At 53.8% G+C, this 57,040-nt stretch carries 60 protein-coding genes and 1 tRNA gene (1 of these 61 cut by a window edge); 3 read left to right on the plus strand and 58 right to left on the minus strand.

The features are described from left to right. On the minus strand, positions 1–665 hold a 665-nt coding region (locus Q7K71_00005; GenBank protein ID MDO8674486.1), incomplete at its 3' end, for a hypothetical protein. A gap of 412 nt (positions 666–1,077) precedes the next feature. Between Q7K71_00005 and Q7K71_00010 the strand changes: the two genes are divergently transcribed. After that, complete coding sequence (locus Q7K71_00010) at positions 1,078–2,913, plus strand: hypothetical protein (protein ID MDO8674487.1); 1,836 nt, start codon at positions 1,078–1,080, stop codon at positions 2,911–2,913. A 3-nt stretch (positions 2,914–2,916) separates the two neighbouring features. Here Q7K71_00010 and thiC read toward each other — a convergent pair whose 3' ends face one another. The 8 genes from thiC to Q7K71_00050 form a co-directional block, all read right to left on the minus strand. Then, positions 2,917–4,674, minus strand: coding sequence for a phosphomethylpyrimidine synthase ThiC (gene thiC, locus Q7K71_00015; GenBank protein MDO8674488.1), 1,758 nt, complete (start codon positions 4,672–4,674; stop codon positions 2,917–2,919). After that, complete coding sequence (locus Q7K71_00020; protein MDO8674489.1) at positions 4,675–5,010, minus strand: iron-sulfur cluster assembly accessory protein; 336 nt, start codon at positions 5,008–5,010, stop codon at positions 4,675–4,677. It abuts the gene before it with no gap. A 74-nt stretch (positions 5,011–5,084) separates the two neighbouring features. Beyond that, entirely contained in the window at positions 5,085–5,951 is an 867-nt protein-coding gene (locus tag Q7K71_00025) for a transporter (GenBank protein MDO8674490.1), read from the minus strand. A gap of 31 nt (positions 5,952–5,982) precedes the next feature. Beyond that, the gene (locus Q7K71_00030) at positions 5,983–6,840 is read right to left on the minus strand and encodes an inositol monophosphatase family protein (protein MDO8674491.1); all 858 of its coding nucleotides are present in this window, start codon (positions 6,838–6,840) and stop codon (positions 5,983–5,985) included. 1 nt (position 6,841) lies between these two features. Then, the gene (locus tag Q7K71_00035; GenBank protein ID MDO8674492.1) at positions 6,842–7,276 is read right to left on the minus strand and encodes a universal stress protein; all 435 of its coding nucleotides are present in this window, start codon (positions 7,274–7,276) and stop codon (positions 6,842–6,844) included. Beyond that, the gene (locus Q7K71_00040; GenBank protein MDO8674493.1) at positions 7,269–8,609 is read right to left on the minus strand and encodes an Nramp family divalent metal transporter; all 1,341 of its coding nucleotides are present in this window, start codon (positions 8,607–8,609) and stop codon (positions 7,269–7,271) included. Before Q7K71_00040 ends, Q7K71_00035 begins: the two co-directional genes overlap by 8 nt. Next, complete coding sequence (locus tag Q7K71_00045; protein ID MDO8674494.1) at positions 8,606–9,058, minus strand: transcriptional repressor; 453 nt, start codon at positions 9,056–9,058, stop codon at positions 8,606–8,608. Before Q7K71_00045 ends, Q7K71_00040 begins: the two co-directional genes overlap by 4 nt. A 62-nt stretch (positions 9,059–9,120) precedes the next feature. Next, positions 9,121–9,672 (minus strand): thioredoxin family protein, encoded by a 552-nt coding sequence (locus Q7K71_00050; protein MDO8674495.1) that lies wholly within the window; start codon positions 9,670–9,672, stop codon positions 9,121–9,123. 71 nt (positions 9,673–9,743) lie between these two features. Between Q7K71_00050 and Q7K71_00055 the strand changes: the two genes are divergently transcribed. Continuing rightward, positions 9,744–10,388: an MBL fold metallo-hydrolase gene (locus Q7K71_00055; protein ID MDO8674496.1), complete on the plus strand. Its 645-nt coding sequence runs from the start codon at positions 9,744–9,746 to the stop codon at positions 10,386–10,388. Here Q7K71_00055 and Q7K71_00060 read toward each other — a convergent pair. From Q7K71_00060 to gcvT, 15 genes are all read right to left on the minus strand, one after another. Further along, on the minus strand, positions 10,365–10,772 hold the full coding sequence (locus tag Q7K71_00060; protein MDO8674497.1) for a putative toxin-antitoxin system toxin component, PIN family: 408 nt from the start codon (positions 10,770–10,772) through the stop codon (positions 10,365–10,367). The two genes, Q7K71_00055 and Q7K71_00060, sit on opposite strands and share 24 nt — an antisense overlap. A gap of 4 nt (positions 10,773–10,776) precedes the next feature. After that, on the minus strand, positions 10,777–11,019 hold the full coding sequence (locus Q7K71_00065) for a ribbon-helix-helix domain-containing protein (protein MDO8674498.1): 243 nt from the start codon (positions 11,017–11,019) through the stop codon (positions 10,777–10,779). A 336-nt stretch (positions 11,020–11,355) separates the two neighbouring features. Then, positions 11,356–11,913, minus strand: coding sequence for a PsbP-related protein (locus Q7K71_00070; GenBank protein ID MDO8674499.1), 558 nt, complete (start codon positions 11,911–11,913; stop codon positions 11,356–11,358). Continuing rightward, the gene (locus Q7K71_00075) at positions 11,914–14,037 is read right to left on the minus strand and encodes a 3-hydroxyacyl-CoA dehydrogenase NAD-binding domain-containing protein (GenBank protein ID MDO8674500.1); all 2,124 of its coding nucleotides are present in this window, start codon (positions 14,035–14,037) and stop codon (positions 11,914–11,916) included. Between the two features lie 45 nt (positions 14,038–14,082). After that, complete coding sequence (locus Q7K71_00080) at positions 14,083–15,360, minus strand: thiolase family protein (GenBank protein ID MDO8674501.1); 1,278 nt, start codon at positions 15,358–15,360, stop codon at positions 14,083–14,085. A 3-nt stretch (positions 15,361–15,363) separates the two neighbouring features. Continuing rightward, positions 15,364–16,845 carry an AMP-binding protein gene (locus Q7K71_00085; GenBank protein MDO8674502.1) on the minus strand — a complete coding sequence of 494 codons (1,482 nt, stop codon included), beginning with the start codon at positions 16,843–16,845 and terminating at the stop codon, positions 15,364–15,366. 112 nt (positions 16,846–16,957) lie between these two features. Further along, positions 16,958–17,368: a hypothetical protein gene (locus Q7K71_00090; protein MDO8674503.1), complete on the minus strand. Its 411-nt coding sequence runs from the start codon at positions 17,366–17,368 to the stop codon at positions 16,958–16,960. Between the two features lie 74 nt (positions 17,369–17,442). Then, positions 17,443–18,549: a transaldolase gene (tal, locus tag Q7K71_00095; protein MDO8674504.1), complete on the minus strand. Its 1,107-nt coding sequence runs from the start codon at positions 18,547–18,549 to the stop codon at positions 17,443–17,445. Between the two features lie 2 nt (positions 18,550–18,551). After that, a complete protein-coding gene (locus Q7K71_00100; protein ID MDO8674505.1) occupies positions 18,552–19,493 on the minus strand; it encodes a transketolase family protein in 942 nt (313 codons plus the stop codon). Between the two features lies 1 nt (position 19,494). After that, positions 19,495–20,346, minus strand: coding sequence for a transketolase (locus Q7K71_00105; GenBank protein ID MDO8674506.1), 852 nt, complete (start codon positions 20,344–20,346; stop codon positions 19,495–19,497). A 31-nt stretch (positions 20,347–20,377) separates the two neighbouring features. Next, positions 20,378–21,010, minus strand: a complete 633-nt coding sequence (locus tag Q7K71_00110) for a lipoate--protein ligase family protein (protein ID MDO8674507.1) — start codon at positions 21,008–21,010, stop codon at positions 20,378–20,380. Then, entirely contained in the window at positions 21,000–22,451 is a 1,452-nt protein-coding gene (gcvPB, locus tag Q7K71_00115) for an aminomethyl-transferring glycine dehydrogenase subunit GcvPB (protein ID MDO8674508.1), read from the minus strand. Before gcvPB ends, Q7K71_00110 begins: the two co-directional genes overlap by 11 nt. Further along, complete coding sequence (gcvPA, locus tag Q7K71_00120) at positions 22,448–23,782, minus strand: aminomethyl-transferring glycine dehydrogenase subunit GcvPA (GenBank protein MDO8674509.1); 1,335 nt, start codon at positions 23,780–23,782, stop codon at positions 22,448–22,450. The genes gcvPB and gcvPA overlap by 4 nt, the downstream gene beginning before the upstream one ends. Before the next feature lie 4 nt (positions 23,783–23,786). Further along, complete coding sequence (gcvH, locus tag Q7K71_00125) at positions 23,787–24,188, minus strand: glycine cleavage system protein GcvH (GenBank protein MDO8674510.1); 402 nt, start codon at positions 24,186–24,188, stop codon at positions 23,787–23,789. 21 nt (positions 24,189–24,209) lie between these two features. Then, positions 24,210–25,310, minus strand: coding sequence for a glycine cleavage system aminomethyltransferase GcvT (gene gcvT / locus Q7K71_00130; GenBank protein MDO8674511.1), 1,101 nt, complete (start codon positions 25,308–25,310; stop codon positions 24,210–24,212). A 109-nt stretch (positions 25,311–25,419) separates the two neighbouring features. On the opposite strand from gcvT, the gene Q7K71_00135 reads away from it, so the two are divergent. Next, positions 25,420–25,776 (plus strand): hypothetical protein, encoded by a 357-nt coding sequence (locus Q7K71_00135; GenBank protein MDO8674512.1) that lies wholly within the window; start codon positions 25,420–25,422, stop codon positions 25,774–25,776. 9 nt (positions 25,777–25,785) lie between these two features. Here Q7K71_00135 and ftsA read toward each other — a convergent pair whose 3' ends face one another. From ftsA to Q7K71_00305, 34 genes are all read right to left on the minus strand, one after another. Then, on the minus strand, positions 25,786–27,015 hold the full coding sequence (gene ftsA / locus Q7K71_00140; protein ID MDO8674513.1) for a cell division protein FtsA: 1,230 nt from the start codon (positions 27,013–27,015) through the stop codon (positions 25,786–25,788). Between the two features lie 6 nt (positions 27,016–27,021). Beyond that, a complete protein-coding gene (locus tag Q7K71_00145) occupies positions 27,022–27,792 on the minus strand; it encodes a cell division protein FtsQ/DivIB (GenBank protein MDO8674514.1) in 771 nt (256 codons plus the stop codon). Then, entirely contained in the window at positions 27,770–28,717 is a 948-nt protein-coding gene (locus Q7K71_00150; GenBank protein MDO8674515.1) for a D-alanine--D-alanine ligase, read from the minus strand. Before Q7K71_00150 ends, Q7K71_00145 begins: the two co-directional genes overlap by 23 nt. Beyond that, entirely contained in the window at positions 28,714–30,108 is a 1,395-nt protein-coding gene (gene murC / locus Q7K71_00155; protein ID MDO8674516.1) for a UDP-N-acetylmuramate--L-alanine ligase, read from the minus strand. The genes Q7K71_00150 and murC overlap by 4 nt, the downstream gene beginning before the upstream one ends. 4 nt (positions 30,109–30,112) lie before the next feature. Beyond that, the gene (locus tag Q7K71_00160) at positions 30,113–30,904 is read right to left on the minus strand and encodes a peptidase MA family metallohydrolase (protein MDO8674517.1); all 792 of its coding nucleotides are present in this window, start codon (positions 30,902–30,904) and stop codon (positions 30,113–30,115) included. Further along, positions 30,901–31,956, minus strand: coding sequence for an undecaprenyldiphospho-muramoylpentapeptide beta-N-acetylglucosaminyltransferase (murG, locus tag Q7K71_00165; GenBank protein MDO8674518.1), 1,056 nt, complete (start codon positions 31,954–31,956; stop codon positions 30,901–30,903). The genes Q7K71_00160 and murG overlap by 4 nt, the downstream gene beginning before the upstream one ends. Next, entirely contained in the window at positions 31,953–33,047 is a 1,095-nt protein-coding gene (gene ftsW, locus Q7K71_00170; protein MDO8674519.1) for a putative lipid II flippase FtsW, read from the minus strand. The genes murG and ftsW overlap by 4 nt, the downstream gene beginning before the upstream one ends. A gap of 78 nt (positions 33,048–33,125) precedes the next feature. Beyond that, positions 33,126–34,397, minus strand: coding sequence for a Mur ligase family protein (locus Q7K71_00175; protein ID MDO8674520.1), 1,272 nt, complete (start codon positions 34,395–34,397; stop codon positions 33,126–33,128). Further along, positions 34,394–35,485, minus strand: a complete 1,092-nt coding sequence (gene mraY / locus Q7K71_00180) for a phospho-N-acetylmuramoyl-pentapeptide-transferase (protein ID MDO8674521.1) — start codon at positions 35,483–35,485, stop codon at positions 34,394–34,396. The genes Q7K71_00175 and mraY overlap by 4 nt, the downstream gene beginning before the upstream one ends. Positions 35,486–35,488: 3 nt before the next feature. Continuing rightward, complete coding sequence (gene murF, locus Q7K71_00185) at positions 35,489–36,850, minus strand: UDP-N-acetylmuramoyl-tripeptide--D-alanyl-D-alanine ligase (GenBank protein ID MDO8674522.1); 1,362 nt, start codon at positions 36,848–36,850, stop codon at positions 35,489–35,491. Further along, positions 36,826–38,310: a UDP-N-acetylmuramoyl-L-alanyl-D-glutamate--2,6-diaminopimelate ligase gene (locus Q7K71_00190; GenBank protein MDO8674523.1), complete on the minus strand. Its 1,485-nt coding sequence runs from the start codon at positions 38,308–38,310 to the stop codon at positions 36,826–36,828. The genes murF and Q7K71_00190 overlap by 25 nt, the downstream gene beginning before the upstream one ends. Beyond that, positions 38,307–39,995 carry a penicillin-binding transpeptidase domain-containing protein gene (locus Q7K71_00195; protein MDO8674524.1) on the minus strand — a complete coding sequence of 563 codons (1,689 nt, stop codon included), beginning with the start codon at positions 39,993–39,995 and terminating at the stop codon, positions 38,307–38,309. The genes Q7K71_00190 and Q7K71_00195 overlap by 4 nt, the downstream gene beginning before the upstream one ends. A gap of 15 nt (positions 39,996–40,010) precedes the next feature. Then, complete coding sequence (locus Q7K71_00200) at positions 40,011–40,307, minus strand: hypothetical protein (GenBank protein MDO8674525.1); 297 nt, start codon at positions 40,305–40,307, stop codon at positions 40,011–40,013. Next, on the minus strand, positions 40,304–41,206 hold the full coding sequence (gene rsmH / locus Q7K71_00205) for a 16S rRNA (cytosine(1402)-N(4))-methyltransferase RsmH (GenBank protein ID MDO8674526.1): 903 nt from the start codon (positions 41,204–41,206) through the stop codon (positions 40,304–40,306). The genes Q7K71_00200 and rsmH overlap by 4 nt, the downstream gene beginning before the upstream one ends. Next, positions 41,191–41,631, minus strand: a complete 441-nt coding sequence (mraZ, locus tag Q7K71_00210) for a division/cell wall cluster transcriptional repressor MraZ (GenBank protein ID MDO8674527.1) — start codon at positions 41,629–41,631, stop codon at positions 41,191–41,193. The genes rsmH and mraZ overlap by 16 nt, the downstream gene beginning before the upstream one ends. Before the next feature lie 152 nt (positions 41,632–41,783). Then, positions 41,784–42,701, minus strand: coding sequence for a bifunctional riboflavin kinase/FAD synthetase (locus tag Q7K71_00215; protein ID MDO8674528.1), 918 nt, complete (start codon positions 42,699–42,701; stop codon positions 41,784–41,786). Beyond that, positions 42,664–43,332, minus strand: a complete 669-nt coding sequence (gene truB, locus Q7K71_00220; protein MDO8674529.1) for a tRNA pseudouridine(55) synthase TruB — start codon at positions 43,330–43,332, stop codon at positions 42,664–42,666. The genes Q7K71_00215 and truB overlap by 38 nt, the downstream gene beginning before the upstream one ends. 12 nt (positions 43,333–43,344) lie before the next feature. After that, positions 43,345–44,316: a bifunctional oligoribonuclease/PAP phosphatase NrnA gene (locus Q7K71_00225; GenBank protein MDO8674530.1), complete on the minus strand. Its 972-nt coding sequence runs from the start codon at positions 44,314–44,316 to the stop codon at positions 43,345–43,347. Further along, entirely contained in the window at positions 44,303–44,683 is a 381-nt protein-coding gene (rbfA, locus tag Q7K71_00230; protein ID MDO8674531.1) for a 30S ribosome-binding factor RbfA, read from the minus strand. Before rbfA ends, Q7K71_00225 begins: the two co-directional genes overlap by 14 nt. Continuing rightward, complete coding sequence (locus Q7K71_00235) at positions 44,670–45,395, minus strand: hypothetical protein (protein ID MDO8674532.1); 726 nt, start codon at positions 45,393–45,395, stop codon at positions 44,670–44,672. Before Q7K71_00235 ends, rbfA begins: the two co-directional genes overlap by 14 nt. Before the next feature lies 1 nt (position 45,396). Beyond that, a complete protein-coding gene (xerD, locus tag Q7K71_00240; protein MDO8674533.1) occupies positions 45,397–46,284 on the minus strand; it encodes a site-specific tyrosine recombinase XerD in 888 nt (295 codons plus the stop codon). Further along, positions 46,281–46,808 (minus strand): hypothetical protein, encoded by a 528-nt coding sequence (locus Q7K71_00245; protein MDO8674534.1) that lies wholly within the window; start codon positions 46,806–46,808, stop codon positions 46,281–46,283. The genes xerD and Q7K71_00245 overlap by 4 nt, the downstream gene beginning before the upstream one ends. Further along, positions 46,801–48,798, minus strand: coding sequence for an NAD-dependent DNA ligase LigA (ligA, locus tag Q7K71_00250; protein ID MDO8674535.1), 1,998 nt, complete (start codon positions 48,796–48,798; stop codon positions 46,801–46,803). The genes Q7K71_00245 and ligA overlap by 8 nt, the downstream gene beginning before the upstream one ends. Before the next feature lie 17 nt (positions 48,799–48,815). Then, positions 48,816–48,892 (minus strand) — tRNA-Pro (locus tag Q7K71_00255). 287 nt (positions 48,893–49,179) lie between these two features. Beyond that, positions 49,180–50,391, minus strand: a complete 1,212-nt coding sequence (locus Q7K71_00260; GenBank protein ID MDO8674536.1) for a hypothetical protein — start codon at positions 50,389–50,391, stop codon at positions 49,180–49,182. Between the two features lie 790 nt (positions 50,392–51,181). After that, positions 51,182–51,592, minus strand: a complete 411-nt coding sequence (locus tag Q7K71_00265) for a hypothetical protein (GenBank protein MDO8674537.1) — start codon at positions 51,590–51,592, stop codon at positions 51,182–51,184. After that, on the minus strand, positions 51,589–52,131 hold the full coding sequence (locus tag Q7K71_00270; protein ID MDO8674538.1) for a nucleotidyltransferase domain-containing protein: 543 nt from the start codon (positions 52,129–52,131) through the stop codon (positions 51,589–51,591). Before Q7K71_00270 ends, Q7K71_00265 begins: the two co-directional genes overlap by 4 nt. Before the next feature lie 259 nt (positions 52,132–52,390). Further along, on the minus strand, positions 52,391–52,825 hold the full coding sequence (gene fabZ / locus Q7K71_00275; GenBank protein ID MDO8674539.1) for a 3-hydroxyacyl-ACP dehydratase FabZ: 435 nt from the start codon (positions 52,823–52,825) through the stop codon (positions 52,391–52,393). A gap of 35 nt (positions 52,826–52,860) precedes the next feature. Next, positions 52,861–53,454, minus strand: coding sequence for a riboflavin synthase (locus Q7K71_00280; GenBank protein ID MDO8674540.1), 594 nt, complete (start codon positions 53,452–53,454; stop codon positions 52,861–52,863). Then, the gene (gene ribD, locus Q7K71_00285; protein ID MDO8674541.1) at positions 53,454–54,527 is read right to left on the minus strand and encodes a bifunctional diaminohydroxyphosphoribosylaminopyrimidine deaminase/5-amino-6-(5-phosphoribosylamino)uracil reductase RibD; all 1,074 of its coding nucleotides are present in this window, start codon (positions 54,525–54,527) and stop codon (positions 53,454–53,456) included. The genes Q7K71_00280 and ribD overlap by 1 nt, the downstream gene beginning before the upstream one ends. A gap of 3 nt (positions 54,528–54,530) precedes the next feature. After that, entirely contained in the window at positions 54,531–55,376 is an 846-nt protein-coding gene (locus tag Q7K71_00290) for a PHP domain-containing protein (protein MDO8674542.1), read from the minus strand. Continuing rightward, entirely contained in the window at positions 55,366–55,785 is a 420-nt protein-coding gene (nusB, locus tag Q7K71_00295) for a transcription antitermination factor NusB (GenBank protein ID MDO8674543.1), read from the minus strand. The genes Q7K71_00290 and nusB overlap by 11 nt, the downstream gene beginning before the upstream one ends. A gap of 10 nt (positions 55,786–55,795) precedes the next feature. Further along, positions 55,796–56,236 carry a 6,7-dimethyl-8-ribityllumazine synthase gene (gene ribH / locus Q7K71_00300; protein ID MDO8674544.1) on the minus strand — a complete coding sequence of 147 codons (441 nt, stop codon included), beginning with the start codon at positions 56,234–56,236 and terminating at the stop codon, positions 55,796–55,798. Beyond that, positions 56,233–57,040, minus strand: the 3' portion of a protein-coding gene (locus tag Q7K71_00305) for a bifunctional 3,4-dihydroxy-2-butanone-4-phosphate synthase/GTP cyclohydrolase II (protein MDO8674545.1). It continues 395 nt past the right edge of the window; only the last 808 of its 1,203 coding nucleotides appear in the window; its start codon lies beyond the right edge, outside the window — the gene reads right to left on this strand; it ends in the stop codon at positions 56,233–56,235. Before Q7K71_00305 ends, ribH begins: the two co-directional genes overlap by 4 nt.

The raw sequence follows: 57,040 nt of genomic DNA on the forward strand, positions 1-57,040 counted from the left end.
ATGCTGTCCTTGATCTTCTTCTTGTACCAAGTGGCAAGGATAAGGGAGTTGTAGACCTGACGGAGTTGGGCGAAGTTCTTGTTCTCGTTGACTTCCTTGGTCAGGGCTGGGATTACTATTTCACGGACGATTTGACTGCCTAAGGCGTTCATGTCTGGTGAGGCGGTAAGGGGGTTTCCCTGGGATGCTTTCGTATTCAATGCTTGGTTGGTTGGCAGCGCGCTCGGGGACACGTTCTGCGGAACATGTCCCCTGGTAGGCGTTCGGTTGTTGGCCAAGGCAAGATAATCCTGTTCAAGCATGACCTTTAATCTGGATTCAACAACATAGGCAGTACCTGCCTCGGCGTTCTCGTAGACCACTGCCTTCTCAGGGACTATCCAGACCTTGTTGAAGGTATTGACCGGGATGTTGGTTGTCCCAAATCTCTTGTTGGCTTCTTCATACACTCTCTTCCAGAAGGTTTTGCCGAATTCATCTTCGGGATAGATCAGAGATGCGGTAATCTGCTTTAAGAGATAGTCCTGGGCTAAGAGATCTCTTCCCATCTCGGTCTGACCAAAGGATGTGGGGACAATCCTATCCTTCTCATAGGGGGAGAGGTTGACCCAGAGGTCTTTCTCGGGGACGGTCAGAGAGGCGAGGAAATATTTGATCAATTTCATTGATTCGTTTTGTAGAGACGCAGCATGCTGCGTCTCTACGTCACCGGTATCCAATATGAAATCAAACCGAAACGGATTGTCGGGATGGACCTTGAGGCCTTTGAGGATGGGGGGATTGAATTGAGGGCTTAAGGAAACCCGGACACCGGGGGCAGGTAAAACCAGTTCCCCCTCTGCCGAGCAAGCAATAGGGCAAATGGCCAAGCCATTGCCCAAAAAAGCAAAAAGAGTCCCTAAAAGGACCGTCTTTCTTAGATTTATATTTAGGGACATGTCAAAAGTGTATACTATTTATATGAGTTTTGCCAATTTTCAGCCCACTTTACCCCCTCCCTAACCCTCCCCACAAGGGGGAGGGAAATTCCAGGAAAGCGCTTGCTTTTCGGGGCGGTATAGGGTATATTTGATACATATGAACAGGCCTATTCACAGCTTCCATATCCCGGTCATGGGCACCGCCTTTTCCATTGACACACCGGTCAAGGTGGCCCGTTACGGCATTCACTCGGTTATTTCTCTGGTTGATGACACCCTCATTGAACAGATGCGCAAGCATTATTGCGAAAAGACCGGGGAGCCCTATGTCCCCATCACCAAACAGGACGAGGATTACCGGGCGTGGCGCATCAGGGCCTATCTGGACCTGGTGGACCGCATCGTCCAGAAACAATTCGCGGACGTTAAGAGATCGCATTTTGGGCCGGCTAGCGAGATTACAAAATATTTTGAAATGCTTGATGACGCCAGCCCCTTGAAGGAAAAATACCGGAGAATGCTGGCCACGCACAATCCCCTGCTCAAGATCAAATTGCAGGAAGAATTGCGCGCCGAAATGCGCCCCGGCGACATCAATGTCAACATCATGACCAAGCTGGACCGGGACAATTACGACGCCAAGGGCAACAAACTGCCTCCTGAATTTTCCGACGCGCTGGCCGCCCTTCGCGGCTATGCCACCAGCGGCCTGCGTTCCGCCATCGTCTTTTCCGCGGGCATCAACCGCCGGCTCTATTCGTATGCCGAACAGTTCAAGGACTTTTACGCGGACGCCACGGGCGACATCAAAAAGAAGATCATCCTCAAGGTCAGCGATTTCCGCTCCAGTTTCATCCAGGGAAAATTTTTCGCCCAAAAGGGCCTGTGGATCTCCGAATACCGCGTTGAATCGGGCCTGAACTGCGGCGGCCATCTTTTTGCCACCGACGGGTATTTGATGGGCCCCATCCTCGTGGAATTCCGCGCCAAGAAAAAAGAATTCGTCCAGCAATTGCACGTCCTCTGCAACAAGGCGCTGACATCAAAGGGTCGTCTGCCCTTTGCCCAACCGCACCCGATCAAGATCACGGCCCAGGGCGGCATCGGCACGGTGCGGGAAGACAAATTTTTACGCGAACATTACGATCTCGACGGCACCGGCTGGGCCACTCCCTTTTTGCTGTGCCCCGAAGTCACCAACGTGGATGACGTGACCCTGCAAAAACTTTCCCTGGCCACGGAAGACGACCTGTATGTTAGCGACGTGTCGCCCCTGGGGGTCCCTTTCAATAATTTGCGTGGCTCTTTGAGCGACACGGAAAAAGATGCCAGGGTGCTCCACCACAAGGCCGGCAGCGCCTGCCCCAAAGGACATTTGGTGTCCAACACGGAATTCACCAGCGAACCCATCTGCACGGCTTCGCGCCAGTACCAGAAACTCAAGATCGACCAGCTGGACACCCTCGGTCTTGACCCCGAAAAATACAAAATACGTTTCGACCGGATCGTGACCAAGGCGTGCCTTTGCCATGACCTGGGCGAAAGCGCCGTCGTCAAAAACGGCATCCAGACCAGGGTCCCCGGTTTTCCGGCCATCTGCCCGGGGCCGAACCTCGCTTATTTCTCCAAGATCGTCACGCTCAAAGAGATGGCGAACCACATTTACGGCCGTATCAACCTGCTCAACGACACCCCGCGGCCGAACATGTTCATCAAGGAACTGCGCATGTACATCGACTATTTGCGCAAGGACATTGAAAAATCTTTGAAGGACTTGAATGAACACAAGGCCAAATATTTCACGGAATTCAAGGACAATCTCCTGGAAGGAATTTCGTATTACCGCGATTTATTCCCGGAAATGGTGGAGGAGTCCTTGGAGTTTCGTACCAAAACGCTCAATGAACTGGAAGAGTGCCGGCAGAAATTGCTGCAGCTGGTTGATGATCACGCCAAGGCCTTTATCCACACCCAGGCATTGGTTGCGGCTTAAAACTTAAGAATAAATCTCCCCGCCCTTAGCACGGAATTCCTCGGCCTTTTTGTTCAGTCCCTGCTCAACATAATCGCGCACGTCCTGTGTGATCCTCATCGAACAAAAATCCGGGCCGCACATGGAACAGAAATGGGCGAGTTTGGCGCCTTCGGCGGGGAGCGTTTCATCGTGGAAGGATTCAGCGGTTTCGGGGTCCAGCCCCAGATGGAACTGGTCTTTCCAGCGGAATTCAAAACGGGCTTTGGATAACGCATCGTCCCATGCTTTAGCGCCGGGATGGCCCTTGGCCAGGTCCGCGGCATGGGCGGCTATTTTGTAAGCGATGATGCCGTCCTTGACGTCTTTCTTGTTAGGAAGCCCCAAATGCTCCTTGGGGGTCACGTAACACAGCATGGCTGTGCCATACCAGCCGATCATGGCAGCACCTATGGCCGAGGTGATGTGGTCATAGCCGGGAGCCACGTCGGTGGTCAAAGGCCCCAGCGTATAGAACGGCGCCTCATGGCAGATCTTTAACTGCTTGTCCATATTCTCCTTGATCAAATGCATGGGCACGTGCCCCGGCCCCTCGATCATCACCTGCACATCGTGTTTCCAGGCGATCTTGGTCAATTCTCCCAGGGTTTCTAATTCCGCGAACTGCGCCGCGTCATTGGCGTCGGCAATGCTGCCCGGACGCAAACCATCGCCCAGAGAAAAAGAAACGTCATACTGCTTCATAATTTCACAAATTTCTTCAAAATGCGTGTAGAGAAAACTTTCCTTGTGATGGGACAAGCACCATTTAGCCATGATGGACCCGCCGCGCGAAACAATGCCTGTCATGCGTTGGGCGGTCAACGGGATGTAGCGCAGTAAAACCCCGGCGTGCACCGTGAAATAATCCACCCCCTGCTCGGCCTGCTCAATGAGCGTGTCACGGTAAATTTCCCAGGTCAGGTCCGCGGCTTTTCCTCCCACCTTTTCCAGCGCCTGGTAAATGGGCACGGTGCCGATGGGCACCGGGGAATTGCGCAAGATCCATTCGCGGGTCTCGTGGATGTTCTTTCCTGTTGAGAGGTCCATGACCGTGTCCCCGCCCCAGCGGATGGACCAGGTCATTTTTTCCACTTCCTCGGCGATGCTGGAGGTCACGGCGGAATTGCCGATATTGGCGTTGATCTTGACCAGAAAATTGCGGCCGATGATCATGGGCTCGGTTTCGGGATGATTGATGTTCGCGGGGATGATGGCGCGGCCCTGGGCCACTTCACGGCGCACGAATTCGGGTTCGCATCCTTCCCGCAGGGCGATGAATTCCATCTCCGGCGTGATGATACCGCGGCGGGCATAATGCATTTGCGTGACGTTGGCGCCTGCTTTGGCGCGCAGGGGTTTGCGGATGCCCGGAAAACGAACAGGGGCCAGATCCAGATCATTTTCCCTCTGCCTGCGGTACTCCGAGGTGGACTGGGCTAAATATTCCACATCGCTTCTGCCCAGGATCCAATCACAGCGCAAAAACGGCAGGCCCCGCGTAATGTCCACCTTCACCAAAGGATCGGTGTAAGGACCGGAGGTGTCGTAAAGCCGCACCGGCGCGTTATCGGAAGTTTTACCGTTGTGACTTTGCGTCGGGGAAAGAACAACTTCCCTGAAGGGCACACGGACGTCCTTATGCAGGGAACCGTTCTGGTAGACCTTTCGGGACCCCGGCAAAGGTATGTAGCTTAACAGCGTGGCGTCGGGAAGTTTTTCCTGTTTGAGGAATGTGCTCATTTAACTGAACGATGTACCGCATCCGCAACTGGATTTGGCATTGGGGTTATGGTATTTAAAACCGCTTTCGCGCAAGGTATCAACGTAATCGATCTCAATGCCTTTGATGAACTCAACGCTTTCCTGGTTGACGATGACCTTCAGGCCCTTTTGTTCAAAAACAATGTCATTCTCATAAGGGTTCTTCTGGAATTTCAATTCATAGGACATGCCCGCGCAGCCGCCGGTGGTGACGCCAAAGCGCAAGGCATATCCTTCCTTGCCTTCCTTGGCCATCATGGCCTTGACTTTCGCGGCTGCCGCGTCGGTCAATGTGGCTAATGGTGTATTCTCCATAATTTAATTATAACACAACGGGAAAGCTTGTTCAACTGCGGAGGTTCTAACTCGGAGGGTCACCGGCATTACCTTCAATAACGCATTGAAAACCCGCAAAATGGGTTTAAATCATCCGCGGCGGCCGTCGCGCCTATATTAATACCCATATCCAATTGTATATATTCGGTCAAAGCGTAGGTTAATCCGGCATCAACCGTTGCGACCAATTTTGCATCCTCTTCTGTGCTGATATGACTGAAGAATTCCACATAACCGCTTAGGCCGCCGACGATGGCGTGTCCAAAAGTAATAGAATGAATATATTCCCTATGATAGTTGTCATCCGATTTATTTTTATTAAGATCAACTTCAGCCATCAAACCCATATTCCACTCAGCGGCAAGCCCGACAGCCAAGGGAACAATGATCCCGCCTTCCATATCGTCGTTACCAAAATGACCCCTATCAGTTGGAAATTTAATGAAAGGCATCAAGGCCAAAGCTGTCTGCCCGCCATCATTTCCCCATATATTGACCTTAAGACGGGTTTGCATATCCCCAAATCCTTCTTTGGTTGAGTGGACCCCGTCTTCTCTTGTTTTCTCATGGGCATAAGGATTAATGATCACTTGCAGATCCGCGTTATTTAAAAGTCCGATCTTAAAATTTGCAGGGGCGTAACTAAACGTATCAACGCGGGTTTGTGGTTCATCCGGGTTATGATGGTCATAGGCATGATCGATCAGGCTCATTTCTACCTGAACGTGGCCGGCATCAACGGTATAAGGACTTTCAGTTTTATCCGGACGGTCTGTGCTCATCTCACGCATCAATTCAACCGGTGTCGGATGAAATAAATGGTATTGTTGCTTATTGGACACTGCTTGGTCAGCGGCTTGGGCTGAAACGGCATGGAATAAAAATATCAGTAAGGCCAAAATTTGTTTGCGATGCATCATTACTCCCTAATCTTTATTTTTCACTTGAGCATTAACAGGGGGCGTTCAGGAGGCTCATTTTAGATTTGATGACGCCGTAATTGCGTTGGGAAGAAATGAGGTAAAATTCCTTCATCTGCCAGGGTCTGGGGGTCTTAGTAAAAAAGGCGGTGTCCACTTTGTCCAGGACCTTGCCGCTCTCGACGGCGCGCAGGTCATAGCCGGCCGAGCGGATGATGGGCCAGGAGCCGGCGAAATCCCAGATGTGGCAGCGCAAAAAACACCCGCAACCGCGGCCCAAAGCCGACCAGCACAGATTGACAACGGCACAGGCCGCGATCATGATGTGAAAATCCTTGTCATTCCAGCGGTATTTGTCAAAAAACGTATCATTGCAGAAAAACAGCGACTTGGCTGAAATTTGCTCATCAACAGGAACAATGGGCGTGCGTTTTTCATCGGCGCTAAAGGCGTTGCGGACATAATACGAATGCGCGCCATCGCAAAAGAACAGTTCGTTGAGGACCGGAAAATACACAACACCCAGCCACGGTTGACGGTCTTTCATAAGCCCCAGGGAAATGCCGAAGAGCGGCATGCCCTTGGCATAAAGCCGCGTGCCGTCAATGGGGTCCAGAGCCCAAATAAATTTCTTTTTAGCCAGGAAACTGTCATCAAGATACTCGCCGATGCGCGGGTCTTCCTCATCAATGAGCACGTGGTCCGGGTCCTTGAGAAATTCCCCCAGCGACCGGCGGCAAAGCCCGGAAATGGCGCGGTCCGCTTCGGTGATGACGGACTGGTCGGATTTCAAGGCCGATCCGCCTTCAGACATATATTTTAAAGCAATACTCCCCGCTTCGCGGATGAAGCTGAACATTTTTTCAAGATAAACAGCTGAATTTTCCATATTATTGTTTTAAACTGGAACGGATCATGAGGATAGGGATATCGGTGTGATGGCGCAAGGTATTGGCGACACTACCCAAGATCACATCCTTGATAAAGCCATGCCCGTGGGTGGACATGGCGATCAGGTCGCATCCTTCCTGTTCGGCCACGGCCAGGATCCCGTCAACGGGTTCTTTCCCCTGTATCAAAATGGCCTTGACCTTAAAACCATCCGCGGCCAAAGCGTCGCGGATGGTATTCAGATAGATATGGTCCTTGGTCATTTCCTCGGAATCCGCAAGGTTCAGGTCATTTTGCAGGCGCGCGGTAAAACCGTCAGCCACGTGCACCAAAACCAATTTTGCCTTGGTCATTCTTGCCAGAGGACGGATGTGTTCAAGGATCTTGGTGTCCGTCAGGGGATTATCCAAAGAAATAAGGATCTTCTTATACATGCCCACCTCCAAACCAGCCGGATACCGTCTGGTACAACAAATATCCATTTAATACCACAATGATAGCGGTAACGCCCCAGGCCGTCAACTGCAACCACCAGGGATTGCTGAAGCGGTCCATTTTCTGCCTGTCCCCTGTAAACCAGACCAGGGGAATGACAGCAAAGCTCAACTGCAAAGAAAGGACGACCTGACTTAAGATCAGGAGGTCTCCCACCCCTTTTTCACCGTAAAGTATAGCAACGATGACCGCGGGAACAATGGCGACCAGGCGGGTCAGGAGCCGGCGCATCCACGGCCTTAAACGGATGTTCAAAAATCCTTCCATGACGATCTGGCCGGCCAAGGTCCCGGTCAAGGTGGAGTTCTGACCAGAAGCCAGAAGCGCCACCGCAAACAAGGTGCTAGCAAAGGTCGCCCCCAAAACCGGCGTCAACAGACGGTACGCGTCATGGATGTCGGCGACATTCTGATGGGCTGTCCCGTGAAAGGCCGCGGCGCTGACGATCAGGATCGCGGCATTGATAAAAAACGCGCACAACAAAGCGGCGGTCGAGTCAATGGTGGCAAAACGGATGGCCATGGCCTTGCCCGCGTCATCGCGTTTATAAGCACGGGTCTGCACGATGCTCGAGTGCAGATACAGATTGTGCGGCATCACCGTGGCCCCCAGGATGCCGATGGCGATATACAGCATGGACGGGTTAAAAACGATCTCGGGTTTTGGAAGCAGGTTCGCGATGATGGCAGGCATCGAAGGATGGGACACGGCCATTTCATAAGCAAAACATCCGCCGATCACAACGATCAAGGACGCCACAATGCATTCCAGGATGCGAAAACCCTTGTGCTGAAGGAACAAAATGATCATGACGTCCATGGCCGTCAGCAGGATCCCGACGATCAAAGGAATGCCGAACAAAAGATTTAATGCGATGGCAGAACCGATGACTTCCGCCAAGTCGCAGGCGGCAATGGCGATCTCACAGAGGACCCATAGGCCGATGGCCACCGGTTTGGAAAAATGGTCCCTGCAGGCCTGGGCCAGATCGCGGCCCGTGACAATGCCCAATTTCAAGGCCAGATGCTGGAGCAAAATGGCCATAAAATTGGAGATCAGAATAACGGATATGAGCGTATAACCGAATTTGGCGCCGCCGGCCAGGTCGGTCGCCCAATTGCCCGGATCCATGTATCCGACCGCCACCATTAATCCTGGTCCCGCAAAGGCCAGCATCTTTCGCCATACTCCGGCCGTTGCAGGTACAGCAACCGAAGCATACACTTCAGATAAGGTGAAGAGGGTGACCTCACGGCGCCATGGTTTGCTCATACCCCTGCTCCCTGGCATTTGGCGCAAATCCCGTAAAAATGCATTTCATGTCCCAGCACTTTGAACCCCTCTTTCTCTAAAATAGGATGATAACGGCTGTCTTCGCCCAGGTCCGGAAATTCAATGACCCCGTGACAGCGCACGCAGCGGGCATGATGATGCGGTTTTTCATCATAAATGTGCTCAAAATGCTGATGCTTTTCCCCAAAGGCCGTTTCGCGGACGACGCCGGCCTCCAGCATTTCCCTTAAAGAACGGTACACGGTGGCCCTGGAAATTTTCGGCTTGTGCCGGACGCAGAATTTTGCGATCTCTTCGGTGGTAAAATGGCCATGGGCGTTCATGACCTCTTTAAAGACCCCTGACCGCCCGCGGCTGACCTTTAAACCCGCGCGAGAAAGGTATTTCTCAAACTTGCAGTGCTCCCGGGCAATGGATGTTGTTTCCATATGAGATACTGTATCGTCCAAAAAATAAAAATCAAGTTCTTTTTTTAAAGAGCTTTAACACATTAATCGCGCCACTTGATGGAACAGCCCATGGAGGGGAATTGTTGGACGGCAACAGGACGGCCGGCAGACATGTTGTTCATCGCCTCCTTCAATTCTTCGCGGGTCACGGCGTCTTCGTCCTTCCAATTGTCGTCCACGCGGCCGTGATAGGCAAGTTTTCTATCTTTGTTGAACAGATAAATGTCGGGCGTGCATTGGGCGCGGAAGGCATCGGCGACTTTTTGAGTTTCGTCAGCCAGATACGGAAAATCGATCCCCCATTCCTTGATCTTGAGCGCCATCTTGTCCGGAGCGTCGTCGGGAAAGTTAGGATTGATGTTGGGATTGATGGCCACGGTATTGACCTTCATCCCCTTGCCGTATTTGGCCAGGCGCAATAACCGCGGCCACACCGCCAAAGCATACGGGCAATGATTGCAGGTGAAAGCCACCAAAAGCCCGCGCTCACCGTACAAATCGCTTCCCTTATAGGATCTTCCGGACGGGTCTTTGAGCTGGAAATCCGGCATCAGAGTACCTAACGGTATTTTGATGGATTCCAATAAAGCCATTTGAATGGGTCCCTGACTTTTTGTGCTATAATTATTTTGAAAACAAAACCATTATACGGACGCGAATCTATATGTCAAGAACGCTGCTGATCCAACAATACGAGCTCGGCCCCTTGAACAATTTCCTCTATTTGCTGGGCGATACGGCCACCAAAGAAATGGCGGTCGTGGACCCGGCCTGGGAGCCGGATTTCCTCTGTAACGAGGCCGAACGTCTGGGCTACCATATCACCAAAATATTTTTGACCCATGGCCACCCTGACCATGTCAACGGCCTGGGTGGTGTTCTGCGCCGTCACAACGTTCCGGTCTATATTTCCAAGCACGAAGCGCTGTTTTTTCGTCCCAGATCCAAAAATCTGGTGGATGTCGTGGACAAAGAAAAACTTTCATTGGGGGATATCACCTTTGATGTCCTGCACGCGCCGGGGCATACGCCAGGATGCCAGCTCTTTTTGGCGCAAGGCCAATTGATCAGCGGGGATGTGCTTTTTATTGATGGATGCGGCCGCTGCGATCTTCCCGGCAGCGACCCGAGGGCCATGTACCGCTCCCTCACCAACGTCCTCATGAAACTGCCCGACGACACCGTGGTCCATCCGGGACACAATTACGGCCCCACCCCCACCGACACCATCGGCCATCAGAAAAAAACCAACCCCTACCTGCAATGTTCCAGTATGGAAGAATTTCTAGGCGAGCGGATGGGTCTTTAAAAAATCACTGGGGGAGAGTATTTCGATCTTTTTAAAATACCCTAAAGACAAAAGATGAGCATCACCTGAAACAATACAGTCAACGCCCGCACTCACAGCGCATTCAAGAATACGGTTATCATCAGGATCATTCTTAATAACGGCAACTTTATGAGTGACAACCACCAGTTCAACGAGTTCAGAAAGTTCATGGGCTATCTGCTGTACAACAGAAACCGGTAGTCGAAACTTCTTATCGACCAGGACCTCCGCCAATTCCTTAAGGATATCTTGAGACAAAGCGATCCTGATTTTTCCCGAAATCCCCATATCCAGAATATCACGGCTTTTTCCGCCAAACATGATTGCCGAAATAAGAACATTTGTATCCAAAACTATCTTCAAACCATTACCCTTTCCTGAGGCGATAATCGGCAATGGCCCCGGCAATGTCCTTTTCCTTTAACCCGACCGCTTTAACATGTTGCCTGGTTGACCGAAAAATCCCTTTCCACACGCGTTTTTTGGCAATGTACGCCCGCGCCGCTTCCCGGATAAACTCGGAGCGGCTGCGCGCCTCCTCGCGGCTGACAGAATCGATATCCCGCAAAAGCTCATCTGAAAATGAAATATTCACTGTCTGCGTTTTCATATCTTCACCTCCCAATACAAGTATATACAAACTTTGTATATAATGCAAGGTCAATAATCAAAAAATTTGTAATAAGTTAGCTCTAAAAACGAATTCCCTCCCCCACCGTGGGGAGGGTTAGGGAGGGGGGATTTTTATTGCTGTGTGAGTTTTTTACCGAAAATTGCAAATCGTGTTCCAGGGACATGATAAATATGATGGCTTTTGACCAAACTATTCAGATATTTGAAGACATCCCGATGAATTATGTAGTCAAAATCGTGCCGGATGATCACCCCCGAATCCGCGAGCATCTTGAAGGCGTTCTCGGATATCTTGAGAAAAGTAGACGATGCCTTATTTTAGCTGGAAAGATTTCAGGGCTTCTTCGACCTTTGAAGAGGACTGGGGATATTTGCGGATGGTGGTCAGAAATGTCAGGATATAGGCCTGGTCCCTGCGGATGGTCCAGGCCACGACGGCTTTAAGATTATCGGGTTTGGGCGCCTCGAACACCAGGCGATGCCCCTTGCGGCCGCCAAACGCAATGGGCTTGTCTTCAATGATCTTGATATTGGTCTTAAAGACCGCTGCCGTCTGCTCGACGATGGTCCGGCTGAAGGTCTTGATGCTGGCGATCTCGTCAGGCACGGGCTGGATGGTGATGTTGATGTTCTCGCGAAAGACGTCCAGGGCGGTTTCTTTGGGGGACAAAAAGACAACCGCCACCCCCGGCTGCGGACTTTCGATCACCTGCCAGTTTTTGGGATAACGGACAAAGAATTTATACGAAGAATTCTGATAATCCGCGAATTGGCCGGCATGATAAACGATCAAAATAATGCCGGCCGCCATGGCCAGGGCGGCCATAGCCCCCACGGTAATCAAAATGTTCTTTTTGGTTTGGGTCTTCATCTATGAATAAAATTTCTTACCCCGGTCTCTCAATTGGATCAGATACCGGCAGGGCTTGAAACGCCCGTCCTTGAACCTGGTTTCCAGGGCCTCCATCTGTTTGACAAGGGCCTCGATGCCGACGCTGTCGGCATAACGCAAAAGCCCTCCCCGAAACGGCGGGAACCCCGTGCCCATGATCATGCCCGTGTCCACCGTATCAGCCCCGTCCACAATCCCCTCTTGAAGGACCATGGCCGCCTCATTGATCATGATGCCGATCATGCGCCCGATCGCCTCTTTTTCATCAAACCGGCCGCTGTTTTTGACCAAGGCGGTGATCTGGCCATTGACCGCGCCCCGCCTGCCGGCGGGGTGCACATAAAAACCTTTACCGGATTTTTTACCCAGCCATTTCATTTCATAGGCCTTGTTGAAAATACCGCAGGGCGCGAACCTGTGCCCCAAGCCGGCCTCCAAAATATGCAGGACCTTGACCCCGACGTCCAGGCCGACCTCATCGGATAAAGTGAAGGGCCCCATGGGCAAGCCGAAATCCGTGGCAATTTTGTCAATGCGCTCGATGGACCCGCCTTCTTCCAAAAGACGTCCAGCCTCATTGACATAACCCAACAGCACGCGGTTGACCAAAAAGCCCGGCGCGTCCTTGACGATGACCGGGATCTTCCCCAAACGTTTGGCGAATTCAATGGCCGTGACCAGGGTTTCTTTGGAGATCTGCGGGGTCGTGATGACCTCGATCAAAGGCATGCGGTGCACGGGGTTAAAAAAATGAAAACCCACCACCCTGGACGGGTCTTTGACGATGGCCGCCATTTGGGTCACGGACAGCGACGAGGTATTGGACGCCAGGATGGCGCGTACCGGTAAGGCATCGCTCAAGTCCTTAAAGACCTTTTTCTTGATGTCCATGTCCTCCACCACCGCCTCAATGGCGATATCGCAATCGGAAAAGCCGATATAGTCCACGGCACCGGAGATCATGGCCATTTTATTGGCCACCTCATGCGGCTTCATGCGCCGGCGTTTAAGGGCTTGGTTGTACACGTCATACGCGGCCTTGAATCCTTTGGCCACGGCGTCATAATTGATATCTTTGAGCCGCACCCATACCCCGCGATTGCTCAACAACTGGGCAATGCCCCCGCCCATGACACCAGCCCCGATCACCGCGACCTTACAGATCGGCAGGGGCTGGACACCATCGCATCCGGGCGCTGTCAATTTCTTGAATTTCTCCGAGAGGAAAAATACTTTGACCAGATTTTTAGAAACAGGCGTAACGACCAATTGGGCGAACGCGGTGGACTCCATGTCTAAAGCGGTGTCCCTCTTTGAGGAAAATGTCTTTTGGACCACGTCCAGCGCCTTGAGCGGTGCTGGATAAAAACCCTTGGTGCTTTTCAGGACTTCCTTACGCGATCGTCCAAAGACGACACTGCGGCCCAACGAAGTATTTTCAAGGAAAGCGTCCATGCCTTTGCGGGGATTTGGACGAAAGATCCGCTGGTTGGGCACACGGACGATCTCCCCGATGAATTCGGCCAAGCGCTGCGGCAGGCCTGCCTGCGGATAAAGACGGTCCACCAGCCCCATCCTGAAAGCCGCCTCGGCGCTGACCGGAGCGCCGGAAAGGATGAGTTTCAAGGACCCCTGCAAACCGACCAGACGCGGCAGACGAAAAGTACCGCCAAAACCCGGAACGATCCCCAGATTGACCTCCGGCAAACCGATCTTCACCTTATCATTGAACGTCGCGATACGGTAACGGCATGCCAAAGCCAGTTCGCATCCGCCCCCCAGGGCCGCGCCGTCAATGACAGCCACCGTCGGGAAAGCCAAGTCCTCCAATTTGTCCAGAACCCTTTGCCCGGCCTGCGATTTGGCCTTGCCGTCGTTGACCTCAACGATGTTCTCGATCTCCTTAATGTCCGCGCCGGCGATAAAAATGTCCTTTTTCGCGCTTTGGATGATGAGGGCCGTCAGCGGGGGCCTGTTCTTGATCTCGTCAAGGATCCTGTCAAAACGGGTGATCACGTCAGCGGTCAGCACATTGACCTTGACGTCGGGGGCGTCAAAGGTGATGATCCCGATGCTGGCTTCCTGTTTAAAAAATACGGGCATTTGATTTCCTTTAATGTACGGGCACGGCATGCCGTGCCCCTACAGTCAACGTTCCAAAACTACGGCTGCCCCCTGGCCTCCGCCAATACACAAAGACACTAATCCCCTATTGAGGTTATTGCGTTTCAAATGTTTCAACATGGTCAAAATGAGCCGCGCCCCGGTGGCACCGACGGGATGCCCCAAAGCCACGGCCCCGCCGTTGACGTTCAGCTTGGCCGGATCTATGGACCCTGTATACCCCTCATAACCGAATTGCTTGGCGAATTGCGGCGAATCCATGGCTTTCAAACAAGCCAAGACCTGCACGGCAAAGGCCTCATTGATCTCAACGGCCTGCATGTCGGACAATTTCAAACCCGCTTTCTTTAAAGCTATGGGAATGGCGTGGGCCGGGCCTATGCCCATGCGCCGCGGCTCCACTCCGGCAAAAGCGAAAGACCGGATATACCCCAGGGGCTCAAGGCCCAATTCTTTCGCGCGGCTTTCGGAAGCGACCAAAAGGGCCACAGCCCCGTCGGTGATCTGGCTGGCGTTGCCGGCCGTGACCGTGCCGCCGGTCCTGTCAAACACGGCTTTTAATTTACCCAGGGCCTCCATGGTCTGCCCCTCGCGGGGACCATTGTCATCCATCACAAGTTCCCTGAATTTCGGACCCGGAATGACCGGCACGATCTCCTGGCGCAGCGCATAGCGGCCGGCAATGGCCTTTTGATGGCTCAACAAAGAAAATTCGTCCTGTTCTTTGCGCGTAATGCCGAATTCCTTGGCCAGCACCTCCGCGGTCTGCCCCATGCCCAAACCGCAGACCGGATCGGTCAAGCCCAGCATGAGACCGATGCGCGGGCTGAAATGACGCGGACGAAATTTTAAAAAGGCCCACAACCTGGCCACGGCTGTTTTGGCCCTCTGCACTTCGCCGAATATCTCCTGCGTGTCTTTGCGGAAAAAAAACGGGATATTGCTCATGGATTCGGTGCCGCCGGCCAAAATACAGCGGCCTTCCCCGGTCCTGATCCTGACGGCGGCGCTCACCACGGCCTCGATGCCGGAAGCGCAATTGCGATGCACGGTGAAAGCCGGCGTCGTCACAGGGATGCCGGCCAGCAAAGCGATGACGCGCGCCACGTTGGCGGCGTCCATCGGCTGGGCCACGTTGCCGAAGATCACCTCGTCGATGACCTTGACATCAAGCGCCATACGGTCGATCAGTTCCCGCGCGGCGATGCGCGCCAATTCCTGCGCGCTCAAATCATTAAAAGCCGTCCCCATCTTGCAAAACGGGGTCCTGATGCCGTTGACGACCGCGATCCTTTCCATCATTTTTTACGCTTTCGGCCGGATATCCACGATCCGTTTTTCCTTGTTGGCCGTTTCCAGTTCCAGACGTTTGACCATTTCGGAAAGCGGGATGATCTTCACCTCGTTGGGGGAAATCTCCGCGCTGGCCACCAGTTTGCTTTTGACATCGTCCGCCAGAGCCGACGCATCCTGCCCTGCTTTAGGCGTGATGTACACGGCCACCTCGTCCACATCATAGGGATCATTGTTGTGTTTGCGGATCTCGATCTGCCATTCCTCAACATACGGGATGTCGCTGATGACACTGCCGAAATGGCTCAAATTGACCAAAGCGCCTTTGATCTTGGACAATTGCAGGTCTTTATTGTCGGAAAGGCGGGTGATATCGCTCGACAACCGCAAGGTCGTCCTCCGGCAATAAGGACATGCCCCGTACGTCATGCCGCCTGTGACGATATCGCCGGTGCGGTAACGCAGGACAACGCTGGCACGGGCATCCAGCGCGGTATAGACCAGTTCCCCATCCTGGCCTTCTTCCTTGATCTGGCCTGTTTGCGGGTCAACGATCTCAAAGATCTCTTTGTCTGGATAAAGATGATAACCGCTGGAAACGTCATGGGGCGCCGGGCATTCGGCCCAGGCCGAACGCGCCTCTGTAAAACCATAGGTCCCGAAAATAAAAACGTCCTTGGCCCCCTGCCGGGCGAGCATCCCGGAGAGTTTTGCTTTATACCCCGGGGTGACCTTGGCGGCGCCCAGCACGATCTTTTTGATGTATGAGAGGTCCTGCCCTTTTTCCTGGGCAAAACGCACCAGATGATAAACGTAACTGGGCACGCCCAGGACCACCGACGGTTTGATGCGCGAGAGCGCGACCATGTTGCCCTCGGTGCCCAGGACCTTTCCCCCGCCGGTGCTCAAAGAGAATACCCCCGATTCCAGCGCTCCGAAAAACACCTGCCAGAACGCCAGATGCGGGGCAAAAGGAAAAATGTTCATGATGCGCTCATCGGGCGCGATATCGAACAGACGCACCATCCGGCTTCCGGAAAGGTTCAAATTGCCGATGTCAGCGCGGCTGTAGATAAAAGGCACGGGGCTGTTGGTCGTTCCGGTCGTGAACGTCATAAAGACCGGACGGTATTCGCGGCCCAGACGGTCCTGGACATGTTCTTTGCCTTTGCATAAAGACAGGGCCGCTAACTTCAATAATTCACTTTTGGGCCAAAAGCGGCGCATCTTTTCCTGGTCCGGCGCAAGGACGAAATCGCGGAATTTCTGGGGGTTTTCTTTGGAAATGAGGTCCAGTTTGCTGGTGAAAGGAAGGTGCTTTAAGTCCGCGGTACCGCGGATATGGCGGGGATCAATGTTGTTGTCATCAAATAATTTGCGGTAATGGGGACTGAACGGATAAACGTGACGGTTGATGAAATGGCGTAACTTCCGGTCCTGGAGGGCTTTGACTTGAACGTACGATAAAGACGTGAGATCAGACCACGGATCCATACTTTTTAGTGTAGTATAACCCGCCGCGGGTGACGAGCGAAATCTCAAAAAAGAAATCCCCGTTTCTGCCCAATGGCGGAAACGGGGATTTTCTTTCTCAAAGACGAATTAATTACTTTTGCGCGGGAGCGGGAGCTGCAGCCGGAACAGCGGCAGGGGCCTCTTCCTCTTCAGCCGGATCTTCTTCGGCAGGAACAACAGGCGCTTTGGCTTCGGCAACTGCTTTGGCTAACTTCTCGGCGAACGGGGTCGAATCAGAATCATAGGCGGCCTTGCCCTTAGGGCAGACATTGAAAGAAACGCCCTCGGCTTCCATCTTGGTATAATCATTGGGGTCATTCAAATTCAACTCACGGCCGGTCAAAGGACAGATCTTGTTGCCCGCTTCTATAACAACAGGGGCGGCGGGTTCGGCGGCAACGGCAGGTTCTGCGGTAACAGCGGGTTCGGGGGCGGTTTGGGCGAAAACAATACCCGCGGCAAGAGCGAATGCGGCGGTCAAAACAACCAATTCCTTATTCATAACTTCTCTCCTTTTTTTAGATAAGAACTATTTCTTATACATTACCACAGATGAAAACTTTTCCAAACATTTTTTTAAGAGCCCCTGGCGCACAGTTTCTTTGTTTTCTCTTCAATGCAGGCCGTCAATTCTTCAAAAGACCTCTCGAACGCCAAAAGGCCTTCATCCAGCAATTTCAGGCACAGGACATTGACGTCCATGCCCGATGCCCTCAATTCCTCCAGGGCGCGCTGGGACGCGGCCACATCCTTAAAGACCGCCGCAGTCTTCAGCGTCCCGTGATCTAAAAACGCTTCCAGGGTCTTCTCCGGCAGGGTATTGACCGTAGGACGGACGATCAGTTCCGTGACGTATTTGATATCGCTGTAACAGGGATCCTTGGTCCCGGTCGAAGCCCACAGCACGCGCTGAACGCGGGCGCCTTTGGCTTCAAGTGTTTTGAAATCAGCGCCGGAAAAGGTCTGGCCGAACTTATGAAAAATGATCGCGCAATTGTGCACCGCGGCGCGCCCCTTCAAAGACGCTTTTTCCTCGCCCAGCCATTTGTCCACGGCCGTATCAATGCGGCTGACGAAAATGCTGGCCACCGAACGGACCTTGCTGACATCTCCGCCTTCCTGGGCAAAACGGCTTAATCCTTTGATATAACTCCAGGCCACCTGCTGGTATTGTTCAGCGGAAAAAATGAGGGTCGCGTTGACGTTAACGCCTTCGGCGATCAACTGTTCAACCACCAGACAGCCGTTTTTGGTGGCCGGGACCTTGATCATCACATTGGGCCGCGCCAATTTTTTCCAGAGACGCAGCCCTTCCATGAATTGCGCCTGGATTTCCCTGCCCAATTTCGGGTTGATCTCCAAACTGACATAACCGTCCAAACCTTTGGTCTCTGCATAGACCTCTTTAAAAAGGTCAGCGGCATCCTGAACGTCCTTGATGGTCAGATCGTCGTAGATCTCAAATGTGGACTTGCCGGCTTCCGCTAATTCTATGATACGGCTGTCATAATCGGCGCTGGACGTGACGGCCTGTTTGAAGATGGTTGGGTTGGACGTTTGCCCGCGCAGTCCCTGGTCAATGAGGGATTTGAGACGGCCGGAGGCGATCATAGAGCGGCTGATATTGTCGATCCAAAAACTCTGGCCGAGGGCCGCGATCTCGTGCATCTTTGTTTTAGGCATGATCATTTTCTTTTGATGACCTTTTTGACCGCTTCAATGATATTGACGTCCTTCAAACCGTAGTGCGCCTGCAACTGGGCAGGCGTACCGCTTTCGCCGAACGAGTCCTTGACCCCGATGATCTCCATGGGGGCCGGGGCATGCTCTGCTACAACTTCAGCGACGGCGCTACCCAAACCGCCGGCCATTTGATGCTCTTCCGCCGTGACAATGGCGCCCGTTTCCTTGACGGAAACGACAATGGCTTGGATATCAATGGGTTTGATGGTGTGCATGTTCACGACTTTAACGCTGATGCCCTCATGAAACAATTTTTCGGCCGCGGACAAGGCCTCGGACACCATGGCCCCGCAGGCAATGACCGTAACATCCTTACCCTTGCGCAGGACATTGGCTTTGCCGATGACAAACGGGTCTTCTTGTTTGGTGATGATGGGAAGCGGCGCGCGGCTGGTGCGCATATAAAAAGGGCCAGGCGTATTGGTGATGGCGCGGGTGGCTTTTTTGGCTTCAAGGACATCCGCGGGGCAGATGACCCTCATGTTGGGCAAAACCCGCATGATGGCAAAGTCCTCCAGGCACTGGGCGCTGGCCCCGTCTTCCCCGACGGTCACGCCGCCGTGCGAGCAGACCACCTTGACATTGCAATTGTTGTAGCAGATGTCCAGGCGGATCATGTCATAGGCGCGGTTGGTCAAAAACACGGCAAACGACGTGGCAAAGACGACGAAACCCTGGGTGCTTAAACCCGCGGCCGTGCCGATCACGTCCTGTTCCGCGATGCCGAGGTTAAAAAAACGTTCGGGGAATTCTTTCTTGAAATATTCCGCGCGGGTGGCGTCTTCCAGGTCGCCGGAAACCACGACAATGTTCTGATTGACGCGGCCCAAAGCCGTTATTTCTTCGCCGAAACCGTCACGGGTCGGGATGGGTTTTAATTCCATATTATTTTCCGCCAGAGGCGGATCCGCCTCCGGCGGACAATTCCTTTAATGCCTGGGCCAATTGCTCTTGATTAGGTGCCTTGCCGTGCCAGGCGCTTTTGCCTTCCATGAATGAAACGCCTTTGCCTTTGACCGTGTGGGCGATGATGACCGAAGGTTTGCCCTGGATGTCTTTGAGCGCGTCAAACGCCGCAACCAGGTCCTTGATGCTGTGCCCGTTGACCTCAAAAACATGCCAGCCGAACGAAGCCCATTTTTGACCCAGCGGCTCCAAATTTTTGATCTCATTGGTGGGGCCGTTCTCCTGCACCTTGTTGTAATCCACGATGGCGCAGACATGGTCAAGTTTGTAGTGGGCCGCGGTCATGGCCGCTTCCCACACCGACCCTTCCTGGATCTCGCCGTCGCCCAGGAGGCAATAGACCTTGAAATCCTTGCCGCGCATCCGGGCGCCCAAAGCAATGCCGTTGGCGAACGCAAGCCCATGCCCCAAAGACCCGGTGCTGAATTCAACGCCCGGGACCTTGGTATGCACGTGGCCCTGCAGACGGGCGCCGAACTTGCGGAATGTTTTTAATTCTTCTTTGGGGAAATAACCGAAATTGGCCAGCGTCACATAAACCACGGGGCTGACATGGCCTTTGGAAATGATGAGGCGGTCGCGGCCCTCCCATTTCGGATCAGACGGCTTATGGCTCATCTGATGCCCATAAAGGGTGAGCATGATCTCGACGCTGGACAAGGAACCGCCCGGATGGCCGGAACCGGCGCAGGCGAGGGTCTCTAAGATCTCATGGCGTATTTGAACGGCTTGACGTTCGAGGGAAACGATATCGAGCGGCTTTACAGACACGCAAAGAGTATATTCAAATCCATTTTGTTCGTCAAGACAAAAGCCTGCGCAGATGAACCTTGAACGCGGCCGGGTCAATGGGGACATTGGTCACGAAATCCGCGTGGGGACGGCCTTTGCGGTATTCGGGAACGTCTTTGGGTATGGCCAGATATCTGGTGATCAGGGACAGGTCAAAATCATAAAGGATGGTGCCGTGATGCAGGATATGATCCTTGCCCCGTTTCTGGGCATTGCCGGAGAATTTCTTTTCGCTGCCCGCTAAAACAATATCAGAAGTAGGCCGAAACAGGGCTTTGACCCCCAATGGCTCCAGGGCGGCAATGACCTTGGCGCTGATCCATTCATAGGACTTGCGCAGATCGTTGAGAACGGGATATTGTATTTTAGAAAGGACCAGCGCGTAGTTGAGGCAGCCGGGCCCCTGCACCACCGTGCCTCCGCCGGAAGCGCGGCGCAAAATGGGGATGCCATCAGCTTCGGCCTCTTTGAGGCGGACATCTTCTTCGATCTTCCCGATGCGGCCGACCACGATAAAAACGCGCGGGGATTCCCAAAAACGCACAACAGGCCCCGCCCCCTCCTTATCAGCTAAACGCAATAAATTCTCATCAAAATCAATATTTTGCCGGGGATCGGGGAATGAAACATCTTCAAAACGCATAAGATGTCTTCACGTCGCGCGCGGCCTTGACCTCATCAGGACGTGAGATCGGCATGGTCTTGGGAAGGTCTTTGAAGGCCCCGGGATCCAACTTGGATAAGGCGTCTGCGGCGATCATCTCATCGATAAAAGCGTCCATGGTCTGCTTGGACTCGGTTTCCGTGGGCTCGATCATGACCGCTTCGGGTACGCTGATGGGGAAATACACCGTCGGCGGATGGATGCCGCGGTCAATGAGGAATTTGGCAATGTCAATGGCGTGCACGCCGCGGCTGGCCTGGATGGACGCGGAAAAAACCGCTTCGTGCATGCACAGCTTGTCAAAACACAATTTATAGTATGGCTGAAGACGGCGCATGATGTAATTGGCATTGAGAACCGCGTGGTCGGCCGTTGCCTTGAGGCCTTCTTTGCCGAGCATCAGGAGATACGCGTAAGCCCTCAACAAAAGGGCAAAATTGCCGTAAAAAGCCGCGATGTATCCGATGGAATCAGGGTAGTCATAATCCAGGGCAAAGGTGCCGTCCTTGCGTTTGATGACCCGTGAAATGGGCAAAAACTTGGCGAGTTTGTCATTGACCCCGACAGGTCCGGCGCCCGGGCCTCCCCCGCCGTGCGGTGTCGTGAATGTCTTGTGCGTGTTGATATGCATCACGTCAAAACCCAAGTCCCCGGGCCGGCAGCGGCCCAGCAGTGCGTTCAAATTGGCCCCGTCATAATACATGATCCCGTCCACGGAATGGATGATCTTGGCAATTTCATCAATGTTGGATTCAAAAAGGCCGTAGGTGCTGGGGCAGGTCATCATCAGGCCCGCCACCTCGTCGTTGACAGCGCTTTTTAATTTTGCGATGTCCATTCCACCGTCTTTATTGGAAGGGATGGAAATGGTCTCGTATCCGGCGATGGCGGCGCTGGCCGGATTGGTGCCGTGGGCGGAATCCGGGATGATGACATATTTCTTCTTCTGGTTACCTTTGGCCTTATGATACGCGGCCATGAGCATAATGCCGGTCAATTCGCCGTGCGCGCCGGCCAGGGGCTGGAGCGTAAAATGCGAAAAGCCGGTCATTTCACACATCCATTGCTCAAGCTCGTAAAGGACCTCCAGGGCACCCTGGGTGAGCATTTCCCCACCCGCCAGTTGAGGCAGGAGCGGATGAAGGTCAGCGAAACCGGACAGACGCGACAGGGCCTCGGTGAACTTGGGGTTATACTTCATGGTGCAGGAGCCCAGCGGATAAAAATGGGTGTCGACGGAGAAATTCTTTTGAGACAAAAGGGTATAATGGCGCACGACATCCAGTTCCGATACCTCGGGCAAGGGCGCATCGTTGCCGCGGGCATACTTTTGCGGCACCTTGGCCTTAACCGGCACGTCGGAATCCGGAAACCTGAATCCCCTGCGGCCCTGAACGCTCTTTTCAAAAATTAATTTCATAACGTTTCTTCCAGCGCTTTAACGTACGCATCAATTTCCGCCTTCGTACGCTTTTCCGTGACAGCCACCAATAAATATTTCTCCATACCTTTATAGTAGCGCCCCAGCGGGAACCCGGCGGCGAAGCCCTTCTTGATCATGGCTCCGACGACATCAGAAGCATCCTTGGGCAGGCAGATGGTGAACTCGTTGAACGTCGGCGAAGAACGCTTGACCTCAACACCTTTGATCTTCGCTATTTCCTGTTTGGCGTATTCGGCCTTGTCTAAATTCAGCTGTGCCATTTCCTTCAAGCCCTGACGGCCGATCATGGACATGAAGATCGCCGCCTGCAAAGCGCACAAGGAAACATTGGTGCAAATGTTGGACGTGGCCTTTTCGCGGCGGATGTGCTGTTCGCGCGCCTGCAGGGTATTGACAAAACAGCGGCGCCCTTGGGTATCAACGGTTTCCCCGACGATGCGGCCGGGCATTTTGCGCATGTATTTCCCGCGCACGGTCATGAACCCCAGATACGGCCCGCCGAAATTCAGCGGCAATCCCAGGGACTGGCCTTCGCCGGTGACGATGTCCGCGCCCATGGCCCCGGGGGTCTTGAGCAATCCCAGCGACACCGGATAAACGCTGACAATGGCCAAGGCTCCGACGCTATGGGCCTTTTCAATAATATCGGTCAGGTCATCGATGGCGCCAAAAAAATTAGGGTTCTGCAGGATAACGGCCGCGGTGTTCCGGTCCAGGAGTTTTTCGATCTCGGGCCGGCTGCTTTGCCCGTGCACGACCGGCGTTTCTTCAAATTGATAATGCAAATGATGCGTGTAGGTCTTGAGAATTTTGCGGTAAATGGGGCTGACCCCGCCGTCCATGATGATCTTGGAACGGCCCGTGACGCCCATCGCCATCATCATGGCCTCATACAAGGCCGTGCCGCCGTCATACAAAGAGGCGTTGGACACGTCCATGCCCGTCAAAGCGCACATGGAACTCTGGTATTCAAACAGGGACTGCAGGGTGCCCTGCGCGCATTCGGGCTGATAGGGCGTATAGGCGGTGTAAAATTCCCCGCGTGACGTGAGCATGCCCACGGCCGAAGGAATGTAATGGTCGTAAAATCCGCCGCCCAAGAACGGCACCAGGTGCACGTTATTTTTTAAGGAAAGCCCGGTGACCTTGCGCACGACCTCATATTCGGAAAGCCCCTCGGGCAGATCAAAGGACTTCGGACGGTGTTTGGGCTTGATGTCCGCAAAAAGTCCGTCTATGGAAGGAACGCCGGCAATGTCCAGCATTTGCCGGACTTCGGCATCGGTATTGGTGATATAAGGGTTCACGGGGTCATTGCTCTATGGTTGTGAGGTAATTGCGGTAGTCCTCGGCCGTCATTAAGGAAGAGGCCTCTTCGGAGCTGGTGATCTCGATCTTGGCGATCCAGCCCTTTTCGTAACAGTCCTTGTTGATCAGGCCCGGATCGTCTTGCAGGGCGCGGTTGACCTCGGTCACCCGGCCGGACATGGGAGAAAAAATATCGCTGGCCGCCTTGACCGACTCAACAGAAACGAACTGCTCGAACTGTTCAACCTCCGTCCCTTCCTTGGGAAGTTCGATATAGGTGACGTCGCCCAGGGCGTTCTGGGCATAATCGGTGATGCCGACGGTGCCGGTATTGTCCTCAATATTGATCCACTCGTGGTCCTTGGTGTACAGATAATGGTCAATGATCTCAACAGCGCCGCTCATGTGACACTCCTATTTTCCCGATCATTTTTTTAAAGAGCCGTTCTTGTAAAACGGCCTGCGGGTCATCATGCCTTCGGTTTTGGTTTTATCATCCCCGAAAAGAATTTTCTTTTCAAGGACATTTTCCCCTTTTTCAACAAAGCCGATGCCGACCCCGGCATTCAGGCCCGCTGAAAATGTCCCGCTCGTCACTGTGCCGACGGCCCTGCCCTGTCCATTGTACAGCGTATGGCCGGCGCGCGGCGATTTGCGCGAACCGGAAACAAAATACCCGACCGTGCGGTGGTTGCCCGCCTCTTTTTGACGAAGGACCGCCTCTTTACCGATAAAATCCTTGTTTCCGTCAATGAACTTATCCAGTCCCGCCTCCAGAGGAGAAATATTCTCCTCCAATTCATGGCCATAAAGCGAATAACACATCTCAATACGCAAAACGTCGCGCACGCCCAGGCCGGTCGGCTTGACACCGGGGTCCTTTAAAATGCGGCGCCATATTTCAACGGCCTGTCCCCAGGGACAATAGATCTCATAGCCCAATTCGCCGGTATATCCGGTGCGGCTGACGATGCAGCGGATGCCGGCCACATCAAGGACCTCGAACCCGTAATAAGACAAACGCTCAATGCCGGGGACCAAAGGTTTCAAAACATCCCGCGATAAAGGGCCCTGCACGTCGATCTTCGCGGTCTCGAACGACGCGTCGCGAAACGGGGTGTTCCCGGATAAATGCGCTTTGACATGCGCGGCATCCTTGGCAATATTGGCCGCGTTGACCACCATCATCCATGCCTCGCCGGTCAGACGGTATACAATGCAATCGTCGATGACACCGCCCTGATCGTTGAGCATGACGCCGTAACGGCAGGTCAAAACCGGCATGTCCGCGATGGTCTGCGTGACGATCCGGTCCAGACCGCAGGCAACGGCGTCCCCGCAGATGATGAACTCCCCCATATGAGAGCAGTCAAAGATGGAACATCTCTTGCGGTTATCTTCCCACTCGGCCAAAATGCCCGCATATTGCAAAGGCATGTTCCAGCCGCCAAAAGTCACCATTTTGGCGCCAAGGGCGGCGTGTTCGCCGGCCAGAGGCGTATTATGAATAACTGTTTCGGTGGGCATAGTATCTGATGGTATAAGAATGGTATTTTTTAATCAAGATATTTTATTCCAAGAATTCCTTTGCCACGGGCCCGGGGAAGAATAAAATACATGAAGAAAGGAACTCACCATGTCGTTCAATGACTTTATGAACAAGGTCCGCCAATGGGACAACCGCACCGCCCAATGGATGATACGCCATTTTTATATCCTTTTCTTCGAGATCATCCTGGTGGTCCTATTCATCGGCGTGTTCGTCAACGCGCTCAAAGTGATCGACGTGGGCATCGACATCCATAAGAACGACATCATCGAACGCCTGCTGATGGTCCAATCGGTCAACACGCTTTTGATCGCGATCCTGTTGTTGTTCAACTCTTTCTGGCTTTTATACATCTTCGGCGGTTTGCTGCGGATCCGGAATCTGCTCAAGGACATTGATTTCAATTTAAGCCGGCGCAACGGCCCCCGCAACAAGAACGAATGACCCCGCAAATTAAAAATATTCCTGGCACATGTCCTTCAACTGCGTCAAAACCTTGTTCTTGATCTGGCCGGCCCTGCCCCAATGGATGGACTCTTCGGTATTTTGCAGATAATTCATCTTGGCCAGACCGATGGCGCCGGCAAAAACCGGAACATTGTTCAGGCCCTTGGCCCCGACGCCCATCCCAACCGGCAGATGGACCCGTTGCTCAACGCGTTCCATGAGCCCGGGCAATAAAGCCCCTCCCCCGACCATGACAATGCCGCCGTTGAGATCATGGACAAGGACGGACCCCTCGATCACCGTTTCCAGATGCGTCAGGAAATTCTCGATCTCCCAACCAACGGCATCGCAGACCGATTGGCGGCTGACCGGGACATACTCTGTGGCGCGCAGAACCAGGATGTCACCTGTTTCCGCCGACGGACCCGGCGCGGCAACGGCATGCAGGCGCTTGATCTCCTCGGCCTTTTCGATCGTCAGGCTCAAACGGTCCGCGAGGGTTTGGGTGACATACTGCCCTCCCCAGGGGATCAATTGGATATCGCGCAGCACGCCGTCCTTGAATAACAGGACATTGGTCAGCTTGGCGCCGATATCGACCAGAACGCACCCCCTGTCCTTAAGATTTTTATCCAACACCACTTCAGCGGCGGCATAGGAGGAACAGGACAGGCGGTCCACCTCGAAACCGGCCTGATGCACGGCCTGCACCACATTGCGCAAACGATTGGCCTTGGCGGCCAGGATCAAAATATTGGACTCAAGTTTGCGGCCGAAAAGCCCCGCGGGGTTCAATGCCGCGTTAACGTCATCCACCCTGTACATCTGGGGAAAATCGTGGATCGTTTCCTCGTCGATATCGACCCCCAGCAACCGGGCCTGGTGGTTGACCTTGCGGATGTCCGAAGGGCTGATGACCTTGGTGCCGGCGTCGATCAGGGGAATGACCGCGGCACTACGGTGCACGCTCAACGCGTCCGCACCTATTCCGACACGTAAGCTGCGGACCTCAACGGAAAATTTCCGGGCCACACTTTTAACGGCGGACTTGATGCATTGGGACAGGTCCTCCAGATCGCTGACAGACCCGTCCTTGAGCCCCATCGCGCGGGTTTGAAAAACCCCCAACAGCTCCAGGTTCTGTGCATCCTGCGCCTTGACCAGGGCGACCTTGAACTCACTGGCCCCCAGGTCCAAACCGCAAAAATATTTCAATCGCGCGACTCTCTTGAACATACGCTGTTATTTTGTCCTTTCCTCATCGGTCCCGGCGATGATGGGCTCGGCAAACCGCAGATCAACATACCGGGCCCGGGCCCATTCAACGTTCCTTTGGGCCAAAAGGACCTCAAACTTCTGCACTTTCAACGGAAAATGGTCCTGGTCCAGGATCACGCGCAGTCCGCCGTCGAGAATGAACTCGATCTTCGACGGGTTGGCGGCATCAACGGCTGTGATCTTAAGCAAGGCCGTGCGCGGATGGCCCTTGAACTCATTCAGGATGGCCACCACCGCCCGCAGGGACCTGGAAACGACAGGAGCGCCCAGGACCACCCTGGGCCTTAGAACAATGCCGTTGACGACAGGCAAGGACGGCTGCTGGGTATCCGCGTTATAAAGCGCGACCCCCGCGGTATCCACGAGTAAAAATTTATTTTTCCGGCGCACCTGTGCCACAACATCGCGCTTCTTGGCCAGGACCTTGATCTTGTCGGGAAACTGGCGGATGACCCGCAATTGCGCGATCTGCGGGTATTGCGCGCTCAACCGGGAATGCACTTTGCGGACATCCACCTTAAAAATATTGTGCCCCTTTAACCCGCGCAGGTCCCGGGCATCAATGAACCGGATCGACGCGTCAACCAGCACGTCCTTGACCGCAAACAGCGGCGATGTCGTCAAGAAATCCACGGTTTTGGCATACGCTGAAAAGACCACCAGGGCGATGAACAAAAAAACAATGGTCCGGATGACCGCAATGCCCGGGATGTTAATGTTTGACTTTTTTGCCATAGGCCAGGTCCAAAAGTTTTTCGCATACCCCCGCGAACGAATACCCGGCCTTGAAAGCGGCCTTGGGGAACAAGCTTGTTTCGGTGAATCCGGGAATGGTGTTGATCTCCAGAATATAAGGGTCACCCTTTTCATCCACGCGCAGATCCACCCGCGAGAAGGCCTCACACCCGAGGATATCATGGGCGGCCAAAGCGATCTGCCGGATACGTTGTGTCAGGGCCTGATCAATGTCCGCGGGAACGGTGTATTGGGTCAACCCTTTCTGGTATTTGGAGGTGAAATCAAAAAAAGCGGAAGGCGGACGGATCTCGACCAAGGGCAGGACCTCGCGGTCAAAAATACCCGCGGTGAATTCCCTCCCCTTGATGAACCGCTCAACGATCACGCGCCCACCGAACGACAAAGCGTCCTTGAAGGCCGATTCCCACTGGGAAGGATGGCGCACGATATAGACCCCGATGCTGGAGCCCTCGCACGCGGCCTTGACCACGAACGGCAAATTCTTGAGCGCGGCGAAAACATCCTTAAAAGTGACCGGGTCCCCGTCCGTGATGCAGACATGCGGCGGCACGGGAATGCCCGCCTGCTTGAACAGGGTTTGGGTTATGGTCTTATCAAACGCCAGACGGCTGGCGTCGGGGCCGCAGCCCGTATAAGGAATATCCATTTCTTCCAAAATGGACTGGATCACTCCATCCTCCCCCAAACGGCCGTGCAAGGCGATAAAGGCGATGTCCATAGCAGCGTCCCGCAGCAGCGTCCTGATGAGGCCCTGGTCGGAAACGTTGATGTCAACAGGCACGGCCTGATGGCCGGCTCCGGACAATGCAAGGGCGACCGCCCGTCCCGACCTTAAAGAAATTTCCCTTTCGGACGAATAGCCACCCATCAAAACGCCGATGGTCCCGAAACGTCCGCTCATACCAATGGCTCCCTGTGACTGACGGCACCGGTGCGCTCTCTGAGCGCCGCCAAAAACGGTTCACACAGATCCGTGATGTCCCCGGCGCCCAAAAAAAGCACCAGGTCCCCGGGCCGCGCAACACGGACAAGGGTTTCAATGATGGATCCTTTTTTGAGATACGAGGCCCTGCGGCCCAGAACGCAACGGACCCGCTCAAACAATTGCGAAGCGGTCGCGCCTTCATTGGGTTTCTCGCCGGCGGCATAAATATCGGTGAGGATCAATTCATCGGTGAGGTCCAAGCTGCGCGCGAACTCATCCAAAAGGAATTTGGTGCGCGAATAACGGTGCGGCTGGAACACCGTCAGCAAACGCCGGCCGGCAAAAAGGCGCGCCGCCTTCAGGGTGGCGGTGATCTCCGTCGGGTGATGGCCATAATCGTCCACCACCATGATATCACCGGCCTCGCCCTTGAACTGGAAGCGGCGTCTGACGCCGGAAAACGTTCTCAAGGTCCGCCGGATCACCGCAAGGTCAATGTTCAATTCAAGCCCGAGGGTGATGCAGGCCAAGGCATTGAGGACATTGTGTTCGCCGCCAACGGCAAGTTCAAAGTCCCCCAATTTCCCCTGGGGCGTCCGGCAGGAAAAACGGGAATGGAACCCGTCGGTGATGACATCGGTGGCCGTGACGTCAAAAGAGCGGTCAAAACCATACACCCGTGTCCGCGGCGCATGGGTTTTTGCCAGGCGGCGCAGGCGTTCGTCCTGCCCGCAGATGATCACTGTTCCCCCGGGGCGCGTGCATTGCATGAATTTGGCGTAAGCGCTCAAGATGCCGTCCCAATCCTTGTAATGGTCCACGTGCTCAAAATCCACATTGGTGATGATGGAAAAATGCGGCTTAAAATACAAAAATGTCCCATCGCTCTCATCCACCTCGGCCACAAAATACCTGCCCTCACCCAGATGCGCGTGATGATCGCTGCCCTTGACGATACCGCCGACGGCGGTGGTGGGGTTCAGACCCGCCTCAACCAACAGCAAGGCGACCATGGACGTGGTCGTGGTCTTGCCGTGGGCGCCGGCCACGGTGATCGCGGTCTGTTCATTGACCAATTGGGCCAGGACCTCGGCGCGGCGCAGCAGGGGGATCTTGCGGCTGACGGATTCAATACGTTCAGGATTGGCGATGGACACCGCCGAGGAGTAGACCACGAAATCGGGGCCCCGGACATTGCTGGCATGATGCCCGATGGTGATCTCGGCCCCGTTTTCTTTCAACCGGCCGGTCAGGTCGCTCGCTTTTAAGTCCGAACCGCTGACCTTATGTCCCTTGGCCAAAAGCAACGAGGCCAAAGCCCCCATGCCGATGCCGCCGATGCCGATCAGATGATAATGTTTGCGCATACCTTTAACCGCCCTGAAGGCGCCTCAACCACATGGCATTGAGATCTTCCAAACTCTTGATGTGTACATACGTTTGACGCAAGGCATCTTCAAAACGCGTGTTCTTCTTGAGTTCCCGGCAAAGTTTGTAAAAATGCTGCTCGTCAAATTCAGTGATCAGGAAATACACGGCGCTGGCCGCCTCGGCATAAAAAAGCTGGACGGTATTTTCATCCGTATCTCTATATAATCGCATATCCGCCAATCCAGTTAAAGGAATAAATTGACCTTTTTCAATGGCTTGGCGCACAGCGCGGTCAGAACCGAAACGTTTGGCCTTTTCCTGGTACATGGCCACCCCCTCCTCAAACCACAAAGGGACATCCGCGGACATGCCGACGAATTCGCGGAAGATGATATGCCCCAGCTCGTGGGGGAGCATGGAATCAAAAAACCCTTGCGCCGACGGGTAGGTCTTGATCACCTTTGCCTCCGCCAGGGCCGTTCCGTGGGACCAGCCGGCCTGTCCGCCGTTTAGGACATAATCCTCTTCGTCGCGGTAAATGTAAATGACCGCGCGTTTGTCCCACGACCAGCTCTGATAACGGCTGATCCCTAAATTGGCGGTGACCCTCCTGAAGTCCTCCTCCGCGGACGCCATCACGGTGTCCACGAAATCCTGCGGCACGTCCCTGTCATAGATGATGAAATTCTGCCCCTTTTGCTCTTCCCATTTCTGCGAAGACGGCGCGGCAAAAACATCCGACGTCAAAAACATACACAGAACGGTCAGTCCTACGCGGCCAACGACGTTCATAATTCCTCCAGGGCTTGGACCAAACGCTGCGGGGCGTCAGGCACAAAAATATTTTGGGTCCTGGCGCGCACGCCGATCGGCTGTGCGAGCATCTTCTCAACGGCCTGTTTCAACAATTCCGCAGTGCAATCTTTTTCTTCCAGCAAAACAGCCGCGCCAACGTCCGATAATACAGCCGCGTTATATTTTTGATGGCCGCCGGCAAAAGGATAAGGCACCAGGACCGACGGGAGCGCGAACGCCGCCAATTCACACACCGTGGCGGCGCCGGCGCGGGCAATGACCATGTCGGCAGCGGCATAGGCCTCCTCAACGGGGCTTAAAAAAGCGTAGGCCTTAACGCGAAGACCGGCCTTGCGGTATTTTGCGGCGTAAACAGGATGGTCATGCCTGCCGGTCATATGGATGGCCTGGACCTTTGTCCCCAGCAATACCAGCATTTCAAAAACCAGGGCATTCAAACGCTGACTCCCCTGGCTCCCTCCCAAAATTAAAATGACGGGACCGGCAGGGTCAAGGCCGAATTTAAGGCGTAATACTTCTTTTGGAACGAATGGGGCGTTCTGATGGCAGGGGCATCCGGTATGGACCGTTTTAGAAGCGCTGAAATACCATTTGCTGACGGAAAAAGTGACGGCGATGCGTTTGGCCATCAACGCCATCACGCGATTGGCTTTTCCCGGCACAACGTTCTGTTCGTGGATCATGAGCGGGATCCGCTCGGCCCATGCCGCGGCCGCGACGGGAAAAGACCCGTAGCCGCCAAAGCCCAGGACCTTGTCCGGACGGATGTCCCTGACGATCCGCCGGGCACGGCCAAAGGCCTTGGCCGTCCCCGCCATCCACGCGGCCAACCCCCAGGGCGTGCGCGCGCTCAAACCCGCGGCGTCAATGCGATGACAAACGAAGCCCTCGTCTTTGATCTTTGCCTCCCCCGCCGCCAAAGCGCCGGCAAAGACCACCTCATGCCCGCGCGCTCTCAAAACCAATGCGGTGCACAGGGCAGGGAACATATGCCCGCCGCTGCCGCCGGTCGCCAGTAATATTCTCACGATCGGTACTCCTGGACCTTGGAAATGTTCAATAAAATGCCTATGGCCGCCAGATGAAAGATCAGCGCCGACCCGCCGTAACTGATAAAGGGCAGCGGCAAACCCTTGGTCGGGAACGCGCCGATGCTCACCCCCGCGTTGACCACCGCCTGCAGGCCCAGCATCATGACGATGCCGGTGCCCAGGAAAAACCCGAAAGGATCATCGGCCTGACGGATGATCCGGGTGCCCAGCCAGATGAAAACCGCGAAAAGGATGATGACCGCCAGCGTCCCGATCAATCCCAATTCCTCGCCGATAATGGAGAGGATGAAATCCGTATGCGCCGCCGGCAGGTAAAATAATTTCTGCTGGCTGTGGCCCAGGCCCACGCCGAAAACACCGCCGGAACCCAGCGCGATCTGGGATTGCGTCAGCTGGAACCCGATGCCCTGGCTGTCCTGCCAGGGGTCCAAAAACGCGCTGATGCGCGCCATGCGGTAAGGCGCCTTGATGATCAGATACACGAGCACCGGGACGCTTAAAAAAGCGACCAGCCCCAAATGCCATAATCTCGCGCCGGCGATCAAAAGCATGCCCAGCATGACCACCGCGATCTCGACCGTGGTCCCCAGGTCCGGCTGTTTGACGGTCAGGACGCAAACAAGGCCCATGACCAGAATGGGCGGCACGAACCCTTTCCAAAAACTTTTGATGATCATCTGTTTGCGGCTTAAGAAATCAGCGGTGTAGACGATGACGGCCAGTTTGGCCAATTCCGAGGGCTGAAAGTTGAACATGCCGATCCTAAACCAGCGCCGGGCTCCGTAACTTTCCTTGCCGATGTACGGGATGAGGACCAGCACCAAAAGGACGATGCTCAACAGCAAAATGCGGCCGGCATACGGCTGGATGAGCCGGTAATCCACGGCCATCGCGGCCAGGCACATGCTCAAACCGATGAACAAAAACAACAGGTGGCGTTTCAGGTAATACAAACTGTCGTGATTGGTCTGCATGGCGTTCACACAGCTGGCGCTGTAGATCATGACAATGCCGATGCAGACAAGGGCCAGCACAACCATGGTCAGCGATGTCCTTGTTTCACGCATATCTTACGGAATTATAGGGACACAATACTTAATTCAACCATGAATAAACACAGGAATTAAGTTTTGTGTCCCCATAATTCATACCAATTGATTAACAATTTCCTTAAACATCCGCCCGCGGTGCTCGTAGTCGTTGAACATGTCAAAACTGGCGCACATGGGTGATAAAACCACGCAATCTCCGGTCTTGGCCGCGCGCCGGGCTGTTTCAACCGCTTCGGGCAAGGACCCGCAAACTTCAACGGGAACGACATCGGCAAATGTGGCGCGCAATAGTTCTTTGGTCTGCCCGATGACGACCATTTTTTTGACCCTGGCCTTGACGATATCCTTTAACAAAGAAAAATCCAGGTGTTTATCGCTGCCCCCGCAGATCATGACCATGGGTTTTTTCAAATGCGTCAGGGCCCAGCGGCCCGCTTCCGGTGTCGTGGACTTAGAATCATTGATGTAATCCACCCCGTCCAAAGCGCGCACCCATTCCTGGCGATGTTCAACCCCTTTGAATTCCGCGAAAACCTTCCGGGAGATCTCATCGGCAATACCCAGGGCCCGCGCCGCAGCCAACGCCGCCAAATGATTGGGGTTGTTGATATCCTTGGGCGCGACGGAATCGTTAAAAAACACAACATGGCTTTTTAAATGCCCCGCCATCTCCCTCAGTTCGGGCTGATCACCCAGGATCGCCGCATCATTCTCGTCCTGATCGGCAAAAAGTTTTGCCTTGGCGTCAAAATACTCCTGCGGGTCCTTGTGCCGGTCCAGATGGTTCCGGCTGAAATTCAGCCACACCCCGACGTGCGGTTTAAAATGTATGGTGGATTCCAATTGAAAAGAACTGATCTCCAAAACCACGGTATCCGACGGCTGCAGGTCCAGCACATGTTTGGAAAAAGGACTGCCGATATTGCCGCACAAACACACCCCGCGGCCAGCGGCCTTAAGAATGGCGGCGATCAGGGTGGATGTCGTGGTCTTGCCGTTACTGCCGGTCACCGCGATGATGGGGCACGGGCATAAACGGAACGCGAACTCAATTTCCCCCATCACCTCAACGCCCGCCGCCTGCGCCCAGCCAACGGCTTCAATGTCCCGGCGCACCCCCGGGCTTAAAACGATATAGTCGCTGTTTGCGATAAAGACCCTGGTATGCCCGCCGCATTCGATCTGGACCTGTTGCGGACTGGTCAGGCCGGACAATTCTTTTTCAACCGAGGCGCGGGGCTTGAACTCTGATATTTTTGCCGCCCCTCCCAGGCGCACGACGGCATTGGCCACGGCGATGCCGCTGCGGGCGGCCCCGATGACCGTCACTCTTTTGCCTTTGACGTTAAAAGCGGATAGGGTCATCTGATCTTAAGCGTGGTCAGTGTCAGTATGGCCAAAATGATGGCGCAGATCCAAAAGCGCACGATGATCTTGTTCTCGTTCCATCCGGACAATTGCAAATGATGATGAAAGGGGGACATTTTGAACAGGCGTTTGCCTGTCAATTTGAACGAGGCCACCTGCAGGATGACCGAGACCGCTTCCACCACGAACACGCCGCCCAGGACCACAAGCCAGACCTCCTTTTTAATGAGGATGGCGATCACCCCCAAACAGCCGCCCAGGGGCAAAGACCCCACATCGCCCATGAAGACGCTGGCCGGATGGCAATTGAACCACAAAAATCCCAGACTTGCCCCGACGATGGCAGCACAAAAGACCGTGAGTTCACCGGCGCCCGGCACATGCGGGATGAGCAAATATTCGCTCATCTGGAAATTGCCCGTGACATAACTGAGCGCGCCCAGCGTAAAGGCCACCATCAGCGTGCACCCGATGGCCAGGCCGTCCAGCCCGTCGGTGAGATTGACCGCGTTGGAAGCGCCGACAATGACGAGCACGACCCAAAACACAAAAAACGCGCCCAAATTAATGATCAGGTTCTTAAAGAACGGCACGTCCAGAAATGAAGAGGTCGCCGGATGCAAATAGAGATACACGCCGACAGCGGCGGCCAGTAACGCCTGCCCCAGCAATTTGGCGCGCGCGCTCATGCCGCGGCCCTTGGCCGGAACACCGGCCAATTTCATCGCATCATCAAGGCCGCCGATCACGGCCAGGCACAAACAGACAAAAGCGGTGAGCAAAATGAACGGATTGGTCAGGTTCCCCCACAACAGCACGGAGGCAAGGATGCTGCCGACGATGAACACCCCTCCCATGGTCGGGGTCCCTTCTTTCTTTTCCTGGAATTGGTCCAGGGCCGGGGCGTCATTGCGTTTGGCGATCTCGCGGATGCGTCTGTCTTTAAAAGAACGGATGAACAGGGGACCAAAAATGATGCACAGCAAAAAAGCCGTCACCCCTGCCATGCCTGTGCGGAAGGTGATGTAACGGAAAATATTAAAGGCCCCGGACAGGTGGATGAGATCCGACAAGAAATAAAACATGCACTATCCTTTCAACAAAGACCGGACGACTCCCTCCATTTTCATCCGGCGCGACCCCTTGACCAAAACAGCATCCCCATCGGCGAGGACCTTCCTTAATTTCGTCCCGGCGTCCTGAACGTCGTCGTAAGAAAAAACAGACATGTCCGGACGGACCGCGAGCGCGCCGCGGGCGATGTTCCGGGCCAACGGACCGACGGTGATCAGGACGTCAATACCGGCCTGCGCCGTCCTCTTGCCCGCGCTGCGGTGATAGGCGGCCGACCTTGTTCCCAATTCCAGCATGTCCGCCGCGACCAGGATCTTTTTGCCTCGGCCTTTCAAAGCGGACAACGTTTCAATGGCGCCGGCCATGGACACCGGGTTGGCATTATACGAATCATCGATCAGCCACCCCTTGCCCAAACGGATGAATTCCTGCCGGCCTTTGGGAAAATGAAAAGCGCTCAAGGCCTTTGCCGCCGCGCGCGCTGCGACGCCCAATAAACGTCCGCAGGCAAAAGCTGCCAATGCATTATACGCATTATTACGCCCGCAGGAACGCAGTTCAATTGTTTTTCCTTCTAAGATCAGGCGCAGGCGGCATCCTCTGACAACGCCGACATCTTTTGCCTGAAAACGCGCCTTGCCGTCAACGGCATAGGTGATCACGTTCAATCTTTTTTCCCGCGCGCACCGCGCTGCCAGCAAAGGATCATCCGCATTCAACACGATCTTACCCATGCGGGGCATGAACGATGTCATTTGCCATTTTTCCCTCAACACACCGTTGATGTCCTTGAGCCCTTCGAAGTGAGAGACGCCGATATTCGTAAAAACCGCGATATCCGGACGGACCATTTGCGCCAGCCACGGGATGTCCCCGGGCTGATTGGTGGCGCATTCCAGCACAGCCGCCTGATGGGATTTTTTAAGTTTCAGCAAGGTCATGGGCACGCCGATATGATTATTCTGCGTGCCCTCATTCTTAAGGACCGTATAGTTACGGCGCAGGACAGCGGCGATCATTTCCTTGGTCGTGGTCTTGCCCGCACTACCAGTAATGGCGAGAACCGGGATCTTAAAACGCATCCGGTGAAAACGCGCCAGATGCCCCAAAGCCAGGACCGTGTCCGCAACGCGGATGACAGCGGCATTTTTATTTTTGACCGCGACCGGTTTGGCAACGAGCACAACGCGAATGCCTTTGCCGACGACGTCGCGCACGAAATCATGCCCGTCGAAGGTGTCCCCTTTGATGGCGATGAAAAGGTCGCCTTTGCGCACACTACGGGAATCAATGGACACCCCGCGCACGCTCGCGCGCGCATCACCCTGCGTCAACTTCCCTCCCGTTGCTTCTATAATTTCTCTGACGGTGAACATTTCAAAAATTCCATCACGATCTCCCGCTCATTGAACGGGATGGTCTTGTCCTGAAATATCTGACGCTCCTCGTGTCCTTTGCCGGCGATGAGGACCAGGTCCCCGGTCCTGGCCATCTTCAGCGCCCTGCCGATGGCTTCGCGGCGGTCTACACAGGTCTCAAAATTTGTGCGGGTGAACCCCGCGGTGATCTGGTCAATGATCACCTGCGGGTCCTCGCTGCGGGGATTATCGCTGGTCACCACCGAATGGTCGGCGAGCAGACAGGCCACATGCCCCATCTTGGGTCTTTTGCCATGGTCACGGTCCCCGCCGCAGCCGAACACGACGATGACGCGCTTGGCCGTCACCGCTTTTAAGGCCCGCAGCACGTTGATCAGGCCATCCTCGGTATGGGCGTAATCAATGAATACAAAAAAATCCTGACCCGCATCCACCGGCTGCAGACGGCCGGGCACATTCTTTAAACCCTCAATGCCCTTCACGATCGTTTCCACGGCAAAATCCTGCGCAAGGGCGCAGGTGAATGCGGCTAAAATATTATAAACATTATGCCGGCCGATCATGCGGGTATGAACGGGAATTTTTCCGCCTGAAAAATGGATATCAAATTCCGTGCCGCTTAAAGCATAACGGATGTCCACGGCGCACACATCCGCTGGCGCGTCAATGGCATAGGTCCACACCCGGGCTTGGGTCAGGGTCTTCAAACGCCGGCCGTATTCGTCGTCGGCATTGATGATGACCGCGGCCTGGGGCGATAGGCGGGAAAATAACAGGGACTTAGCCCTGAAATAATCCGCCATGTCCGCGTGATAATCCAGATGGTCCTGCGTCAGGTTGGTGAACACCCCGACGGCAAAATCAATGCCGTCCAGACGCCCCTGGTCCAGCGCGTGCGACGAGGCCTCGATCACACAATAGGGCACGCCCTCTTGGACCAGACGCGCCAGATAGCGCTGGTTATCCAAATAGCCGGGCGTTGTGTTCTTTGACGGGAAAAACGTTGTGCCGATGCGGCTATTGATCGTGCCGACGACCCCGCATTTTTGTCCGGCGGCACGAAGGACGGACTCCAATAAATAGGTGATCGTCGTTTTGCCGTTGGTGCCGGTGATGCCGATGGTCTTGACCTGACCGCCGGGATGGCCATAAAATCTCGGCGTGACCCGGCGCAAGAATGCTTTTGTGTCCACGGTATCCAGGACGCACACGTCATCGGGAATGGTGTGATCTCCCAGCACACGCCCGGCCTGCTGTTTGACGATGGTCCGCGCGCCTTGCCTGACAGCCTCCCTGATGAAATCCGCGCCATTGACCTTGAACCCCGGCAGGGCGACAAAAAGCCCGTCGGGCATGCCTTCACGGGAGTCGCAGCTGATGCACCCTACGGGATACTGGGCGTAAGCCGGCGGAACATGGATCCCCGTCCCTTGCAATAGTTCACGCAGCAGCATCATTTGGACATACCCCGGGCATTCAAATATTTAAGGGCATCGGCCACCACTTCCTGAAAGACGGGTGCTGCCACCGATCCCCCGTAATACACGGGATGTGGATCGTCAAAAACAACGACCGCGGCCAGCCGCGGATCACCCACCGGCGCGAAACCGATGAAGGTCGCGTAAAAATGCGCGTGGGAATACGCGCCGTCCACCACCTTCTGGGCTGTCCCCGTCTTTCCACCGACCGTAACGCCCGGGATCTTGGCTTTTTTCCCCGTGCCATTGTCCACGGCCCCCTGCAGGATCGAACGCAAACGCAAGGATGTTTGCTGGGTCATGATCTTGTCCAGAATGACCGGCTTGCCTTCCTTAACGATCCGGCCCTTGGCGTCACGGACAGATCGAACGACATAAGGACGCATATAGATCCCGTTGTTGGCGATGGCCGCGATGGCCCCGGCCAATTGCAAGGCCGTCACCGTCACCTCCTGCCCGATGGGGACAGCGCCGATGGATGTTTTGGACCACAACCGCACGGGCTTTAAATAACCCTTGGCCTCGCCGGGCAGGTCGATGCCTGTCCTCATGCCGAAACGGAAATGATGCGCGTAATTATAAACGCGCCGGGGCCCCAGCCGCTGGGCCACCTTGACGGTGCCGATATTGCTGGAACGTTCAATGACCTGCCGGAACGTCAAAAGCCCCTCCGGCTCATGGTCGTGCAAAATATGATTGGCCACGCGGTAAGTGCCGCGCTCGCAGTTGATGACATCTGTTTCCTTGACCACTTCCTCCTGCAAGGCCGCGGCGGCCGTCACGATCTTAAACACAGACCCCGGTTCATAGGTGAACACGATGGCGCGGTTGACCCTGTTTTCCGTTGGGCTCTTGCCGGGCTCTTCCAGATTATAGGTGGGCCGGTTGGCAAATGCCAGGATTTCCCCGGTCCTGGGGTCCAGCACGATGATGCTGGCCCCCTTGGCATTGTATTTCCGGTACATGTTCTCCAGCGCCCGCTCGGCGATGAACTGGATGGTCTCATCAATGGTCAGGACCAGATCAAGCCCGTCCACAGGCGCGACATACCCTTTTTCCAGCAACAATTCCCTCTGGTGCGCGTCGCGCATAACGACCGAAGAGCCCTCCTGGCCCTTCAGATAACGGTCATAGTCGCGTTCCAGCCCCTCGAGGCCGGTATTATCCATACCGGCAAATCCGATCAGATGCGCGGCCAGGGTCTTGTTTGGATAAAAACGTTTGCTCTCTTTGACAAACCCTATGCCCGGCAATTTTGCCTCCTCGACGCGTTCATACACGTCCTGCGGCAGCTTGCGGACGATCCAAACAAAATATTTATCATTCTTGAGTTTCAAAAGCAAAAGGGCGGGATCCATTTTGATGATCCCCGCCAGACGCAGCATGATCGCGTCGCGGTCATGGCGCTTGTTTAGCACCCGCGCGTTGGCAAAAACTGAATAAACAGGCAGGTTAATGGCCAGGGGCCTCAAATTGCGGTCATAAATGGTCCCCCGGGTGGGCTCGAGGACGACACTGTGTTCATGCTGGCGCTGGGCAAGTCGGGCGAGGAAAGAAGAACGGAAGATCTGGATATAAAATAGGAAGACGACCGAATACAACAATCCTGCCAGCAGAACGATGAAGACAACGGCAAAACGAAGAGGATATTTACGCAGGTACAATTTCTCGATCCGTCCTTAATGGTCCCAGGCCCTGGCCTCCCGGGCGGACAAAACCAGGGTCATCACCCGGTCCTTGCCCATGAACTGCATGTTGCTGTCTTTTTCCAGAAGCCGGTTGCCCAAATTATTGGCGGATTTTAAAGCGAGGATCTGATGGGTCAGCGCGCCGTTGGTATCTAATAACTTATGGACGCTGGTCTGTTTGTCTTTGCCTTGATACGCCAGATCCACGATCTGTGTTTGCATGTTGATATACATGAGCGCGGTCACGGTCGCGAAAGACATGATCTGTATCCATGTTTTGAGCGTCATGCTAACCTCCGGATCGCCCTTAACCGGGCGCTACGGCTGCGCGCGTTGAGGGCGCATTCTTCCTGCGCCGGGCGCAGCGGTTTTTTTGTCAAAATTTCCGCCGTGCCCTGGGCGGCCTCGGCGCGGAATTTGTTCTTAACGATACGATCCTCCAGCGAATGGAACGCGATCACGCACAAGCGTCCACCCGGTTTTAAAGCACCACAGCAAGCGTCCAGGCCGCGTTCCAATGATCCCATCTCATCGTTGACCACGATGCGCAGCGCCTGGAATGTGCGCGTGGCCGGATGGATCTTCCCGCGGGTATAACCCTTGGGCAAAGACAGCAGGACACTCCGGGCCAGGTCCTGTGTTGTGGTGATCTTTGCTTCGGCGCGCCGGCGGATGATCGTTTTGGCGATGCGCCGGGAAAAACGTTCCTCGCCGAATTCCCAAATGACCTGCGCCAGCTTTTCTTCGGGCCACGTATTGACGATGTCCGCAGCCGTCAAATCCTGGTTTACATCCATGCGCATATCCAGAGGTCCGTCCTGTTGAAAACTCAAACCCCGCGCGCTGTCATCCAGCTGAAAACTGGATATGCCGAGGTCCAACAAAATACCATCGACAGCCGTCACCTGGACTTGGGCCAAAAAACGCAAGACGTCGCTGAAATTGCCCTTTAACAAATCAATCCTTAAGGATAATCCAGCCAACCGTTTTTCAGCCTCGGCCAGGGACGTGCTGTCGCGGTCAATACCGATCAAATGTCCTTGGGGACCCAACTGTCGGGCCATGAGCACGGCATGGCCAGCTAACCCCAAGGTCCCGTCCACCGCCGTGCCTCCTTCGGGAAGGGCCAAAAGGTCCATGACCTCCCGCGGCATGACCGGCGTGTGGGCTTTTATGTCAAATTCCACATGTTCTCCGCGGTCTTCTCAAACTCGGAGCTTGTCCTGTTAAAAAATGCCTGCCAGGTCGCGGTGTCCCAAATTTCAATGCGGTTGGAAACACCGATGACCACCGTATCTTTCTTGATGCCCGCAAAGGTCTTGAGGTAATCGGGGATGATGAAACGTCCCTGCCTGTCGGGGAGCACCTCGCAGGCCCCGGAAAAAAAGATCCGGTTGAAATTGCGGGCCTCCTGCTTGGTGAATGACAGGCCTTTGAATTTCTGTTCCTGGAGCTGCCACTCATGGTCGCTGAACATGAAAATGCATCTGTCCAGGCCGCGGGTGACATAAAACTTCTCAATATTGTTCTCACGGGCAATTTCGCGCATGCGCGCGGGCAGGATCAGGCGGCCTTTGTTGTCAATGCCGTGTATGTGTTCACCGTAAAACAAACAGGGCTCCTTTAGCCAGGCTCCATCCCGCTTCGCGGGATGTCGTAAATGGCCTTCGGCCACTTACTCCACTTTCCACCACTTTATTCCACTTGATGGCAAGTATAAAGGATAGCCCAAGGGTTGTCAATACACAAAATATCTTATGTTTATTAGAGAATGCTGCGGGCTTTGCGTTCGTCCGCGCCGATCTGGCGGACAAGGTCTTGCGGGGTCTTAAAGACGCGTTCGTTGCGGATCTTTTTTATAAAATGGACTTCGAGGGTCTGGCCGTAGAGGTTTTGGTTGAGGTCAAAAATATACACTTCCAAATGAACGGTCGGCTTTCTCTCCTTGAACGTGGGGCGCACGCCCAGATTGGCAACGCCGCGCCGTATTTCTCCTTTGACGTCCACCCGCACGGCATAAACACCATGAGGCGGTAAAATGTTGGGTCCCAAGCGCAAATTTGCCGTCGGATATCCCAATCTCCGGCCGCGGCCGCGGCTTTGCACCACGTCGGCCATGACTGAAAACGGCCTGCCCAACAAGCGTTGGGCCGCGCTCAATTTCCCCGACGCTATCAAGCCGCGCAAACGGGTGCTGCTGATGGGTTCGCCTCCGACTTTTAAAGGTGCCACTCCATGGGCAACATAACCATATTGTTCACCCAAACGCTTAAAAAGAGCGATGTCCCCGCGGCGGTCTTTGCCGAAACGAAAATCTTCCCCCACAAAAACCGCCTGGACGCCCAAACGCCCGACGAGAGCGCTGCGGATAAAGGTCTCGGGTCGGATGGCGGCAAAGGCCCGCGTGAAACGAATGACGATGCAGACCCTGACCCCGAGCGTTTCCAAAAGTTTGAACCGGTGGCGCAGAGAAACTAAATAATCGATCTTGGCGGACGAAGACAAAACATGGGCAGGATGAGGAAAAAAAGTAATGACAACCGGCACGGCTTTCCGGCGGCGGGCCTCTTTCACCATGGCCGCCAGCAGCATTTGATGGCCGCGGTGCACCCCGTCAAAAATACCGATGGCAACGCAGGAGCGTTTAATTTTGACCCGGCCAAGACCGGATATGACCTTCATTTAAGTCCTCAAGTTTGACCGCGTCCTTGATGTCAAAAGGCCCGACCTTGGTCCGCTCGATCTGGCTGATGCAGGCACCGCACCCAAGGACATCGCCCACATCTTCGGCCAATTGGCGGACATAGGTGCCCTTGGAACAGGCCATAAAAAATTCCACTTCTGGAAGGGCGAACGACAACAGCCGCACCTCGTCCACGCGCACCTTGCGGGCCGTGCGTTCAACGCTTTTGCCCTCGCGGGCGATCTTATAAAGCCGCTGGCCCTGATGCTTCACCGCGGAAACCATGGGCGGTTTTTGTTCAATGTCCCCCACGAAACCCCTGAAAACCTCTTCCACGCGCGAACGCGTGATCCCGGAAAACGGCTTTTCCTCAATGACCTGGCCCATGATATCAGCGGTGGTGGTCTTGGTGCCCAAACGCAAGGTGGCGCGGTAGGACTTGTCAAAAGCGACAAAACGGTCGAACAGCTTGGTGGACTTCCCCAAAAGCATCACCAGCACACCGGTGGCCAAAGGGTCCAGCGTCCCGGCATGCCCCACCCGGCGCATCTTGAATTTCCTGCGGATAAAGCCGACCACGTCGTGGGAGGTGATCCCCGGCGGTTTATTGACGACAATAACGCCTTCCATGTTCCCGCCTTTTTAAGCGCTTTTAAGCTGCTTCGCGCAAGCCGCCAATATTTTTTTCCGGGCGGTCAAAAGACCCGCGTGCACCTTGCACCCGGCGGCCTTGCGGTGGCCTCCCCCGTCGAATTGCTGGGCCAAGACCGCCACATCCATTTTGCCCTGACTGCGCAAATTCACCCTCGTCATCTTGGAATTCACTTCGTTCAGGATAATGACCGCTTCAATGCCTTTCACGTTCCTTAAAAAAGTAAAGACCTTCTCCTTGAGGTCAAACCCTTTGGAAAAAAGGTCCGCCGTGCGTTTGGGGATGGGCGCGCAATACACGCGGCCGCCCAAAACAAGTTCGGCCTCATAAATGAGTTTGGAAAAATGTTTCATGTCAGCGACGGGGATTCCGGGATAAAGTTTTTCATTCAAAAACGGCGCCTTTAAACCAAAAGCCATGAGTTCACCCGCGATGGCGTGGGTGCGGCTGCTTGTATTTTCATATTTGAACGAACCCGTGTCCGTCATGATGCCGGCATACAAAAGCAGGGCCATGTCCTTGTCCAAACGGACCTTCGCCCGCTCAAACAGGCCGAACAAAACTTCGCACGTTGAAGACGCCCTGGGGACAACACAGTTGACGGAACCAAAACGGTCGTTGGTCACATGATGGTCGATATTGATCACAGGTTTGCCTTTGACCAAAAGTTTTCTCACCCCGCCGATACGCTCAAGGTCTCCGCAGTCCAGGACAATGGCCGCCCCATAGTCAAACGGTTTAACGCTGGAGGCCTTTTTGAAAAGCCCGGCCTTGGGCAGGAATTTCAACCAATCAGGCAGATCGTTCTCGTTGACAACGACGGCGGACTTTTTCATTTTCTTAAGCGCCAGCACCATGGCTAAAACGGAAGCCGCGGCATCCGTGTCAGGGTTACAATGGCAGGTCACCAAAAACGTCTTGTGCCGGCGCACAACGCGCAGGACATCATCAAACGCTTTCATCAGCACCCTCCTCGCCGTTGGAACTCAATTTCTTGATCTCCTCCAGGGCCCGGTCGATCTGTTGGGCATGATGCACGGACTTATCATAGATGAACAGGAACTCCGGGGTGGCGCGCATGACCACGCGCTGGCTGATGAGTTTACGGATATACCCCCGGCAACTGTCAAGCCCCTCGGCCGCGTCCTTGATGTCCTCGGGGTCCTCGGACAGGGTGCTGAACTTGACCTTGGCGCGCTGAAGATCTTTGCTGACCTCAACGCCCATGATGGTGACGAAAGCGACGCGCGGGTCGTTCAAGTGCCCCAGCAGGATCATGTTGCCGAGCTCGCGTTTGATGGCTTCATTGACTTTTTCAATCCGTGACATGCGGTCTCCTTTGCGCGCCCCAGGCCTTAAGATATTCAAGGGCCGGCGCCGGGTCATCTTCTTTAAGGATCTTGTCCAATTCTTTGGAATATCTCTGGACTTTAAGGGCATCAACGGCCCCGGCGCGCACGGCCTCTTTGAGCAATTTCAATGTCCCGGGTACAACGGTAAAACGCAAGCGTCCCGCGAAACGCGCGGCCCGCAGGACCCGCGTGGGATCATCCATGAAACTTTTGTCGTGCAGGACGCGGATCTTTTTTGAACGCAGGTCAGCCCTGCCGTTGAAAGGGTCCCTGATCTTCCCCCATGCCGCGGCATTCAAGACGACGGCCATGGCGTTAATGGTAAAATCCCGGCGGAAAAGGTCGTCGCGCAGAACCGAGGCGGTCACCGACGGCAAAGCGCCGGGACGGGCATACGTTTCTTTGCGGGCCGTGGCAAAATCAACGGCACGCCCGTTGGGCAAAAACACGGTGGCGGTCTTGAACGCCGGATAACGGACTATTTTGGATCCCGCATGTTTGGCCGCGAACAATCCTGCGAGGCGCATCCCCTGGCCTTCAACGGTGATATCCAAATCAATGCTGGGGGCTTTCAACGCGAGATCGCGCACCGGCCCGCCGACCAGATACGCGCGCATCCCGCTTTCATCCGCCAGAACGCCTATCTGTCTCACCAATGCCAGCGACTTTTTGTCCAATCGTGATAACAAATTATCCCCTGGGATGAAACTGTTTGTGCACGCTCTTGAGCCGCTCTTTGTCCACGTGCGTGTAAATTTGCGTCGTGGCGATGTCCGCGTGGCCGAGCATTTCCTGCACAGAGCGCAGATCCGCGCCATGTTCCAGCAAATGGGTGGCGAAGGTATGCCTCAACGTGTGCGGCTTGATGTTCTTTTTGATGCCCGCCAGCCGCGCGTATTGCTTGATGATCTTCCAGGCCATGACCCGCGACATCTTTTTGCCCTGCTGGCTTAAGAAAAGCGCGTCGCTTTCCGTGGTTTTCAATGATCTGGGACGGATGTGTCCGCAATAATAGGCAATGGCTTCCCGCGCTTTCCTGCCGACGGGAATGATGCGCTCCTTGCTGCCTTTGCCGATGGCGCGCACAAAGCCGGCTTCCAAATTAACGCTGGCGACCTTCAGGTCCACCATTTCCGAAACGCGCATGCCGGAGGCGTAAAAAAGTTCCAGCATCGCGTAATCGCGTTTATGATTTTTTCCCTTGGTCTGCGCCGCCCGCAGGATCGCTTCCATCTCTTTTTGCGTCAATACCTCGGGGATCCGCGCCCATTGTTTGGGCGTATCCACCAGGGAAGTCGGATCTTCCTTAGCCAGGCCGTCGCGCACCAGAAAACGGTGGAACATTTTGACGGCGGCCAGGTTCCTGCAAATACTGGACGTGGAGAGGCCCGACTTCTTGAGTGTTTGCAAAAAACCGGTGATATGCTCCGAACGGACAGTGTCCGCATTTTTGACGCCCTGGCCGGCCAATAATTTTACATATTTTTCCAGGTCCAGCCGGTAGGCCGCAAGCGTGTTCTTTGCCAGACCGCGCTCAACGGAAATATAGTTGATGAATTCACCGATGAATTCCTTCATTGGATGGGAATGAAAGCCCCTTTGATCTTGTCAGCCCTTAACTTGTGGCGCAGCATGCGGTCAAAGGCGCGCAGATCACTGCGGATGCGGGAAACATTGCGCATCGCCGGAGGCACGCCCAAAGCGCTGTCGTAATAAGAAAGGACCTTAGCCAGCTCATCCAATTCCTGCTGTTGCTGCGGCACGACGAGTTTGCGCATTTCATCAATATGGCCGTAGATGGTCTTTAAAAGATACCTCTGCTGTTTGTCCGAACCGCCGCGTTCTTCCAGGGCGGTCCACATGTCCCTGTACCACGCTTTGATCAGGGCGTAATGCTGCTGGTAATTCTGTACCGGGTCTTTGTCCGCCGCCGGATATTCCTGGGGCTCCAGCACCGGGATAAAATCCTGGTCCGCCGACGCGTCCTTCTTTTTCTGACGGGTGAATTTCTTCCTTAACGGCTCGCAGGCGCTCAAAGAGATCGACGTTGCCACCAGGCAGGCGATCAACGCATACGCTTTAAACGCATCGGGTTTAACCATGCACCATCTCCTCAAATTGTTTTTGGTCCAGCACCGCAACGCCCAATTGCGCGGCCTTGTCTAATTTTGACCCGGGAGTGTTCCCGGCCACGACATAATCCGTGGCTTTGCTGACGGACGACATCACAAAAGCGCCCTGGGCCTCCACCATCTTTTGCGCCTGTGGGCGGGTGATACCGTTGAGCTCGCCGGTGAAAACGAATTTCTTGCCCTTCAGACGGTCCCCTGGCATTGCCCGCGGTTCTTTGAAATTAACACCCGCCGCCTCCAGTGAGCGCAGCAGGCGTTTGGCGCGGGTATTTTTAAAAAATTCTACCACGGATCTGGCAATGATGGGGCCGATTTCTTCGACGGTTTGCAGGTCGTCCTCTCCCGCGGCCATGAGCGACTTAAGGTCCTTGAAACGCGCGGCCAAAACTATGGCCGCTTTCTGCCCGACATTATCAACGCCCAGACCGAACAAAAATTTGGACAAAGGTTTTTTCTTGCTGGCCGCGATGGCCGCCAAAAGATTATCGGATTTTTTATCAGCGAAAAATTCAAGCCCCAGCAAATTTTTCTTCGTCAACCGGTAAAGCCCGGCAATATCCTTGACCAGGCCCTTGGCGACCAGCTGGACCACGACGGCTTCTCCCAATCCTTCAATATCCATGGCCTCACGGCCGGCAAAATGGATGAGCCCCCGCTCCACCTGCTGGGGACAGGCGGGATTGACACAGCGGTACGCCACATCTTCGGCCTTTTCCTTGACGATCTTTCCCTTGCACGACGGGCAGGTCTTAGGCGCGGTGATCACGTCTGAAGAAGACAATTTTTCAACAACCTTGATGACCTTGGGGATGACGTCCCCCGCGCGTTCCAACAAAACCCGGTCCCCCCTGGCCACGCCCAAACGCCTGATCTCGTCAAAATTATGCAGCGTTGCGCGGCTGATGGTGACCCCGGCCAAAGCCACGGGCTCAAGTTCGGCCACCGGCGTCAAAACGCCGGTACGCCCCACCTGGATGGTGATCTCCCTGACTATGGTCGTGGCCTGGTGCGCGGGAAATTTGAACGCCACGGCCCAGCGCGGACTTTTTAATGTTGTGCCCAAACGGGCCTGCTGCCGGAGATCGTTGACCTTCACCACCATGCCATCCACTTCATAAACCATGGCCGCGCGCCGGTGATAAAGTTCATCGCAAAAGGCGAGCACGTCTTGGATATTGTGGCACAAACGGTTGTGCGGATTGACGGGCAAACCATATTTGCTGACCTTTGACAAAAATTGCCATTGGTCCGCGTAGGGTTTTCCTCCCTCCAAAAGCCCGAACGAATGGACAAAAAATTTTAAATGACGGCCCGCGGATACCGCGGGGTCCAGAAGTTTTAAAGACCCGGCGGCGGCGTTGCGGGGATTGGCAAAAAGCACTTCGCCCTGTTCTTTACGCCGGTGGTTCAGGGCGTTGAGGTCTGCCTTGTCCATATACACTTCGCCGCGCACCTCCAGGATCCGTGGAACATCCCCCTCCAAACGCAAGGGAATGGAACGGATGGCCCTGGCATTATGGATGATGTTCTCGCCGGTCACACCGTCCCCGCGGGTGGCGGCCATCACCAGGGCCCCGCCTTCATACAACAGGGAACAACTGACCCCGTCGACCTTCGGTTCCACGGTCATGGTGAACGCTTCGCCTTCCAGCCCTTTGGATACACGGACATGCCAGGCCCTGATCTCGTCGGGAGAATATGTATTGTCCAAAGAAAGCATTTTGACACGGTGGACAACGGGGGGAAGATCACCGCTGACTTGCGCTCCCACCCTTTGCGTGGGTGAGAATGGGGACTTGAACTGCGGATATCGGGTTTCCAGATCGGAAAGTTCTTTTAAAAGCGTGTCGTATTCGGCATCAGCGAGGATGGGATCATCGAGGACATAATAGCGGTGGTCGTGCTCCTCAATGGTCTTGATCAGTTCGGCAATACGTTTTTGGGCCTTGGGGGGATGCATAAAAAAAGAAATAATAATGGTCGGGAAGGCGGGATTCGAACCCACGACCTCTTCGTCCCGAACGAAGCGCGCTAGCCAGCTGCGCTACTTCCCGATCATATATCTGATTATTTTAACATCCCGACGGTATTCCGTCAATCCTTTGTGGGGTGTTGCGCATCTCGTGCGCAAGCCTAACCTGCTCATTGCAAAAGATATGGGCGGTATCCGGACGCTTCCTTTGCGGTAAACGCCCATACGCCCTCCCGTCTAAATGTCCGTCATTTTAAATGTTTTTGGGGGAAATATTTTGTTCAACCGACCGGGGAAATCGGCTACTACACCTATATACTAATATAAAACCAGAACCTGTCAATTGTTCTTGTGACGCCATTTGTTCTTTCAACTTTCACTAACTCTAAAAGATCGTATTGAATTTATCTTTTCGTTTATTTTAAATGTATGCTCATCAAGATCGTTAACAAATTCCTCAATGCTATCTAATTCTTCATCTGTAAAGCTGCGGTGTTCATATCGCAACATTCCATTGATGAGTCCCAAGAGATCACTAAACCCATGTCTTTGATACGGCTCTAGCAACCTATCTTCGGCTTTTCTTTGCCAAAACATGTATGGGGGATTCTTTTTCTTGCTCAAGCTTATTTTTGCAGTACTTAACGCGTTGGTGAGGCGCCCGACCCTGAAAAGCACATAGAAAATAATGTAACTGACACAATAATATTCCTTGTCTCTGCTAAGTCGGGTGAGCAATGCTTGAACGAATAATTCTCCGTCTTTCTCATCCCTGAAAGATTTAAATAACTTAACTAATGCATCGCCGTTCTCAGACTGCACAGTTGCCCCTTGGGGATCATTTAATATTTCTTGCCGCTCTCCAGATTTACTACTCGTCCAACTATCCTGATAGATGCTTTTAATTTGTCTCCCTTGGCATAATGCGTATATACTACCCAACTCTCCTGATTGACGCCCGTATTTTTGATAACGACTAATTTCATCCTTAAGAGTAGCTGCCACTTTTCTTTCTATTTGATTTTGTAACTTATAGATTGCTTCCTCTGTTAATTTAATAGGTATAAATCTTTTCTTTTTATCTGATTTAAATTCAACGTTCTTTAGAATGCGTTTCTGTCCATATTGATCTACGAAAATTATGTCTGCTTTGAAATCCTTCCCTTCCTTGCAAAATGGTGGGCAAATCCAGAAATCTGCGTGTAGGTCGGTAGTCGCGCGTGGAGGAATAGGGTAGTCTCCGTGATATTCACTGTGCACATCTTTAAGCGATACATGTCCTTGATTTCTAGGCTTCTTGATGTAAACGTTTAAGATGCTAATCGGTTGGTCTGTTGGATTTGTTACGTACCAATAACCCACTATCTGCATGGCGGGTTTTTGATCACCGGTGCTCCCCATGTGCCACCAGTTAAATCTGTAATGAGGAAGGATGATTGGACGGTTTAGCCAATGCCTTATCCATGGGAATATGGCCCCTAATTTCTCCAATATACTGTTCAGCGATGCCAAAGATTGACTGAGTATTCGAGCCCAAAACTTTACATCGCTATCTGTGTTTAAGTTATTATTTTGAGTCATTCCGCCTTTAGTTCTTTGAACCGTTTCCAGGTATCTTATTTATTCGCTAATGATTCTGATGAAATGTACCCATTATGCCAGAAACAAAAACCCTCCGCAATTCATTAAAATCGCATGGGTTTATATACAAATAGCCTCAAATCTAATTCAAATTCTGTCCTCCCAAGTACCGGTTCTGCCTCCATTGCCTAACATTGAATTGTTCAAAAATAAATCCTCCCCGTCCTTACCCTATTCTCTCCTCTCCCATGTCGCAAGGGGTAGTTCAAGACCCCACTCACTCATAAAAAACTTATAGTAGAGTGTGTGGGGTCTTGAACGGTTTTGAGCGCTTTTGCCCAAAAACCCCGTGCAAATGGGAGAAAAAAGGGCACAAATTAGGCACAGATTTGTGCCTGATCTGTGCCCAAACTTGCGCCCTTGTTTGTGCCTAATCTGTGTCTATTTTAGACTATAGCTCAAAGAAATAGTACCTACGATTATCTTTTTACATAACGAATTAGTAGGCCAACCCTTCTCCAGTCCGTATTTGAAGGTTAAGCGCCACACTTGTTGTTAAACAAGCAGAAACAAGCACTACGAGTACCTTTATACGCAACCTGGCCTTTACACGGCTCACCACCTCTATGCCACAGTTCAGTTGAGGATTTTGCATGTTGCCCTCTCCTTTCCCGGACTGCGGAAGGGTTGGCGCTTGGCGATGTGCCATTTATAGAATTTTAATGTTGTGAAAAGGGCTTTTGTCGAATTTCGAACCCGATGTCGGACATACGCAACGAAAATGCAATTCTTAGGGCTTTATCATCTGTTTTGTTTTTTGGATAACCTGGCTGACAAAAGCAATATAATCATCCGCTTCTTTCTTGGTGATCGTGCCGCCGGCATCGTAAAGGTCTTTATTACGCTTCATCCGCATGGCATTGCCAACCGTAAAGACATCTGGATCGCCTAGAATTTCACTCAACTTAAGTAATATCTTAACATGATGCCCGGTCACGCTCCTGACCTTAACCCCGCCCTTCTTTGCCAAAATAGCCATGCCGATCTTGATCAATGCCTGATAACAATAGGTAAATTGGACTTCCCTAAAATGGTCTTTCTGGGCAATATCCAGATCACGCATGGCGCTTTCAACATAACGGTCAATTTGGGCCGCCGTAAATTTAAACTTCTGAAAGAACTCCTGTTCAAATGAGATCATATGATCCTCACGGTTTTCTTGGATTCAATAGACTTTAAAAACGGATCCTTCCCTTTTTTATCATTGTACTCCTGAAGCGACATACTGACGGCATTAATGTCTCTTTGGGTAGACTTTTGCACCTGTGCAACCGCCTTTTGAAGTTCTACGGTACTATGATCTCCAACAACCAAAAAATCAATGTCGCTATGGGAATCCATCTTCTCCTGGGCATAGGAACCAAAAATAACGGCTTTTTTAATACCAGAAATAGTGCCAAGTGAAGTCTTTAATACCTGCTCCAGACCAATGGTCTTTAAAACGATGTTTTTATACTCCTTTAACAACGGAAAGCTCTTATTTAACGAATAATACCGCTGTTTGCCCTGCCAGCGGCTTTTTAAGAGGCCCTCTTTTTCAAGGACGATCAGTTTACGGGTCAAATTACCGCTCTCTGTATGGAGGATCCGGGCTAGGTCATTGACATAAACCTCAAACCCTTGTTGCAGCATGAAATAATTGAGGATTTGTTGAGAAACTTTAGAGCGCAGGCTGATCATAGGAATTGCCTCACTGTGTTGATTTACAGTGATTACTGTAAATTATTACAGCAATGGAGTCAATATTTTTATCAATTTTTGGTATCCCAAAGACATCTAACTTATTTATGCACAAAACAACAAATAAATATGCACAGATCGACATAATCTTTTGCACAAATCGATATGGTTTTTGGTGTCCAAAAAGTGTCCAAGTTTAATGCAGATTGGTTAAAACTGAATAAAAATGATTAAAAAGGTCTCGCTTTAGGACAAGTTTTCATACCTCTTTGATCCCGAGGCCGATCTCGGCTTCGGCGACAAGTTTGTCCCCCACCCTGACCTCGGCGCGGATGATGCCGGTCTTGGGTAAAAGTTTCACGGAAGAGACCTCAATGCGCAACTGGTCACCGGGGACCACGGGATGGTGAAAACGCGCATCGATCTTGGCCAGATGATAAACCAGGTCCTTGCCCTGCAAATCTTTACTGTAATAAAAATAGACGCAACCCGCCTGGGTCATGGCTTCAATGATCAGCACGCCGGGCATGATCTTTTCACCCGGGAAATGCCCCTGAAAAAATTGTTCATTGATCGAAACGTTCTTCACAGCGGTCAACTTCTGATCGGGGACGCACTCAACGACCTTGTCGATCATCAGGAACGGATAACGATGAGGGATTATTTTCTGGATCTCTAAAATATCTAAAATCATATTTTTCTCTCCTTACAGGACCCCGCCGCTTGCCGCTAACGGCAGGCGGGGCTTCTGTTTAAAATATATTTTGCCAGAACATCCGTCTCAACATTCACCAGGTCCCCCGCCTTCTTACGGGCCAGTGTCGTCACGGCCAGCGTATAGGGAATTAAATAAACACTGAAATCCGACGCCCCCACCTTGCCGACGGTCAAACTGATCCCGTCGACGGCCACAGACCCTTTAGGCGCCAGATATTTACGATTCGTTTTAGAAATACTGATGGTCAGCGCCACCCAATTCTTGGCGCGCTCAACGCGTTTGACCACGGCCGCCTCGTCCACGTGGCCGGTGACAAAATGCCCGCCCAAACGGCCGTCGGACTTTAACGCCAGTTCCAAATTGACCTTGCCGCCGGTCTTAAGGTCTTTGAGCGCGGTGTTGGCTATGGTCTCGCGCATCGCGTCAAAAGAAATGACGGTCCCTTTTTTACGCGACGCGGTCAGGCAAACACCGTTGAGCGCCACACTATCACCCAAACGTACGTCTTTGGCCAAAGGCCCGGCGTCCACGGACAAGGCCATCAAATTGGCTTTTGTCCCCATGGCCTTGATCGTTCCCGCGTGTTGAATGATCCCGGTGAACACTACAAATACCCCTCGATCAAAATATCTTCGCCGATCTTGCCGGCGGAAACGCGCTTCAATGCAACGGCCTCATCCAGACGCCTGACGCGCAATCCCCGGACGGCATCCAGGCCCTCTCCCATGATCCTGAGGGCGACATACACCATCATTTTGTCCACCAAGCCCTCTTTGAGCGCGGCGCCGACCAAGGCCGCGCCCCCTTCGATCAACATAGCAGTTATTTCCCGCTGGGCAAGGATTTTCAAAGCCCGGCGCAGGTCCACCCTGCCTCCTTTGGCCGGCACAACGATGATCTCGGCTTTGCGGCCTAATGATTTTATCCTGCGCGCCGAAGCCCTCTGCGTGGTCAATATCAAAACATCTTCCCTGCGCGTGCCTTTAAAAAGTTTGGCATCGGCCGGTGTTTTCAAGTCCGAATCAAAAATAATTTTTTTCAAACGTTTAGCGGGGAAAGAATTCAAGGCCGGGTCATCTTTGAGCACCGTATTGACCCCCACGGCAATGGCATCAAAACCGAAACGCATGCAACGGGCCAGATCGCGGCTGGCCTTGGACGTGATCCATTTGGATTCGCCGCTTAAGGTCGCTGTCTTGCCGTCCAGAGTTTGCGCGGTCTTGGCGGTAACGAACGGCATGCGCTTGCTGATCCATTGATTGAATGCCTCATTCATGCGCGTCAGTTCTTCTTGCAAGAACCCGGCCTTAACGCTGATGCCGGCCTTGCGCAAGATCTGAATGGACTTGCCGCTCATCAAAGGATTGGGGTCCAAAACGCCGATATAAACCTTGCGGATGCCGGCGCGGATGATGGCATCAGTGCATGGCGATGTACGGCCATAATGAGAACAGGGCTCCAGCGTCACGTACAAAACAGCGCCTTTGGCTTTGGCCCCGATTTTCTTCAAGGCCATGGCCTCGGCGTGGTCAGCCCCGCAGGCCGCGTGCCATCCCTCGGCAATGACCTTGCCGTTCTTGACGACGAGGGCGCCGACCATCGGGTTAGGCGAAGTCCTGCCCCAGCCCTTCATGGCCAATTCGTACGCGCGGTGCATGTAAAATAAATGATCATTCATAAATCAAGCACATCTCGCCTTCATTTGCTCAACGGTTGCATAAGGTACCGAGGCCTTGCCGACATAGGTGTGGGATTTGGCTGACCCGTGCGCGTCGGAGCCGCCGGTCATCACCAGATCGTATTTCTTGGCTATCTTTTCATAAAATTTTGTGACCGTGTCCGTGGTATTGGGATAATACACCTCAAGGCCGCCCAAGCCAGCCTTGACCATGGGCGAAATGAGTTCGTCTTTTTGCGTGAGCATAGGATGGGCCATGACCGCGATGCCTCCGCTTTGGCGGATGAGATCAATGGCCTCAAAGGGCGTCTGTTTGTATTTAGGTGCCCAGCCCGGGCAGCCTTCGGATAAATATTTTTTGAAAGCGTCTTTGAACGACGACACCCATCCCTTTTGGTGCAGCAGCAAAGCCAGATGCGCCCGGCCGACAGCCCTGCTTTTGGTGAGCGCGCAAACTTCCTCGAATGTGATATTGTCGATGCCCACGGTTTTCAAATTGAGCAACATCTGTTTCATGCGCGCCACACGGGCGTCCAAAAATGTGTCCAGACGATCGAACAAAGGGCCCTTGGCATAGTCAATGAAATATCCCAGAATATGCACGTCCTTGCCCTCGATCTCGGAAGACAATTCAATGCCCGGGACGACCTCAAGCCCCGAGGGATTGGCCGCTGTGATGGCGGGTGCGACCCCTTCAGTAATATCATGGTCGGTGATGGCAATGCAGGCAAGCCCGGCTTTCAGCGCGTCGGCGACGACTTCCTCGGGGGAAGAGGTCCCGTCGGAATAATAGGTGTGCATGTGAAGGTCGGCAAGGGCGGGCAGGGCTTCCATGAGTTTAGGGCTCATGAACGATCTCTTTTTTATGGATCTTGTCGAGGATGCCGTTGACGAATTTGCTGGATTCCAGGTCGCCGTATTTCTTGGCGAGTTCAACCGCTTCGTTGATGGCAACCTTGGGCGGAATGTCCGTGGTGTATTTGAGCTCAAAAAGCCCCATGCGCAAAATGTTGCGGTCAATGATGGCCATGCGCGTCAACTGCCAGTTGGTGGCGTATTCGGAAATTTTGCCGTCAATGTCCTTCAGGTTTTCGCGCACGCCCCCGGCCAGACGTTGGGCATAACCCATGACCTCCCCGTCTTTGTTGGGCTCCTGGCCCCAATAATCACCCAGAGAGTCCTCCAAAGACCGGCGGGTCAGCTCGATCTGGTAAAGGATCTTTAAAGCGTGTTCACGGGCCAGGGTGCGACGTCTCATAGAAAGAGCGCTAAACCTTTTTTAATAAATTGACCATCTGCAAAGCCGCCCGGGCCGCGTCCCTGCCTTTATTCGGACCGCCCTTGCTTTGGGCGCGTTTCTGGGCCTGGTCAACGGTGTCCGCGGTCAAAATGCCCATGATCACCGGTTTTCCCGCCGTCAAAGAGGCCTCCATGATGCCGCGCACACCTTCATTGGCGATCACCTCAAAATGATATGTTTCCCCGCGGATGACCGCGCCCAGACAGATGACGGCGTCCACGTTCTTTTTCTTGGCCAGTTTCAAAGCCGTCAAAGGAATTTCAAAAGTTCCGGGCACCCACACCGTCGTGATCTGGTCTTCTTTAAGACCGGAATGTTTGAGTTCCATCCAGCAGGCGTTCACAAGCGCCTTGGTGATGAAATCATTGAAACACGACGCGACAATGGCAATGCGGACCTTCTTTTTCACAAAATATGCCCCAACTTGTCTTTCTTGGCCTTCAGGTATTGCTCGTTTTGGGGATTATGCGGGATCTTGATGGGGATCCGCTCGACGACCGTAAGCCCGTATCCTTCCAGACCCACGATCTTGCGGGGATTATTGGTCAATAACCGGATCTGGCGGACCCCCAGGTCAACGAGGATCTGCGCGCCGATGCCGTAATCACGCAGATCGGGGGCGAAGCCCAGGGCCTGATTGGCCTCGACCGTGTCCATGCCGTCATCCTGCAGATTGTAGGCCTTCATTTTATTGACCAGGCCGATGCCCCGGCCTTCATGATGGCGGATATAAAGCACAACACCCGTGCCGATCTCGGCAATGGCTTTCATGGCGCTTTTGAGCTGGCTGTTGCAGTCACAACGCAAAGACCCGAACACGTCTCCGGTCAGGCATTCGCTCTGGGCCCGCACCAAGACCGGCTTGGTCCCGTCGATGTCCCCCCTGACCATGGCGATGTGCAGGACATTGTCCACCAGGGACTGGTAAGCGACCATCTTGAATTCCCCAAACTCCGTCGGTAAATTCGCCTCTTCCACCCGCTCGACGAGTTTTTCGGTCTTGCGGCGGTATTCGATCAAGCTGTCGATGGTGCAGATCTTCAAATTGCTTTTGCGGGCGAAGGTGACCAGGTCATTGGTCCGGGCCATGGTGCCGTCTTCGTTCATGATCTCGCAGATGACCCCGGCCGGATAAAGGCCGGCCAAACGCATCAGGTCCACCGATGCCTCGGTGTGCCCGGCGCGCACCAGCACCCCGCCCCGGCGGGCGCGC

The sequence above is a fragment of the Candidatus Omnitrophota bacterium genome, assembly GCA_030650275.1.
Classification (GTDB): Bacteria; Omnitrophota; Gorgyraeia; order Zapsychrales; family Fredricksoniimonadaceae; genus JACPXN01.

What these genes read in the sequence shown, in the direction of transcription:
- Q7K71_00100 (MDO8674505.1), bottom strand. Translation starts at nt 19,493, where the DNA reads ATGGAATTAAAACCCATCCCGACCCGTGACGGTTTCGGCGAAGAAATA.
- Q7K71_00110 (MDO8674507.1), bottom strand. Translation starts at nt 21,010, where the DNA reads ATGCGTTTTGAAGATGTTTCATTCCCCGATCCCCGGCAAAATATTGAT.
- ftsW (MDO8674519.1), bottom strand. Translation starts at nt 33,047, where the DNA reads ATGCGTGAAACAAGGACATCGCTGACCATGGTTGTGCTGGCCCTTGTC.
- nusB (MDO8674543.1), bottom strand. Translation starts at nt 55,785, where the DNA reads ATGAGACGTCGCACCCTGGCCCGTGAACACGCTTTAAAGATCCTTTAC.
- Q7K71_00085 (MDO8674502.1), bottom strand. Translation starts at nt 16,845, where the DNA reads ATGGATCCGTGGTCTGATCTCACGTCTTTATCGTACGTTCAAGTCAAA.
- xerD (MDO8674533.1), bottom strand. Translation starts at nt 46,284, where the DNA reads ATGAAGGAATTCATCGGTGAATTCATCAACTATATTTCCGTTGAGCGC.
- Q7K71_00065 (MDO8674498.1), bottom strand. Translation starts at nt 11,019, where the DNA reads ATGAAAACGCAGACAGTGAATATTTCATTTTCAGATGAGCTTTTGCGG.
- Q7K71_00200 (MDO8674525.1), bottom strand. Translation starts at nt 40,307, where the DNA reads ATGACGCTCAAAACATGGATACAGATCATGTCTTTCGCGACCGTGACC.
- rbfA (MDO8674531.1), bottom strand. Translation starts at nt 44,683, where the DNA reads ATGTCACGGATTGAAAAAGTCAATGAAGCCATCAAACGCGAGCTCGGC.
- murC (MDO8674516.1), bottom strand. Translation starts at nt 30,108, where the DNA reads ATGCGCAAACATTATCATCTGATCGGCATCGGCGGCATCGGCATGGGG.
- Q7K71_00035 (MDO8674492.1), bottom strand. Translation starts at nt 7,276, where the DNA reads ATGTATAAGAAGATCCTTATTTCTTTGGATAATCCCCTGACGGACACC.
- Q7K71_00265 (MDO8674537.1), bottom strand. Translation starts at nt 51,592, where the DNA reads ATGATCTCATTTGAACAGGAGTTCTTTCAGAAGTTTAAATTTACGGCG.
- mraY (MDO8674521.1), bottom strand. Translation starts at nt 35,485, where the DNA reads ATGTTTTATTTCTTGTCGGATCTCATCCACCTGTCCGGGGCCTTTAAT.
- Q7K71_00010 (MDO8674487.1), top strand. Translation starts at nt 1,078, where the DNA reads ATGAACAGGCCTATTCACAGCTTCCATATCCCGGTCATGGGCACCGCC.
- Q7K71_00150 (MDO8674515.1), bottom strand. Translation starts at nt 28,717, where the DNA reads ATGAGCGGACGTTTCGGGACCATCGGCGTTTTGATGGGTGGCTATTCG.
- truB (MDO8674529.1), bottom strand. Translation starts at nt 43,332, where the DNA reads ATGGAAGGCGTTATTGTCGTCAATAAACCGCCGGGGATCACCTCCCAC.
- Q7K71_00030 (MDO8674491.1), bottom strand. Translation starts at nt 6,840, where the DNA reads ATGGAAAATTCAGCTGTTTATCTTGAAAAAATGTTCAGCTTCATCCGC.
- ligA (MDO8674535.1), bottom strand. Translation starts at nt 48,798, where the DNA reads ATGCATCCCCCCAAGGCCCAAAAACGTATTGCCGAACTGATCAAGACC.
- Q7K71_00050 (MDO8674495.1), bottom strand. Translation starts at nt 9,672, where the DNA reads ATGGCTTTATTGGAATCCATCAAAATACCGTTAGGTACTCTGATGCCG.
- Q7K71_00090 (MDO8674503.1), bottom strand. Translation starts at nt 17,368, where the DNA reads ATGAATAAGGAATTGGTTGTTTTGACCGCCGCATTCGCTCTTGCCGCG.
- gcvH (MDO8674510.1), bottom strand. Translation starts at nt 24,188, where the DNA reads ATGAGCGGCGCTGTTGAGATCATTGACCATTATCTGTACACCAAGGAC.
- Q7K71_00045 (MDO8674494.1), bottom strand. Translation starts at nt 9,058, where the DNA reads ATGGAAACAACATCCATTGCCCGGGAGCACTGCAAGTTTGAGAAATAC.
- Q7K71_00225 (MDO8674530.1), bottom strand. Translation starts at nt 44,316, where the DNA reads ATGAAAGCGTTTGATGATGTCCTGCGCGTTGTGCGCCGGCACAAGACG.
- ribD (MDO8674541.1), bottom strand. Translation starts at nt 54,527, where the DNA reads ATGAATGATCATTTATTTTACATGCACCGCGCGTACGAATTGGCCATG.
- gcvPB (MDO8674508.1), bottom strand. Translation starts at nt 22,451, where the DNA reads ATGAAATTAATTTTTGAAAAGAGCGTTCAGGGCCGCAGGGGATTCAGG.
- Q7K71_00020 (MDO8674489.1), bottom strand. Translation starts at nt 5,010, where the DNA reads ATGGAGAATACACCATTAGCCACATTGACCGACGCGGCAGCCGCGAAA.
- Q7K71_00055 (MDO8674496.1), top strand. Translation starts at nt 9,744, where the DNA reads ATGTCAAGAACGCTGCTGATCCAACAATACGAGCTCGGCCCCTTGAAC.
- Q7K71_00175 (MDO8674520.1), bottom strand. Translation starts at nt 34,397, where the DNA reads ATGACCCTATCCGCTTTTAACGTCAAAGGCAAAAGAGTGACGGTCATC.
- Q7K71_00040 (MDO8674493.1), bottom strand. Translation starts at nt 8,609, where the DNA reads ATGAGCAAACCATGGCGCCGTGAGGTCACCCTCTTCACCTTATCTGAA.
- gcvT (MDO8674511.1), bottom strand. Translation starts at nt 25,310, where the DNA reads ATGCCCACCGAAACAGTTATTCATAATACGCCTCTGGCCGGCGAACAC.
- Q7K71_00135 (MDO8674512.1), top strand. Translation starts at nt 25,420, where the DNA reads ATGTCGTTCAATGACTTTATGAACAAGGTCCGCCAATGGGACAACCGC.
- Q7K71_00075 (MDO8674500.1), bottom strand. Translation starts at nt 14,037, where the DNA reads ATGCCCGTATTTTTTAAACAGGAAGCCAGCATCGGGATCATCACCTTT.
- Q7K71_00215 (MDO8674528.1), bottom strand. Translation starts at nt 42,701, where the DNA reads ATGAAGGTCATATCCGGTCTTGGCCGGGTCAAAATTAAACGCTCCTGC.
- Q7K71_00025 (MDO8674490.1), bottom strand. Translation starts at nt 5,951, where the DNA reads ATGATGCATCGCAAACAAATTTTGGCCTTACTGATATTTTTATTCCAT.
- Q7K71_00245 (MDO8674534.1), bottom strand. Translation starts at nt 46,808, where the DNA reads ATGGTTAAACCCGATGCGTTTAAAGCGTATGCGTTGATCGCCTGCCTG.
- Q7K71_00070 (MDO8674499.1), bottom strand. Translation starts at nt 11,913, where the DNA reads ATGAAGACCCAAACCAAAAAGAACATTTTGATTACCGTGGGGGCTATG.
- fabZ (MDO8674539.1), bottom strand. Translation starts at nt 52,825, where the DNA reads ATGATTTTAGATATTTTAGAGATCCAGAAAATAATCCCTCATCGTTAT.
- thiC (MDO8674488.1), bottom strand. Translation starts at nt 4,674, where the DNA reads ATGAGCACATTCCTCAAACAGGAAAAACTTCCCGACGCCACGCTGTTA.
- Q7K71_00080 (MDO8674501.1), bottom strand. Translation starts at nt 15,360, where the DNA reads ATGATGGAAAGGATCGCGGTCGTCAACGGCATCAGGACCCCGTTTTGC.
- Q7K71_00145 (MDO8674514.1), bottom strand. Translation starts at nt 27,792, where the DNA reads ATGGCAAAAAAGTCAAACATTAACATCCCGGGCATTGCGGTCATCCGG.
- Q7K71_00260 (MDO8674536.1), bottom strand. Translation starts at nt 50,391, where the DNA reads ATGACTCAAAATAATAACTTAAACACAGATAGCGATGTAAAGTTTTGG.
- tal (MDO8674504.1), bottom strand. Translation starts at nt 18,549, where the DNA reads ATGCCTAAAACAAAGATGCACGAGATCGCGGCCCTCGGCCAGAGTTTT.
- Q7K71_00270 (MDO8674538.1), bottom strand. Translation starts at nt 52,131, where the DNA reads ATGATCAGCCTGCGCTCTAAAGTTTCTCAACAAATCCTCAATTATTTC.
- Q7K71_00160 (MDO8674517.1), bottom strand. Translation starts at nt 30,904, where the DNA reads ATGAACGTCGTTGGCCGCGTAGGACTGACCGTTCTGTGTATGTTTTTG.
- Q7K71_00190 (MDO8674523.1), bottom strand. Translation starts at nt 38,310, where the DNA reads ATGATGCTGCTGCGTGAACTATTGCAAGGGACGGGGATCCATGTTCCG.
- murF (MDO8674522.1), bottom strand. Translation starts at nt 36,850, where the DNA reads ATGTTCACCGTCAGAGAAATTATAGAAGCAACGGGAGGGAAGTTGACG.
- Q7K71_00290 (MDO8674542.1), bottom strand. Translation starts at nt 55,376, where the DNA reads ATGAGCCCTAAACTCATGGAAGCCCTGCCCGCCCTTGCCGACCTTCAC.
- ftsA (MDO8674513.1), bottom strand. Translation starts at nt 27,015, where the DNA reads ATGTTCAAGAGAGTCGCGCGATTGAAATATTTTTGCGGTTTGGACCTG.